Below are 57671 nucleotides of genomic sequence, written 5' to 3' on the forward strand. Positions count from 1 at the left end.
CAACCCAGCTACCATTAATCCAGTTTTTTACTGTTTTCACTGATGTTGTCATGCTTTTGACACCCCTTCTGCTTTAAATGAGATCGTTTGCGTTCCTACTCGTTTAAACAAAACTGACATATCTTTGTCACCTAAACCAGATGCTTCTGCATCTTCATACATATCCACAAGCGCTTGGCTAATTGGTAACTGAATCCCATGCTCTTGCGCAAGCTCCATCGCAAAACGAAGATCTTTGTTTAATAGCTTTAAAGCAAAGCCAGGTTCATAATCATCATTTGCCATAAACGATTTGTAGTTTCGTTCATAAATTCGGCTTTGGCCGTAGGAAACATTTAAAACATTGAACAAAAAGTCGAGGTTTAAGCCACTTTTTTCAGCTAACGTTAACGCTTCTGCGACACCTGCTGTATAAAACCCAATTAATAAATTATTTATTAATTTAGCATTCGTACCGCTGTCATACTGCTCGCTAATATGAAACACGTTGCTTCCTAACACAGCTAAATGCGGCTGAATACTTTCTAAAAGCTGCTTCGGTCCCCCGACCATAAACGTCAGTGTACGATTTTCCGCACCTACAACGCCTCCACTTACTGGCGCCGCTAGAAATGAAACCTCTTTTTGTACCGCAGCCTCGCCAATTCTTCGTTCTAGTTCAGGAGCCACGGTACTTGTATCAACTAGAACAACGCCTGTTGGCACTTTTTTTATTAAGCCGTTCTCTCCTAAATAGACCTGTTCACATACTTCCGACGAAGGCAAACTAGTAAACACAAGTTCAGCATATTCAATAATTTCGTCGGTTGAAGTCGCAGCTTTCCCACCTGCTTCTTCAAGTTTCTTTAAAGCGCTCTCATTAATATCAAAGCCCATCACTTCGTATTCCGATGCTAGCAAATTAAGCGCCATCGGTTTCCCCATATTTCCAAGTCCAATAAATCCTATTTTCATCGTGACCCTCCTTTAGAGAAGAGCCTGCACTTTTTTAAAAGTACAGGCGTGGTTAGGCAATATCCTATTGATGTTTCGTTAAAATGGTTTTGGCAACAGATTGATCTAAAGCTTCAAAGTCATCGTATGAAATTGTTTCGTACAACTCACTTCGTTTTTGCATGTTTTCAAGACTTGCTTTTTGTGTGCCATTTTCGAGAATATCTTGAAACACACGTTCATACGCTTTAGCAGCAACACGTAATGACGTAACGGGATAAATGACCATGTCGTAGCCCATATCTTCAAATTCAACAGCTTGATAATAAGGGGTTTTGCCAAACTCTGTCATGTTAGCAAGCATAGGGGCATTAATCGCACGCGCAAACGCACGAAACTCCTCTTCTCCTTGAAGCGCTTCAGGAAAAATGGCGTCTGCACCAGCTTCGACATACGCTTTTGCTCGCTCAATCGCTTCATCTAATCCTTCTACACCTCTCGCATCCGTACGAGCAACGAGAACAAGTGAAGGAGCTGCTTTTTTAAGGGCCGTAATTTTTTGCACCATTTCTCCTGTATTCACGAGCTTCTTCCCATTTAAATGCCCACATTTTTTCGGCAAATCTTGATCCTCTAATTGAACAGCAGCAACGCAGGCTTCAACCATTTCTACAGCTGTGCGCGCCACGTTTAAGACACCGCCAAACCCTGTATCAATGTCCACGAGAAGCGGTAGATTCGTCGCACGAATAATCTCCCTTGCTCGGTCCGCTACTTCTTTTGAGTTTACGATCCCAAGATCTGGTAAACCAAGACTCGCAGTATAGGCAGCGCCGGATAAATAAAGGCTGTTGAATCCAGCTTGCTTCGCCATCAAGCCAGCCATCGCATCATGAGCACCAGGTATTTGTAAAATCCCTTTACTCTGCACATGTTGTAAAAATTGTTCCGCTAATTCTTTTTGAGATTTTGGTTGATCAACGATCCAAGGCATCCGTCATTCTCCTTTCTATTCCTGAGCAAATAAGTCAGTAAATGCAGGAACCGTTACGTTTTCTAACTCTTTATAATCAGAGGTCATCTTCAAAATCGCTTCGTTTTGTTTGCCTGCATAATGGGTTGCTAAGTTATCTTTAAACTTTTGCTGAATCGCTGGAACTGCTTCCTCTCGTCTAAAGCGATGACCAAGTGGATATTCCACTGCAATTTGATCGGTTGAAGAACCATCTTTAAAGAAAACTTGAATCGCATTGGCGATTGAGCGCTTGTTCGGATCTAAATAATCCTTTGAATATTGCTCGTTTTCCGTTACAACCATTAAGTCACGTAAGCGATCAACTTGAGGATTACTTGCCATTTCGTCTTCGTAATCATCGGCGACGATATCACCTTTTAATAAGCCAATAGCGATAATATATTGCAAGCAATGATCGCGATCAGCGGGATTATAAAGTGGACCCTTCTTATCAATAATTCGGATAGCCGATTCATGTGTTGTCACTTCAATACGATCAATGTCATCGAAGCGATTTTTAATCGTCTCATGCAACGCCACGGCACACTCTGCTGCTGTTTGCGCATGAAATTCAGCTGGATAAGACACTTTAAATAAAATGTTTTCCATCACATACGCGTCAAGTTCTCTTGCTAGTTTTAGCTCTTGTTTTTTAAACAAAACATCTTGGAAGCCCCAGCCTGGCGCACTTAACGCTGTTTTGTATCCCATTTCACCTTTTAATGCCGTCATCGCTAAGAACACACCGCGACTTGTCGCATCACCTGCTGCCCATGATTTTCTAGAACCTGTATTAGGTGCATGTCGGTACGTACGAAGGGCAGAATTATCAATCCATGCATGTGAAACCGCATTAATAATTTCTTCTCTCGTTCCACCTAACATCCCTGCAACAACAGCTGTTGAGGCAACTTTTACAAGAAGTACATGGTCAAGACCGACACGGTTAAAGCTATTTTCTAACGCAAGCACACCTTGAATTTCGTGGGCTTTCACCATCGCTACAAGAACGTCTTTAATCGTCAGTGGCTCTTTTCCCTCTGCAAGATTTGTACGGCTTATGTAGTCTGCCGTTGCTAAAATGCCACCTAAATTATCAGATGGGTGTCCCCACTCAGCAGCGAGCCACGTATCGTTATAATCAAGCCATCTCACCATCGTACCGATATTAAACGCGCCACGAATTGGATCGAGAACATGAGATGTTCCAGGTACTTTTACTCCGTTTGGAACAGTTGTGCCAGGAACGACTGGTCCAAGCATTTTCACACACTCTGGGTAACGTAAAGCTAAGATTCCGCATCCTAATGTATCAACTAATACATGAGCAGCAGTCGTCAGTGCCTCTTCGCTTGTAATCTCTTTCTCTAACACATAATCAGCAATCTCTTCTAATAATTGGTCCGTTTGTCTCGTATCTGTTTTTAACATAAGCGTAACCCTCCAGCGTATTCTTATTTGCTTTTCGTTGTATGTCTTGGTCCGGTATATTTCACTCGCGGACGGAATAATTTATTGTTTTCGTGTTGTTCAATGACGTGGGCGCTAAGACCAACCGTTCTAGACGACAAGAAAATTGGTGTATACAAACCGATTGGTATGCCTAACATCCAATAAACAGGCGCCGCATAGTAATCTAGATTCGGATAAAGCCCTTTTTCTTTTGCAATTAATCCTTCTCCAGCTTCACACATACGTAAAAGTCGATCGTCCCCTGCTGCTTCAGACAATTCAGCCAAAGCCTCTTTCATAATCTGGGCACGTGGGTCCATTTTTTTCATATACACGCGATGACCAAAGCCCATGATTTTTTCTTTTTGCTTCAGCTTGTTCGCAAGTAGTGTTTCAAACTCTTCTGGTGTATTTGCATCAAGCAACATGTACATAACCGCTTCATTAGCGCCACCATGTAAATGTCCTTTTAATGAGGCAACTGCACCTGTCATTGCACCATACATATCCGATAACGTTGATGCGATAACACGCGCTGTAAACGTTGAGTTTGGCATCTCGTGTTCAGAGTAGAGGACGAGAGACTGATCAAAAACACGTTCTTCAAGCTCTGTCGGTTCTTTTCCTGTAATCATGTACAAGAAATTTGCGCTGTACGAAAGCTCTTCTTTCGGTCGCATAATTTCTTTGCCTTCTAAAACACGGTAGCTGTTCGCGACAATTGCCGGTAACTTCGCGAGTAGCTGATACCCTCTTTCACGGTTTACTTCTGGATCTCTGTTTAACAAGTCATGGTCATAGCTTGCGAGAACAGATATCCCTGTACGAAGCGCATCCATTGGGTGTGTCGATGCAGGTAACAATTTAAACACATCGAGAATCACCTCTGGTACGTCATACGATTCACTTAAGCGTTTTGCTAAATCCGTACGCTCGGTTGAAGTAGGCAATGTTCCTTGCAAAAGCAAGTGAACAATGTCTAAATAACCGTGTGATTTAGACAATTCAATTAAATCATAACCATGAATGACAATTTCTCCTTGTTCTGTATCAAGGAAAGATAAATCTGTTTCTGCTGCAATAACGCCATCAAGACCAGGGTAGTAGCTTTGTTCGATTGCCATTTCCTTCCCTCCATTGCTCGTAGTGTAAAACATGCATACTAAAGATAAAGCGCTTACAAATTTCAGCATATTTCAACAAGAAAATATACTTTGAATTCACTTCTTTTTTAGATTACCATAATTTCTGAACCTGCGCCAATATTGATTTATTCTGTCTATTGTTTCTTGTTCGATTTGTTAAAACGAGCTAAACTTAAAGAACCCCGTTGAAAAAGGATGATAACCATGCGACTAGATGATGATGAACTGATTGTAGCATTACATGAGGCCGGCACGATTCGCGGTGCTTCAAGACATCTTTATTTATCACAACCTGCTATCAGTCAGCGCCTCAAACAAATTGAAGAAAAATGGGGTGAAACACTCTTTATACGAACCCATAAATCCCTTATTCCAACGCCAATTGGCGAAGAAATTATTCTCTATGCAAAAACACGAATTCAAAACGAAAAAGAGTTTATAAACCGGATGAGCTTATTAACTGGTCAAGTGCGTGGAACGCTATCTCTAGCTGTTTCGTCCGTTATCGCACAATACTATCTTCCTACCCTTTTAAAAATGTATATGGCCCTTTACCCACAGGTCAAAATAGATTTACATACTGGCTTAACTACAGCTATGCACGCAAAGCGCCATGATGTTCACGTCAGTATTTTACGTGGGGATCTTGAGGATGAAGAGGCGAAACAAAAATTATTCTCCGAAAATTTATATTACGTTTCAAATCAAGCACATGAAGAAACAAATACATTAATTGAATTTCAAAGTGATCCGACTTTCCACGCTACATTAGAGAAATGGTTTCAGTCAAAACCATTTCCTCTTCCAAAACAGACAATTAAAGTTGATCAGATTGAAACGTGTAAACAATTAATGCTCAATGGAATCGGTGCTTGTATTTTGCCTGAAATCGCCACAAAAGATCTTGAACATACTCGCTGTCGCTTTATAAAATTGCACATCAACGGAGAAGATTTAAAGCGGGATACATGGACCTACCATAGTGAAAAACATATTGAACTCCCGCAAGTTCACGCATTTTTAGATATGCTACATCGCGTAAAGAACGAGTCGTTGTCACTTCAATAAGATAATGAATCGAAATGCGCCTTCCTTTAAAAAACAAAAATACGGAGGAAAAATTCCCCCGTATTTTAATCATGGCAAGGGGTTTAAAAAGCCCCCATTCCCTTTATTCTTCCCAAACCTTCACTTCTTGCATCACATCGCCTTGGTTAATGCGATAAATGCTGTCCAAGCCTTCCACAACTTGTCCAAACACTGTATGGACCCCATCAAGATGCGGCTGCGGCTCATGTACGATGAAGAATTGACTTCCGCCAGTGTCTTTTCCAGCGTGTGCCATTGATAATGTGCCGGCTACATGCTTATGCGTGTTTGTAGCCGTTTCACATTTAATTGTATAACCCGGACCACCTGTTCCGTTTCCGTTTGGATCGCCGCCTTGAGCTACGAAACCTGGAATGACACGGTGAAACGTTAAGCCGTCGTAGAACCCTTTTTTCGCAAGTGTTTCAAAATTTTCTACTGTTCCTGGTGCTTCATCTTCAAAGAAATCGATAACGATTTTTTCGCCATTTTCAAAGGTAATGCTTCCTTTTTTCATATGAATCCGTCCTCTCAACTTTCAAATTGCGCTTTCGCACTTCATCTATTGTACACACAATGTGCTTATTTCTCAAATGGCACGGCTGCTTTAGCTGTGTAAGGTAAATCCAAGCGCACTAAGTCTTCATACGTTTCTCGCTTTACAACGAGCTGCGCTTCTCCAGCTTCCGCAAACACAATCGCAGGACGAGGAATCCGGTTATAGTTGTTGGCCATAGAATAGCCGTATGCACCTGTACAAGAAACGGCTAAAAGGTCATTTGCTTCTACGTCTGGCAACGGTAAATCCCAAATTAACATATCGCCGCTTTCACAACATTTGCCTGCAACCGAAAACGTTTCTTCTGGTTGTTCATTGGCACGGTTGGCGAGCATTCCTTCATACTTTGCATCATAAAGAGCTGGGCGCAGATTATCGCCCATTCCCCCATCAACAGAAAGATAACGACGAACATTCGGAATATCTTTTTGCGATCCAATTGTATAAAGCGTCGTTCCTGCATCACCGACAATCGAACGACCTGGTTCAATCCAAATTTCCGGCATGCTCATTTGTAAGGTGTTTGTATGCTTAATCGTTTCGTCAACAATCTTCTTTACATATTCACTCGGGTGAAGAGGCGTGTCGCCTTCTACATAACGAATGCCAAAGCCTCCACCAAAATTTAAGACTTTAGGTTCGTAGTCAAATGCCTCTTTCCATTCAGATAAGTTTTCAAAAACTTTCTCGATAGCGAGAATAAACCCATCCGTTTCAAAAATTTGTGAGCCGATATGACTATGCACACCAAGAAGATCGATTTTTTCATCTTTTAGGCAAATGTCAATTGCTTTTGTTGCTTGTCCGCTTGCTAAATCAAACCCAAATTTTGAATCTTCTTGTCCCGTTGTAATATACTCATGGGTATGCGCCTCTACATTTGGTGTTAACCGCAATAAAACAGGCACAAATTGCTGACGTTCCGCCGCCAACGTTTGAAGTGTTTGTAATTCAAAGAAATTATCAACAACAATGCACCCGATGTTTTCTTCAAGGGCCATGATTAATTCATCCATACTTTTGTTGTTCCCATGGAAATGAATCTTACTGGCAGGTACACCTGCTTTTAATGCTGTAAACAATTCTCCACCAGAAACAACGTCAATACTTAAACCAGCTTCATTTGCTAATTGATACATCCCAACTGTACTAAAAGCTTTGCTTGCATACGCTACTTGATACGCGACATTTTTTTCTTTAAACGCATCTTGGTAAGCACTCATTCTCTCTTTTATTAGCGCAACATCATACACGAATAGCGGGGTCTGATAGACGTTTGCTAATTCAACGGTATCAACTCCACCGATTTCTAGATGTCCATTCGTATTAATCTCCATTGTGCCATGTAAATACACGCTACTCTCACTCCTTCTATCACAGAAGAAAAGTAGCCTCAGGCAAAGCCATAAAGCTACTCTCCACAATTTCTCCTAGTTTATCAGAGATTAAAACGTTTGACTACTATTCGCTTTTTGGTGCTTGTTTGATCTTATCAACTGGATGAACAATGCTCGGACGCCAGCGAACACTTGGTACAGACGTTCGCACAAGGATTTGATACATCGCTGGTGGATCAAATGGTAAAAACGGCCATAAATACGGCTTTGCGAGCGGCGCTAGTCGGACAAGGGAAAGGAATAGTAAAAACAACGAAGCAACGAAGCCAACTGGGCCAAATAAAGCGACGGCTAAAATGATGAGATAGCGACTCATTCGTAACGCTACTCCAAGTTCATAACTCGGCGTTGCAAACATTCCAACCGCTCCGAGTGCAACATATAAAATGACTTCTGTTGTAAAATACCCTACTTCAATCGCCATTTCACCAATAAGTAATGCGGCAACAAGGCCGAGTGCCGTTGCTAATGGCGACGGTGTATGAATGGCGGCCATTCGCAAGAGTTCAATTCCGGCTTCCGCAAAGATAATTTGCACAGCAATATGAATATTATTATTTTCCTCAACACCGACAAAATCAAGTGCAGGCGGTACAAGCTCTTGATGCGTAGCCAGTAAAAGCCAAAACGGTACGACAAGTAGAGAAAATAAAATCCCAACAAAACGCATCCATCGTAAAAACGTCCCGACGGCAGCAGCTTGTCGATATTCTTCCGCGTGCTGAACGTGATGAAACAACGTTGCTGGTGTAATAATTACTGAAGGTGATGTATCGATAATGATAACAATATGACCTTCCAAAATATGTGTTGCCGCGACGTCAGGCCGCTCCGTGTAGCGTACGAGCGGATACGGGTTTACCCCTTGCTTTACAATATATTCTTCCACTACTTTGTCAGACATTGTTAACCCATCGACATTGATATCTTTTAATTCTTTCTTAATAATGTCTACAAGTTTTGGATCTACAATGCCATCAATGTAACATAAACAAATATCTGTTTTCGAGCGCACACCGACTTGCATAATTTCTTGACGTAATCGTTCATCTCGAATCCTTCTTCGTGTTAAGCCTGTATTAAAGATAATGTTTTCTGTATACCCGTCACGTGAACCGCGGACAACGCGCTCTGTATCAGGTTCCTCTGGTCCTCTACCGGGGTAAGAACGTACGTCCACAATTAAACTATTTGCTTCCCCTTCAACCACAACGCATATTAAGCCAGACAAGACTTGTGTAATAGCGTTATCAATTGAATCCGTTTCTTCCACTTGAATATGTGCTAAGTGATTTTTCACTGATTGAAAAGGATTTTCTGCTCTACGCAAACGACTTTCCGTATCCATTAGCTCGCGTAAAATATCGATGATATAGAGATTATCGACGAGGCCTGTTAAATAATAAATAAACACATCTTTTCCAAAGACATTCAGCTTTCGAACTCCAACATCAAACGACTTTTCAATCCCTAGTCGCTCATGCATGATGTGATCATTTTCTTCTAAACTTTTTTTAAACGTCATCGGTTTCGAAGTCGGGTTCAAGATAGCCACTCCTTTCTAATATGAGCTCAATTGCTTTTTTCGTGATAGGTGCCCCTCTTTTCACATCATCAAATCGTGCCATTTTCCCAATATCGCCAACGCCAACAACAATTGGCAACTTTAAATCGTCTAAAATCGAAACGGTATCGCCGTTTATTCTGCCAATTTCTAAATCAAATAATCCTTCCTTGTCGACGCCATATTGTGATAAATGCCCAAAACGATCGACGCTAACATCTACATGCGTCCATTCTTTTGCATGGGTTTGTGATGCAACAGCTACCGCACCGATTACATTAATCGTTTGCTGATTTGCTATATATTGCATCGCTTCTTCACCAAAGCCCATATCACGTATGCCACAGTCATCGAACATCACTAAAATGGGAACTTCGTCTTTTTGTTGATGAATAAGATCGATCAATTCTTGAGGTTCAATCACAGTAGGATTCCCGTATGAAGCGCTAATAACTTGACAGTTTAATTCTTTAGCGATATGTTCAAGTGCTTTTTTGCTTGCTAAGTCTCCATCTGTAACGAAGATAACGATTTTCATTACGTAACCCCCTTTGGTTTGAACATGATGGCAATAACCAAACTGAGCAAAATAGAGAAAACAATTGTTGTAGATGCAAGTTCAAAAACGCCATCACTAATATAAAACAACCCATTTTCCCCGTTTTTCATGGCACTATGAACGAGAGAATAACCTAACCCCGTAATTGGAACCGTCGCTCCAGCTCCAGCAAGTGAAATTAATTTTTCATATAAGCCAAATCCATCTAATATAATGCCTATAATGACTAATGTGACTAACATTTGAATCGATGTAAGCTTTACAATGTCCAGTAAAAATTGTCCAAGTAAACAAATGGCTCCACCAACGATAAATGCCCAAAAGTAAATCATCTAACTCCCCCTTCTTTCAAACACGACAGCATGAGCAATACAGGGAATGGTCTTTTTTTGCTGAACCGTATTTGAACTATGCAACGCGCCTGTAGCGATGATTAGTACACGCGATAACTGCTTAGCTAATAGTTGATCAAACACATGGCCAAACACAACGCTCGCACAACAGCCTGCCCCACTTCCTCCAGCAAACGCTTGTTGACTGGTTCCATAGATCATGACTCCGCAGTCATCATAATCTTCAACCTTCACAATGCCATGTTCACGAAGTAATTTCTTAAAGATTTCACTTCCTGACCGTGCTAAATCACCCGTAAGGATCAAATCGAAATCAGCTGGCGATTGATTTGTTTGCTGTAAATACTCAAGCAATGTATTTGCTGCTGCTGGCGCCATAGCCGCACCAAGTTCGTAAGGATTTTTAATACCAAAATCGACGACTCTACCCATAATTCCTTCTGTCATTTGAATCATTGATTGATGTCTACCCAAAACCACCGCACCTGAGCCTGTCACTGTTGTTTGAGCTGTATCTGGTTTTTGTTGAGCAAATTCAATCGGAAATCGAAACTGTTTCTCACACACTCCGAGATGACTACTCGATGCACACAAAACCCGCTTTGCTCCTCCGCCATTAATCCACATCCCCGCAACAAGTAAATTTTCAATTGATGTGGCACAAGCTGAATAACTACCTAAGAAAGGAATATTTAACTTGGTCGCAATTTGACTGGATACCGTGCTTTGATTCGTTAAATCACCTGCAACAAAAAGATCTAAGTGATTATTTTTGATATTTTCTTTATGTAAACAAAGTGAAATAGCCTTCTCCATTAATTTTGTTTCCGCCGACTGCCAATCTTTCTCTCCGCACATTAGATTCGGAAATACATGATCAAACGAATGACCTAACGGACCCTTTCCTTCTTTAGGACCTACTGCCGTTCCTCTTGCTTCCACATATACAGGTGTTTTGAATGAAAGAATCCGATTTTTATTCAACATAACGTGCTCCTCTTTATTTCAAGATCATATGAATAAATAGACGAGAAAAACTTACTACATAAGCCGCCGTAATCCCGAAGATTAAAATGGGACCCACAATGCGAAATAGATGAACGCCTATTCCAGAGAAAAAACCTTCTGATCGATGATCGAGTGCCGTAGCAACCATGGCATGGGCAAATCCAGTTATGGGAACAAGTAGCCCGGCTCCAAAAAGTTGCGCTCCTTTTTTGTAGATACCAAAGCCTGTTGCAAACGCCGATAAGGTAATTAGAATAACAATCATATAGCTCGTCGCCATTTGTGGATCTAATTGAAAGAAGAACTGCAGTCCATCGTATAAAAATTGACCGAAAACACTTATACATCCACCAATAAGAAATGCCAAACAACCATGCTTAAAAAATCGCGTTTTCGCTGCAAACAAACGGACGTTTTCTTTGTAGTTGATCTTTTCTTCTGCTTTTAACATACGTCCTCCTTACAAAGCGATTTGGCAATAGTATGCTGCATTCTTGTCATTTCCATTCGTTTTTTATCAAGCAGAAAACATTTAAAAAAAAGACAGACTTCGCGCTCCATACAAAAAAACCCAGATTCTATCACCTGGGTTTTGATACATTCATTTTTATGTTTCTGACATAATTTCTTTCATTTGATCGAGAATCTTTTTCTCTAAACGAGACACTTGCACTTGCGAAATCCCAAGCCGTTCTGCCACTTCAGACTGTGTTTGGTCTTTGTAATAGCGTAAGTACACAATTAAACGTTCTCGTTCTTCTAAGTCTCGAATCGCTTCTTTTAACGCAATTTTGTCAAACCACTTTACTTGGCTTTGATCAGCAATCTGGTCCATTAACGTAATCGGGTCTCCATCATTTTCATAGACCGTTTCATGAATCGATGTTAAGCTCCGATTTGCGTCTCCCGCAAACACAACTTCTTCTGGGGTAACACCTAAATGGACAGCAATTTCATTTACAGTTGGCGTACGACGGTATTCTTTTGTTAAGTCGTCTTTCGCTTTACGAATTTTGTTGCTTAACTCTTTAATCGAACGACTGACTTTTACTGTGCCGTCATCTCTAAGAAACCGTTGAATCTCGCCAATGATCATCGGCACCGCATAAGTGGAAAACTTCACATCATAGGATAAATCGAACTTGTCCACTGATTTAATTAAACCGATGCACCCAATTTGAAAAAGATCTTCTGCTTCGTAGCCTCGATTCATGAAACGTTGAACCACAGACCATACGAGACGAGTATTCTTGTTAACAATTAAATCGCGAGCTTCTGTATCACCTTGCTGACTTTTCGCGATTAAATCCTTTAATTCTTGATCAGTCAACATCTTTTTTGTACTTTTTTTTAGCTCAGCGCTCATTAGCAAGACCCCTTATCTGCATATGGCCTTTGATTGTGTTAATTGTTTCTTTAAATAAACCGTTGTCCCAAGTAAAGGTTCTGAGACGACTCTCATTTCATGACAAAAGTTTTCCATGATCGTAAAACCCATACCCGAGCGCTCAAGTTCAGGTTTCGACGTATACAATGGCTCTCTTGCCTCATCAATATCCATAATGCCGTTTCCTTCATCACGAATAATAATTTCTATTTCGTTGTCCCGCAGTTCAGCTGAAATATAAACGGTTTCGGTCTCATCATTATCATAGCCATGAATGATCGCATTCGTTACCGCTTCAGAAACAACTGTTTTAATCTCAGTTAACTCTTCCATTGTCGGGTCAAGCTGTGCCAAAAATGCACCGACTGTTACTCTTGCGAAAGCTTCGTTCTCACTTTTTGCACTAAATGAAAGGTCCATTTTATTTTCCATTGCTTAAGCCACCCCTAACTTTTGCAAAGCAAAATCTTCATTTTCCTCGAAGCGAATAATCTTGAACATCCCTGACATTTCAAACAGCCGCTCAACAGCAGGTGAAATCGCGCAAACGACCATTTCTCCTCCAGCTGCCGTGATTTGTTTATACCGTCCTAAGATGACACCTAGGCCAGAGCTATCCATAAAAGAAAGCCCCTCAAGGTTTAGTAAAATATGCTTTGTTTGTGGTAAATGGGCTTCTACTTCTGCGCGCAGCGTTTTCGCTGCATGGTGATCCAGCTCCCCAGTCAATCTTACAAGCAACACATTGTGTTTTTGTTCCAGTTGAATTTGTAATGTCATGAAAACACCTCCATCTAAACTTTACTCCATGCTATCATTCCATTTTATTCGCTTGAAATCCTTGTTGTTGACAAAAGTAGTGTCTGTTAGTCGAAACTTCTAACCGTTCTTTATTTCCCTGCAAAAGTTGACAACGTTCGTTTAAATAATTGCCACCAAGAAGCTGTATCTACCGACTCTGCCGCAATTAAATCAGTTGATACGACGGTATCTCCATCAAGCTGGACGGTTAAACTTCCAACCACATCGCCTTTTTCAATAGGCGCAGCCACATGTTCGTCTAGCGCTACTGTCACTTCAGGTTCTTTCGCTTCTTCTCCTTTTTTCAGCAGGATGGATACCTGATCGTCCGTAATCGCTTCAATCCTTTTTTGCTCGCCTTTGACAACTTTTGCTTCACCTAACGTATCCCCTTTTTTAAATAGTGTTTCGGTTGAATACTGGTTAAACGCATGATCGAGCAAAGAGGTCACTTCTGCATTTCGTTCTTTTGATGTCGGTGCACCCATTACAACGGCGATAACGCGCATCCCGTCTTTTTCAGCAGTTGCTGTTAGCCCATACTTCGCTTCTTGCGTAAAGCCTGTTTTCAATCCATCTACACCAGGATAAAAACGGACAAGTTTATTTGTATTAACGAGCCAAAATTCTTTATCTGTTCCTTTTCGCAAATAATCTTCATAAATACTCGTATAATCGGTAATCTTTTCGTATTTCAGTAATTCTTTCGCAATGATCGCTAAATCATGTGCAGAAGAATAGTGATTATCAACAGGTAAGCCGTTCGTATTTTTAAAAGATGTTTGCTCTAAGTTTAATTCGCTTGCTTTTTCATTCATCATTTTCACAAACGCTTCTTCAGAACCAGCAAGATGCTCCGCCATCGCCACTGCTGCATCGTTACCAGATGCTACCGCAATCCCTTTCAACATATCGTCAACGCTCATTTGTTCTCCTGCTTCTAAAAAGATTTGTGATCCTCCCATAGAAGCTGCGTATTCACTAACCGACACTTGATCTTCATACTTTAGCTTTCCTTCATCAATCGCTTCCATAATAAGCAACATGGTCATAATTTTTGTCATGCTCGCTGGTGGTAAGGATTTATTGCTATTTTTTTCAAAAATAACTTCCCCAGTATCTCGTTCAATCACAATAGCTGATAACGTTTTTTCTCCTAGCGGTGCTTTTTTCTCCTCTGCTGCATGAGCTGGTAAGCCGACAGCGGTTGACAACATAAGTAAAACAAGAATGCGTATTAAAAGCTTTTTCATATATGTCCCTCCATTATCCTTTATGTAAAAAACTATCAGCTAGTCTTTCCATTCAAAACCTTTCTATACAATGAAAGGGAAGGGACAACAAAAAAAGACGATTCGCTCGATCGCGAATCGTCTTAAAATCGTTTATTAATACGTTCTGATTTCTTGTTGGTCATGGTACTCATCGAAAATAATTAGACGGCTTGGCTGATTTTCCTTCGCCAACTTCTCGCCTGCTTCAATGGCTTTTGCTTGCTTGTCATATTCTTCATGAGGCGCAATGTCCTCAATTTTTACAAACCACGTAGTCGCATCTTTATTTGGTGTTACTGTATATTCCTTCATCTCTATCTCTCCTTCAAATACTGTGTCTACTTCTATTATTACCCGATTGATGATGAGAAAAAACATCATTTGTTTAAAATGATTGAATGAACTCGAAAAATTGTCAATCAAGCAACTGACTTCATACTATTTTCGAGGATTTTTCTTAATAAAGAATGCCATAATTAAACTAATAAACGCTACAACGGTTGCCACAATAAATGCATTGTTTACGCCTTGAATCATAGATTCACTTTGTCCATTTGAAGCAGAAGACGTCATAACTGATACAAGGATTGCAGTTCCGATTGAACCTGACACTTGTCTCATCGTATTATTCATAGCTGTCCCGTGCGGAATGAGTTCTCTTGGCAAGACATTTAATCCAGCTGTTGTTACAGGCATCAACACAAGAGACAACCCAAACATTCTTACTGCATACACAACTGTTAAGTAGGTTAACGATGTTTCAGCTGTTAAATTGGTATAGAACAATGATGACCCAAAAATGAGCGTTAAGCCAATAATGGCAAGTAGTCTAGCTCCAAATTTATCAAAAATCCGTCCTGTTATTGGCGACATAATCCCCATTAGGACCGCGCCTGGTAAGATTGTTAATCCTGTTTCAAACGCAGAATACCCTTGCATATTTTGCATGAAAATCGGTAGGATCGTTGCCGGACCAACTAACGATACAAATACAAGCATCCCCATCGCTGTTGTTAATGAAAAAACCGGATACGTAAACACTCGAAATTCTAAAATAGGATGATCGAGTTTTAATTGTCTCGTAATAAAAAAGAATAATGAAGCGACCCCAATTACTAACGGTACGTAAACAAGCGGACTTCCCCAACTTGCTTGTCCTGCATTGGAAAATGCAAAGAGTAAACCGCCGAAACCAAACGTCGATAACATAATTGAACTAAGATCAAGCTTCGGATGGCGAAGTGTTGTGACATTCCGCATAATAAAGATTGCCGCAATAATATCAATAATAACAACTGGAAGTAAAATCCAAAATAAAATACTCCAATGATACGATTCAACTAGCCAACCAGACAATGTTGGACCGATTGCTGGGGCAAAAGAGATCACAAGTCCAACCATCCCCATTGCCGTTCCTCGCCGTTCTTTTGGGAAAATTAATAAAAATACTGTTTGCATGAGCGGCATCATGATTCCAGCTCCAGAAGCTTGAATCACACGTCCGACTAGCAAGATGCTGAAATTTGGCGATACGGCACAAATCAACGTTCCGATTCCAAACAACGTCATGGCCGTTAGGAAAAGTGACCGTGCCTTAAATTTTTCAATTAAAAAAGCCGTTATTGGAATCATAATTCCATTAACGAGCATAAAGATCGTCGTTACCCATTGTGCTGCATTCTCGTTAATGTCTAAGTCTGCCATTAAATGCGGTAAAGCTGTTGTTAAAAGTGTTTGATTTAAAATGGCCACGAAAGCGCCGATCAACAATACAGCAACTAAAGGTTTTTTATTAAATTGTGGTATTTCTTCTTTTTCCTCACTCATTCCATAACCTTCTTTTTCTCAAACTAATAGATGTCTTACATTATAGCGACCGCTTTCTTTAAATGTCAAAGTCTTTGCTTCGTTCTTGTTAGCAAAAAAACGCCTCGAAGCATTTACTCCGAGACGTTTACAACCATGACTTATACCACTTCTTCGTTTAATTCTTTAACAATTTCATGGGACTTAAGTTTGGCTAAATTTCTTTTTGAAATTTTCGGGTCATGATTCGACAGCTGCCTTGCAAATTCACTTGTTTGGTCAGGTGAACCAACTAAGTGCATCGTTGACCAGTTTTTTTGCTTTGATTCTTTCTCAATTTTTTGAGCAATTTTCTTGAACCATCGCTGTTGGTTCGCATCAAATCGATCGGCATATTGTTCTCGGTGAAGCGCTGCTCCTGCTTCAGCTTGCGGCCTTGCACCAACATATTCTTTCCAATCTTCTGATTCAATGTCCCAACTATATTGCTTCTCTTCAATCACTTCACCGAGACTCGTTTCAACCGTATGAACATCGGTTTTTTTAATCATGACAATACCCGATAACGGAAACTTTTCTTCTAACGCTTCCAATTGATCAACGACTGGATGCTTTTCCCAGCGAAAATCATTTTCGACCGGTACTTGCAACTTCTTTAATTGGACATCTCCTTCAGAAGAACCAATAAACACGATGCTTTTCGGCATATTCGTGGATAATTCCATAATTTGCTGCTCGGCTTGCTTTTTTAATTTTTTAAAGGCATGTAGTTCGGGTTCATTATCACTAACCTCTAAGTATTCTTCAAGCTTTTTAAGCCCATTCTTTAGGCGAATCTTCCATTCTCCTTTTTGTTGATCGACACTTGTTTTCCCAGTCTGTAAATAGATCGTTAAACAACCGTTATCACATTGAATTTGCTTTAAGCGTTTTAAATCCTTTGCTAGTGACAATAGACACCCTCCTTATTATTGCGCTTTAGCCGTTAGTTTCACTTGAATGTTTCCGCGCGTAGCTTTTGAATATGGGCAGAATTCGTGAGCTTTTTCAACTAATTCTTCTGCCTCTTCTTGAGAAACACCATTAATTTCAACTTCTAATTCGGCTCCAATCTGAAAACCATTATCAGATGGATCTTTTACTAAAGAAACGTGAGCTGTTGTTTTAGACTCAATGTCTTTCTTTGCATTTGAAGCCATTAAATTTAAAGCACCATCAAAACAAGAAGCGTAACCTGCTGCAAACAATTGCTCTGGATTGGTTCCTTCTTTCTTAGAACCTGGTTTTACTAGATTTAAGTCAAGAAATTGATCGTCCGATTGAACTGTACCTTCACGACCACCTTGAGCTGTTGCTTTTGATGTATAGACGATATCTGCCATGTTTAACACTCCTCTTTAAAACTTTGTACACTCTCTATATAGACGAAATTACCTTTTCATAAACATCGAAAATAAAAGATTTTTAACATCTTTCTATTCAGCGCGAAAAACTCCTTGTAAAGTTCGTATGCAGATTCAGGTTTTATTTTTATTTTGAGAGGAATACTATTTATAGCTTATGAAAAGGAAGTGTTTGGCATGGATGAAAACAAAGTGAAAGAACAAGTGTTAGCTGTTATGGAAGATCATAAAATTGGTTCTCTTGCAACAGTAAAGGACAAAAAGCCACATTCACGCTATATGACGTTTTACAATAAGGACTTCACACTTTTTACACCGACAGATAAAGACACATACAAAGCTGAAGAAATTGATGAAAACCCCAACGTACATGTGCTGCTAGGGTATACCGGTGAAGGCTATGATGATGCGTTTATTGAATTTCAAGGAAAAGCGACTATTCGAGATGATCAAGAAACGAAAGATGCATTTTGGCACGATTCATTAAAACACTATTTTGATAGCGCCAACGACCCATCGTATATTTTATTAGAGTTACAGCCAAAAACCATCCGATTAATGAATAAAGGTGATCACACACCTCACGAGATCTCGTTTGATTGAGTGTATTCACGTCACAAAGAAATAGACCATTGTAATATGAAAAAGACCGATGCACAGGCATCGGTCTTTTTATTTACCCTTGTTCTGGATAAATTTCTTTATAAATTAACTTCGCTTTTTTTGGTTGTTCCGCTTGTAAATGATAGCTTTCTTGCACAAGCTCTTTAATGTCTTCTACTTCTTCCCGGTTAGCAAATAAGGTCACTAATGGCTCGCCAACCTCGACTCTATCGCCGATTTTCTTTTTCAATTTCAACCCAACTGCAAGATCGATCTTATCCTCTTTTGTTGCACGTCCTGCACCTAACTGCATCGCCGCTACGCCAATTTTGTCAGTGGCAATTTCGTATACGTACCCCTCTTCAATCGCAGGGACATCAATTTCGTAAGTTGCCTGTGGAAAAAGTGAAGGATCGTCAATGACTGCAGGGTCCCCGCCTTGACTCTCGACAAACACTTTCATCATTTCAACTGCTTTTCCGTTCGCGATCACTTCTTCTAGCTGTTTACGTGCATCTTCTACACTACTTGCTTTATCTGCTAAATAAACCATATGGCTACCTAATACTAAACATAACTCAAGTACATCCTCTGGTCCTTCCCCTTTTAACACGTCAATGGCTTCTTTTATTTCAATTGCGTTTCCGACACCTACACCAAGTGGTTGATTCATATCGGAGATCACAGCCATCGTTTTCCTTCCAACATTTGCTCCAATATCAACCATTGCTTTTGCTAGAGCGGAAGAGTCTTCTAATGACTTCATAAAAGCACCTGAGCCCGTTTTTACATCAAGTACGATGGCGTCTGAGCCAGAAGCAATTTTTTTACTCATAATGGAACTTGCAATTAACGCCATTGAATTAACCGTCCCTGTTACATCGCGCAGTCCATATAGCTGTTTATCAGCTGGCGTCAAGTTCCCAGTTTGACCTGCAACAGCTAAACCTTTTGTTTGAACCTGTTCTAAGAAATCCTTCGTATCCATATCACAAGAGAAGTTCGGAATCGCTTCCAGTTTATCAATCGTACCACCTGTATGGCCAAGACCTCTTCCAGACATTTTTGCAACAGGTACACCTGCAGCAGCCACGAGTGGCACAAGCGCAATCGTTGTTTTGTCGCCAACCCCACCGGTTGAATGCTTGTCCACTTTAATCCCATCGATTGATGACAGATCAATTTGGTCGCCTGATTCCGCCATTGCAATGGTTAATTCAGCTCGTTCGCTTGAATCCATATCTTGAAAATAAATCGCCATTGCTAACGCTGATACTTGGTAATCAGGAATTCGATCAGCCGTATACTCCGTAATAAACCAGCGAATTTCTTCTTTCGTTAATTGTAATCCGTCTCTTTTCTTCTCGATAATGTCAACCATTCTCATTGTAGCGGTTCCCCTTTTCTACTGCTTATTTGCTTGTAATTCTTTTAAAAAGCTTGTTCCGTATTCTGGTGCTTTCACATTAAAGTTGTCTGCAATTGTCGCGCCTAAGTCTGCAAATGTGTCACGATGCCCAAGGTCTACTGCTTTAAGCTCTTTTCCATAAACAAGTAACGGCACAAGTTCTCTCGTATGATCCGTACCTGTGTGGGTTGGGTCATTTCCGTGATCAGCTGTTATAATGAGTAAGTCGTCTGCTTTTAATTTCGGAAGCAATGCTTGTAACTGTTCATCAAAAACATTAATCGCCTTTCCGTACCCTTCAACATCACGACGGTGTCCGTAAAGTGCATCAAAATCAACAAGATTTAAAAAGCATAAACCCGTAAACGATTCATCTACTTGCTTCATCATTTTCTCCATACCGTCATCATTAGACTCTGTTCGAATAGAGGTTGTTACCCCTTCACCATCATAAATGTCGGAAATCTTGCCTAACGCAATCGAATCTAGACCAGCGTCTTCAAGCGCATTCATAACTGTTTTACCGAATGGCTTAAGTGCATAATCGTGACGATTGGCGGTACGCTTCCACCCTGATGCATCGCCGACAAATGGACGAGCGATAATTCGACCTACCATATATTTCGGATCTAACGTTAATTTTCGCGCAATCTCACAAATGCGGTAAAGCTCGTCCACAGGTACAACATCTTCGTGTGCAGCAATTTGTAAAACCGAGTCAGCCGATGTATACACAATTAATTTCCCTGTTTCGACGTGTTCACTGCCAAGCTCATCAAGAATCTCTGTTCCTGATGCCACTTTATTTCCAATGATGCCGCGACCGGTCTTCTCCTCTAATTCATGCAGCAATTCATCTGGGAACCCATCAGGGAACACGCTGAACGGTTCATCAATTCTTAGACCCATAATTTCCCAATGTCCTGTCATCGTATCTTTGCCGACAGACGCTTCTTGCATAATGCCGTAACTTGCCGTAGGATCTTGTACAGCTTCAATGCCTTTTAAAGGCGCTAGTTTTCCTAAGCCTAACTTTTCTAATTGTGGAATGTGAAATGCCTCATACTTATCAGCAATCGAGCCGAGGGTGTTTGTCCCTTTATCTCCAAATGCTTCCGCATCCGGCGCCTCTCCAATCCCAACTGAATCCATTACAATTACAAATACGCGATTAAATGTGTGTGTCAATATGTCGTCCTCCTGTTAGCTAAAGCCTTTTTCAATGTCCATTCCTATTATGCTCTTGGATGATGTTTTAAATAAACATCCTTCATACGCGTTTTGGTTACATGTGTGTAAATTTGCGTTGTAGAAATATCCGAATGCCCCAGCATTTCTTGGACTGAACGCAAATCAGCCCCGTTCTCTAACAAATGTGTCGCAAAAGAATGGCGCAACGTATGCGGGCTAAAGTTTTTTTGGATGTTTGCTTGTTTTGCACGTTGTTTTAAGATCTTCCAAAATCCTTGTCGTGTGAGCGGTTTCCCATAATGGTTTACAAATAAATACGAGTGATGATTTCTTTTTAACAGTATGCCTCTGCCCCGGTCTAAGTACTGTGTTAACGCTTTTGATGCTGCGGTTCCAAGTGGAACAATTCGCTCCTTGTTTCCTTTTCCAATGACACGTAAAAACCCCATCGTTAGATGCACATGATCTAATTGTAAAGACGTTAACTCAGTCACCCTAAGTCCTGAAGCATAGAGAAGCTCAAGCATAGCTGTATTCCGCAACTCCAATGCTTCACTTCCAAACGTTTGTGGTTGTAAAAGGCTTTCTACCTCGTCGGCACTTAAATAGTGAGGAAGTCGCTTTTCTTGCTTTGGTGATTCAATCAACGAAGAAGGGTCACTTTCTGTATAACGTTCCCGGTATAAGAAACCATGTAGCGACCGCACCGATGTAAGCACCCTCGCCATTGTCGCCGGTGACTTTCCGCTATGTTTAAGCTCGTACAAAAACGATTGTATAACGTGATGAGTCACATCTGAAAATGATGCAATGTGTGCGTGTTCTAAGTAACCGACATACTGCTTTAAGTCACGCTGATAAGAATCTAACGTATTCGCGGACAACCCTTTTTCAACTTTTATAAAATGGACAAATTGATGAACATCCTCTTGTAAACGCATCCTCGTACCCCTTCATTCTTATTCACCGTCTAATAAAAACAGTGTTAGACGCTGAAGCACGTTCATGTCTTCATCAGAAACGGCGATTGACGATGCTTTTAATGCATTTCCTTCCGGTACATCATATCGATGCAATTCGCTTAATTCATCCGTCACCCATAGAATACCATAGTAGAAAATGGCTGTGCATGCAACAAATAAGATTACCGCTTTCATTGTATTAAATAGAACTCTCATCCTTTTCCCTCACTTTTCATAGTCTCTGTCTTCTACACTATGCCAAGTTCAAGCAAGTCTATACATGTAAATCAAAACGATTTCGAACACCTAGTCACGTTTACATAAAAATACTACCAAAGACTTTGTTCTTTCGACTCTGGTAGTTTCGTTTAAGAAAATGAATGATAAATCTTTTTCTTTTGGTAGGGAAGCAATTTTCGATTATCTGCCTGTAAGACGTCAAACGGGTGATGGCCAAACCATTCTAGCGACACATGACAGTCACTAAAATCATGTTGCGTGAAGAAGTGGTGATAATCGATGCAGCCTGTAAATAGACTCGTCATGCCTTTTCGAGAATCCGACGGCTGAAACACACGCTCAGGGTGAAACACACTTAATTGGCTGCGGTCCGTCACATTTTTAAGATGGAAATGAGTTATAAACGGATATAGCTCAATAAAGGCTTGATCGATGTCAGCACCACTCTCCCAAGTATGTAGCACGTCAAAATTAATTTTTAATGCAGGGTGGTTAACTTCCGCAAGCAATTGAAGCGTCGAGGGAATCGTGTCACATAACGTCCGGGGATGAATTTCCACGACTACATTCATTCCATTTCGAGAAACCATCACACATACCTCTCGAAGTTTCGTAACAAGCTGCTTTCTCTCGCCCTTCTCTACTTGACCACTTCCTCTATTACCAGCAAACACGCGAATTTGATTCGTTTCCCAACGCTCAGCTAATAAAATTAAGGTTTTTGCAGCTTGATAAATGGTTGACCACTCTTTCTCAAACGGTAAATAATCGCTTAACATCGGCACGATCAATCCGTGTGAACGTAGCCATTGTCCGTTTAACTGTGAATTCGCCATTAAATGCCTAGCATGGGTTCCCCACATCTCTATGCCAGCAAACCCTTGCGCTGCCGTCCATTGTGCAAGCTGTTCAATTGATTGCAGGCTATTTCGAAATGAAATGGTACAAATCGAGACGTTCATCGCTTCCTCCTTTATTCTTATTGATCACATTTGCTCTTTCCTCATTCCATTTCTCAAAATAATGAATAAGCTGCTGTTTGATGTTCATCTCGCGCTCAAACTGACTTTCAAGTTGCGCACAAAGCTGATCATGGTCAGCTTGCCTTTTTGTTTTGGCAAGCTTAATCGCGCGATATTGTACTATTTTATAGCCTTTTTCTAATGCCTCAATTTCGTCACACCAGTTGTCAAACTCCGTCTCACTGAACTGTAGCTTAAACCAGAAAAACGCAAATGCATGCTCATACGCGTATTTACGAATTGCGAGGACAGGTAATTGTTTTAACGCATCTCCGAGCTCACTTAGTAAATAATCCTCGTCAAACCAAAATGAATCCACAATTCGTTGAACCGCTTCTGTTAATGGATTGGTTTCTGCCTTCATGCATGTGCGAAAATACGCATCCACCGTTTCATCTGTTGGCGGACGAATCTGGTCACCATTAAACACATAGCCACCACTGACGTGAGGAGATTGTATCGCGTTTATAATCTCCTCTTTCTGCATGCGTCCTTCCCAACGAAAATCTGGATCAAACATAAACCACTCTGTCGAATTCTCAGTTTTTTCTAACATGACATAGTGCGGAAAAGGGGAATGATGAAATTTATTCTCACGCTCAGGCAACAAAGCGAGATCGAGCATCACCATGACATGCGTATCTTTATTTTTTTCTTCCACTAGTTGAACAAGCTTTTGTATGTTCGCCGATTTGCTTTTTAACGGCTCATACCACTCCTTTAACGTAATGCCGTACAATGTTTCATACCACTCTTTAAAAAACGTATGGTCTACATCATCTGCATGGTAGGCTAGCGCCCCTTTTTCATTTACAAAGAAATCCGCATCCCAAACGCCAAAATAATAAGGTCGGTGATCAACGCCTCGTTTTTTCAAAAGCTCACATACACAACTTACAAAACAATGAACTTTAATCATAGGCAGGTGCCGACTGATGCTTTCCTTCAATAAAGCGGGCTAAGCTTTCAACGTTATAAAATGTATCCCGATCTAGTTGTTCATCAGAGATTGCAATGCCGTACTCCGTTTCCAGTTGAACTAACAGGTGTAAAATCATGACCGAATCAACCGCCAAATCTTCATTTAATCGTGCTTGTTCATGAAACAAATGAAGTGTATGTACATGTAATTCGTTTTTTAAAATTAAGCGAATCGTCTTTACTGCTTCTTTATAGGTCATACTTTACTCGCTCCTAACTGCTTTCTATTTACTTTTCCGTTCGGGCCTTTTACAATCTCATTTACAAGATGAAACTCTTTCGGTAGTTGATGGGGAGCCATATAAGATGTGCACCATGCCCGTAATGGCCCTGCATCAGTCATTGTACTGACCACTTGCACACAAACACGCTCTCCAGACAACGCATCTGTTTTCTTATAGACAACCGCGTCTTTCACCTCATGGTGTTGAAGCAGAACACGTTCAATTTCATAAGGATATACATTTAAACCAGCAACATTGATCACATCGCTTACTCGCTCAACGTAATAGAGGGTACCGCCCTCATCGAAGTAGCCAAGATCATCGGTATGATGCGTTTTCTGAGTGCTCGAAATGGAAATCGGAGCTGGCTCCCCTTTTTTACCTGCAGTCACACGGTGATGAGACAGCGGAAAACCTACTTCATTAGGGTGACTGATATCGGTTCCGACGCTGATACAACCGATTTCTGAACACCCGTATTGTTGCATAACAAATGTACTCGCAGCTTTTATTTCTTCAAGCCATGTCTCTGGTAAACGAGCGCCTGAGGTCATGACACCATTCAAGGAGTGTTTCGCCACTTTTGCAAGTAGATGAAGCAGTGGTGGCGCCGCATACAGAAGGTGATTTGGGTACTTTTTTGTTTGAGCGAGGACATAGTTAGGATTTTGTGTCGTTACCACTACAACCGTTTTTCCTTGGTGCATACCTGCTAATACACCGCTAATTAGTCCGTAGGAATGAGTGACAGGGCAAGCCACAATAATCGTATCCACTTGTACAGATGTAAATGCACGTTTATATGCTTCTAACTCGTCGTCAATCGAAGTCCATGAACGAACGATTTGCTTTGGCGCACCTGTCGTTCCTGAACTAAACTGAACAAGCCCTTTTTCATGGTTCGCTTCAGCTTCATTTAGCGTGATCGGTGCTTCCATCGACTGATAAAACAAATAGTAGCACCCTCCTTCCCTAGCAATCCGTTTTGCCGCTTCAATCGGCGTTGAGGGATGGATCGGTACAATGCTTGCATCTTTTTCTTTTAAATAAGAAACGAGCATGATCCATTTTCCACTATCATTTGGACAAACGGCAATTCGCCATTTCTCTGCCTTCGACCAAATCGGATGCTCGTTTAGCTTGTTTTGATAGTGCTTAAACGCTTTCTCTGAGTACGTTCGCTCGTCAACGTGTAACATAGACTTCCTCCATTTGTAATCCATTTCGTATAAGATGTTGGGTAGCTCCATCGTTTTGCCATTTTTTTCGAAAAAGTGATTCCGCTGTTTGCATCTGGGAGAAAAACTGAAACGAATCAAAACGAACTTTTGACAGAGCGTTTTTTTCTCGATAATTGTTTAAACAACGAGAAACGATTGTCCAAAAGGAATCTTCTTTGAATCCGTACACAGCGTCTAACTGCCATGACAGTTCGGTTAAGTGATAAACAAAAAGTGTATCCACCACAAGTTCTCTTAACGCTTCAACTGACGACATCCAGTAATAATCATTCATTTTTCCAACTTGAAACTGTTTGTGGAGGGATGAAAAGTCAGGTATAGCATCTTTATTCCTTGAAAAAGGTTCATAATATTCCAAACTCTCATGAAAATCTCGCAACATAATTCCTTTAGGCCAGCCATTATCTTGAATAAGCATGACATTTTGTCCATGAGCTTCTAACGCAATGCCATGCTCCACGCATAAATGAATGATGGGTATGACGCTAACGTTTACCAATTGCGTAAGCCAAGCTTTTATGCCGTATGTGTTCAAAGACGTATCAATAAATAAAAGACCATCGTTTTCAATCATAGAAAGTGCATTAAACGGGATGGCCTGCTCACCATCTTGTAAATGACGTGTAACACTGTCTCGAAATAGTACGTTAAGTTCATCTTTTATTCTCGGATTCTTTGCCGTTTCATACGAAGCCCCTGCGTATTCTTTTAAAATCCGCACATCGCCATGTTTATAAAAAAATGAATCTTGCTCGACAATTGTTTGCAGCCATTGTGAGATTGGTGCTGCAGCCGCAATGCTTTCAGATTGAATGGTTCGCACAGAAGATGTATTCATAACGTGCAGAGGCAACTTCACATGCGCTTTCTGTACATCGCTGTGATTGAGCAATGTGCGTAACGACTGGGTAGCGCCATACTGATCACCGAATGTGCCTAAGAATAAAATATCTTTTGTTTGCAGTTCATCTTCCAGTACCTCCTCTTTCAAATAGGACCATTGCCACGGGTGAATCGGCATTAACCGATATTCATAAAGTTGTCCACCTGCTTGACATAATGCTTCAACAACTTGCTTCCATGTTTGATGACCAAATTCTTTCTGTAGAAAACTATGTTCTTCTTCCGGATAATAAGTTTTAACATCTTCTTTTTTTATCCCTAGCCAAACAAGTTGAAACGTTGCTTTAGCTTCATTGCCATACCTTTGATGATCCTCAAGGGCAAAGCCTGTTCGCGCTTTAAAGCAAGGGTGATACGGGTGTCCTTCGGTGAGTGATGCTTCTAGCTGTTCATACGACAGTTCTCTCCTAGAACGCAACGATACAAGATGTTGTTCGTTCCATTCAGATAATAAAGCAGTTTGCTTTAGTTCGTGCATGAGCACTTTTTTTTGCTGATGTGTTAACGGTGCTTCGCCAATCAAGTCGTCAATCGTCGGAATTGCTTGGCTACCTTTGTCTTTTTTTAACGGCATGCCTTGGAGCCGAACACGATCAAAAGCGGAGCGTTTCCCTAAGCATTGATACGTATGGATTGATCCTTGAACAATAAACTGTTTCCACCCTTCTTCAAGGTCATATTCTTCATAAGGCAACAGTTTTTCAAACAAAATCGCCTCCATACATTGACGAATGATTCGTTGTTCTACTTGATTAGGTAGCTTCGATGGTTTGCTCATAATGAACCTCCATCACGTTCTTTTGTAAGAGTGGGTTCTTTATTTTGACATAAACCGCTTGTTCGAGTGCTTCTGCTAACTCATCCACATCATGAAAACGTGTAAGCAAGTTCGCTTTAAAAGCAAGCGTTTCTTTCGTTAACAAATGTTGCACAAACGTTTTACCTGCCCCTGTGTAATCTTGACTACCTTGTTCAAGTCTTGTTCGGAGGATCTGAAGCAATTGACACTCTTCTATTAATCCGTCCACACCAAACCGATGGATGATTCCGAATACTTGATTCATAAACAAATAGTATGTAAAGCGATTATTGATCTCTTCATCTTCATAAAACAGTCCCTCTGCTTCTTGTAACTCAGGTTCTTGACTCAGCAAGCATTCACGATAAGAAGTCGCCAAATAATATCCTTGGTTGTCGCGATAATAGTAGGTTTTGGGATAGTCGTTCTTCAGATCAAGTAAACTATTTTGCTGGTGCGCTTCTAATGCAATTCCAAGTTCATCATATAAAGAAATTAACGGCATAACCGCATTCTTTAAGTAATGGCAAAACCATTTTTCACTAATTGCCCCCACTGATTTATGCTCAGAATGGGCAAGTGTCTTAATAATTTTCGCTAACTTTGAATCACTCCCGGGGATAGGATCTTGCACAAGAGCTGCGATTGACGTTACCCCTTCCCCACCATCTTTAAAAGGATTACAGCGAATAATGGTCTCAAACCCTGATTCTTGTGTATTCGGAAACGTCACAGTCATGTAGGCAGGGTCCGTAACAAACTGACATGTATCGCTCTGCCAAGTACCACCTTTAATGAGCTTAGCCACAAGAATGCCAGCTCGTAGTTCGTGTTGCTTATTGACTCGTAAAGAATTTGTTACTTTAACCGGTATAGAGAATTTGTACATCCAGTTACTCTTTTCATGAAAGACTGTTCGAACCGACGACGTTGCCGTGAAAAATTCGCCTAACGGGCCCCTATCTTGGATAAGACCGTCTTTCATTGCTTGTTTGACATGAGGCTGATCACGTAAATAATAGGCTTGCAATGGATGCATGGGAAATGGAAACCACTTCTCATCTAACTCACTACATACATTTTCATGGACGATGTCCCATACACTCTCTTCATCAATTGATTCTTGCTGAATTAGCGTATGATGAACATAAAAATAATACAGTTGAAACGTTCCCCTTAATTCTGGTGCATACGCGGCGTGCTGCCAGAAAGCCATCCCCTGGCGACTTTTAGGGGTTGGATGAAGCCAGTGACCAAATAGTAAAGACTGCTCAGCTTCAATAAACGATTGTTTTGGATCATGAATATCTTCGTTTGCTGTTAACCGCTGCTCAAGATACGTACACATGGAATGATAGCTCTCAAGCATGCGGACAAGACATTCATCAAAGCACGACTTTCTAGATTTGCTATATGTTGCTTCAAAATGAAGTTCTTGTATAAGCGTAATGAGTACGAAGAGCGCCTCTTGTTCAACCCAACCGGTGTCAGCGTTCCCTTTAAGAACGGTACCGAACGTGTGTCGACCCACAAGAGATTCATACCAAATTTCAATACGTAAACTAGCTTGCTGTTTTGGGAGCTGCATTTCTAGAAAATGCTCTGATTGAAGCAGCGTTGAATGGTGCACTTGATTTATTATAGAAACAGGTAATATGCTCCCTTTCTTTGTTTCACGAATATAGCTATTAAGAAATGCTTGTAAAGACGCATTTTCAGCTATACGTTTAGCGGACTGCTGCATAAAACCTTCCCTTTCTTTTCAAATGATAGTAATTCTCATTTACACGCAAAAATAAATGACCGCTCTCGGTCTATATCATTATTATATTGAAAATGATTCTCATTATCAATACTTTTTTGAAGATCCTTCCAAATACCTATCCAACATGAACGTAAAAAAAGCTCTAATTCAGAGCTTTCTTCGCTACAACTTGCAACAATTTAACGGTTTCGTCTGAGTAATTAATCCAGTTATGCGCTTCTGTTGATTCGAAATGGAAACTGTCTCCTTCATGGAGCTCATACACCGTATCTTTATAAACGAAGGTTAAAGTCCCTTCTAACACAAAGATAAATTCTTGTCCTTCATGTATGAAAGGCGTAATGCTTTCTTTTGTCGGCAACAGCGTTACAATTCTCGGTTCAAAAATCGGTTCTGCCATTCCCCCCACTAACGATTGATAATGAAAAAAGTCTGAAGTGTTTTTAACAATGTTTTGCTTTTTAATAGGTCGATCGTCATATTCATTTTTCGAAAAAAATTGACTAGCACTTATGTTCAATGCATCCGAAATTTTATTCAGCGACTCTAATGTCATTGATGATTTCCCACGTTCAATCTGCGACAAAAAACTAATGGAAAGACTTGTTTTTTCTGCTAATTGTTTTAACGTAAACTTTTTTTGCTTTCGTATTTTTTTAATTTCTAACCCAATCGATTGCCGCATGATCTCACTCCATAAATAAATTTTCAAAAAATATTGTACTTTCTATATCTCCTCTGTATAATAACATCATACTAATGTTAACGCTTGCTTCAGCTCTTTTTTTTGCAGAGTAATTGAAGTGACACTGTAATTTCTGATTATTCAGGAGGTAAAAAAATGAGTTCATCACAAACAGCTTTGGAGACAAACCCAACCAAACCAGTAGTATCCAAAAAAGATGCCCGCAAAGCTCTTATCGCTAGTTTAATCGGTAGTTCAATTGAATGGTTTGATTATTTTTTGTATGGCACTGTTGCTGCAATCGTTTTAAATCAGTTATTCTTTCCGTCATCTGATCCAGCCGTTGGTGTCATGCTAGCCTACGTCACATTCGCTTTACCTTTTTTCATTCGCCCATTAGGTGGAGTTATTTTCAGCCATATTGGTGACAAAATTGGCCGAAAGCAAACCCTTGTTATAACCCTTTCACTTATGGGTGGCGCAACCGTCCTAATTGGTTTGCTTCCAACTTATGAGATGATCGGCGTCTGGGCGCCTATCTTATTAATTACTTTACGCTGTATTCAAGGTCTTGGCATTGGCGGCGAATGGGGAGGCGCCCTTCTCTTAGCTGTAGAGTACTCTCCGAAGAAAAAAAGAGGCTTTTTTGGAAGCGTTCCGCAAATGGGTGTCACCATTGGGATGCTAATGGGCACAATCGCCATCTCCATTATGAGCTTATTACCAGATGAACATTTTATGGCATGGGGTTGGCGTGTACCATTTGTTTTTAGTGCGGTCCTCGTCTTTTTAGGATTATGGATTCGTAAATCACTTGATGAAACACCATCTTTTAAAGAAGCAAAAGAGTCCGGAAATATTGCCAACGTCCCTCTTTTTGATACATTTCGATACCACTGGCGATCCGTGCTCATTGCAGTCGGCGCCAAAGTCGTGGAAACAGGGCCATTCTATATTTTCTCTACTTTTGTAATCGCCTACACAACCACTTATTTAACGTTTGATCGTTTAACCGCTTTAAATGCTGTAACGATCGGAACCCTTGCAGCAACGTTGATGATTCCGTTGATGGGTTCACTTTCCGATAAAATTGGTCGTAAACCTGTCTTTATTTTTGGAGCCATTGGTATGATGGCTTTCGCTTTTCCTTATTTTTATCTTTTATCCCTTGATTCAACGCTCTGGTTAATTGTTGCGACTGTGGTGGCACTTGCCTTATTTTGGGCACCTGTTACAGCGGTTCTTGGCACGATGTTCTCTGAAATTTTCAGTGCAAACGTCCGCTATACTGGTGTCACGGTTGGTTACCAAATTGGTGCAGCGGTTGCAGGTGGAACAGCACCACTTCTGGCTACTTATTTGCTGAACACATTTAATAACTCTTCAATTCCAATTTCTATTTACATCGTTCTAGCAGGCGTCATTTCCATTATTGCCGTTGCAGTGACGAGGGAAACAAAAAACCGAGAACTCGATTAGAAAGGGGCTACACCTATTATGCTCATCCTAACAAAATCAATGATTGAATCGCTTTATACGATGGAAGACTGCCTTGAAGATGTTACTCATGCGTTTTTAGCAAACCGTCACAAGACAACCCCTGTTCGAACCGCACTTGATCATCCAGCAACGAATGGTACAAGTCTTTACATGCCCGCCTATAGTGAAGATTTAGGGTATAGCGCTATTAAAACGGTGAGTGTTTTTCCTGATAACCCTAAGCTAGGCAGACCGGCTTTGCGTGGAACCATTCTTTTAACGGATACAACTACCGGTGAGCACGTCGCTTTAATGGACGCTTCTTATTTAACGATTTTACGGACTGGAGCAAGCAGTGGTGTTGCCACACGTGTTTTAGCGAAAAAAACAGCCACGACGTTAAGCATCATTGGAACTGGCGCACAAGCTGTTGGGCAAATTCAAGCTGTGCTTGCTGTACGCCCGATCACGACCATTTACTTATTTAATCGAACAGAAGAAAAAGCACGCTCTTTTGCAGAACAATTACCAGCACACATTCCGAATTGGAAAGGTGAAATCGTTGTTGTAACGTCTGCTAAAGAAGCCGTTCAAGCAGCAGACATTCTTGTGTGTTCAACGAAATCGACTACACCTGTTTTTGATGGAGACGATCTTTTACCTGGAACACATATTAACGGTATTGGATCTTTTCAAGCGTCGATGCAAGAAGTGGATGTCACAACGTTAAAACGGAGTCAAAAAGTCGTTGTCGATACGCTAGAAGGGGCAAATCATGAAGCAGGTGATCTCCTAATTCCTTCACAAAAAGATGAGTGGTCATTTGATCAGATCTATAGTGAAATTGCGCCAATACTTGCTAGGGAAAAACAAGGTCGCGTAACAGATGAGGAAATTACTTTTTATAAATCGGTTGGTGTTGCCTATCTTGATACAGTTGTTGCGGTTGCAGTCTTCCAAAAAGCTGTTCAAGCTGGCTTAGGAGCAAAGATTGAGCTACATCAATAAACGGATCTTTACTGAAAAAGACGGATTGCCAATTGAGGCGAATCCGTCTTTTTTTACGCTAGTTTATAAAGATTATGTTGAAGATCGATTTGCTGGATTCAGGCGACGTTCAATTGTCCCTAAAACGAGATCAGCGATGATGGCCATAACCGCTGTTGGGATCGCACCTGCAAGAATAATTGCCGTCCCGTCGGTTGCATTCGTACCTCGAACGATAATTGCCCCGAGTCCACCTGCTCCAACGAACGTTCCAACAGCGACAATACCAATGCCTATGACAAGGGCTGTTCGAATTCCTGCCATGATCACACTTATCGCAAGCGGAAATTCCACCTTACTTAACAATTGAAGCTTCGTCATACCTGAAGCATAGGCAGCTTCTATGACACTTTTATCCACGCCTCTTATTCCTACATATGTGTTTTGAATAATCGGTAAGAGTGAATAAAAGAACACCGTTGTGATGACCGTCGTAGTTCCTAGTCCCATGACCACCATCGTAATCGCCATGAAGCCTAGTACCGGAATCGTTTGTATCACGCTCCCTGCTGATAACACCCAACCACTAATTCGGCCATACTTCGCAATTAAAATTCCTACTGGAATGGAAATAATCGCAGCAAACAACACCCCGTAAGCAGCCATAAGAAAGTGCCGATAAAACTCTTCCCAAATATAAAAACCATTTTGAGAAACATACGTAACCATTTGCTCATAAAACCCCATTACGCACCCTCCTCTTCAACTTGCTTGTCTTCAAAGTAATAATTCTCTTCTAGTAAGTCCTGTGCAATCGTGGCAGGACTTACTAATTCTACATCTGCTAAATAATTCATTTGCTGCATATCTTCTGTTGTTACAATACCGCCTAGTTTTGCTAGAATTGTTTCCAATTCTGGATGTTCCTCGATGACTTCATTTCGAATAACTGGCGAAGCATCATAGGGTGGGAAAAAATCATCTTCAAGCACGACTAAATCATAAGCCGCAATTCGACCATCCGATGAATAGGCAAGCACAGCGTCCATATTTCCTGAAGCTGCCGCATCGTAAACAAGTCCTACAGACATGGGATAAATATTTCCAAACTCAAAGTGTGTTTCCGTAAATGCTTGGTAACCGTCACCTTGTCGGTTCACCCATGAATTATCCACACCAAAATTCATATCTGCTGCGAACGGTCTTAAATCTTCGACATGTTCAATGCCTTCTTCTTCCGCAAATTCCGCTGTAATTGAAATCGTATAGCTATTTTCAAATCCGTAAGAATCAGCCCAAGTCTGATTAAATTGTTCATCAAACTCCCGTTGCACAGTGTTCATTGCTTCTTCTGGGTCTGTAATTTCCGGCATATTCAGCGCACCGGCAATATCCGTTCCAGTGTACCGCGTTGCTGTAATATCCACTTCTTCTTGCATCATCGCCTGGTGTTGCACGATAGATGAACCTAGATTGGTAATAAGCTCTGTTTCTAAATCTGTATAATGTTCAATCATTTGTGAGACAATATGACCCCATATTTCTGACTCAACTGTATTAATTGTTCCAATGCGAATGGTATTTTCAGAAGGTCCACTTAACCCTGGTAGCGAACAGCCTGAAAAGACGAGCAATGAGGCAAGGAACAAAGAGATTCTATGTTTCTTCATCTTGCTTACTCCTCTCAAGCAGCTTCTTTTTCTCGATAAGCTTTTGGTGTTAATTTTTTCTCTAGCGCGGATAGTCCCCAGCTTGCAAGCAACGCTAAGATTGTTGCTGGAAGCGTTCCTAAAATAATTAATTCTGGTTGATATAAATTTAAGCCATCAAAAATGAGATCACCTAAACCACCGCCACCAATAAACGCTGCTAATGTTGCCCACCCAATTAAGTAAACTGTCGCAAAGCGAATGCCTGACATAATAACAGGTAGCGCGATTGGTAATTCAATTTTTTGGATGAGCTCGCGGTTATTCATGCCCATCCCTTTACCTGCTTCAACTAGTTTTGAATCGACTTCTTTAACGCCTGTGTACGTATTTCGTAATATAGGAAGAACAGAGTAAATAAACAACGCAACAATTGCTGGTGCCGTCCCTACGCCTAGAAAAGGCATGAGGAATGCTAATATCGCTAGACTCGGAACCGTCTGCAGAATTCCAACAAACGAAATAATACGGTCCGCGAATTTCGGGATACGCGTCAGATATATGCCTGCCGGGACTGCAACAATGACGCCTAATAAAATCGCAAAAAACGATATATAAATGTGTTCACCTGTTTTCTCTAGTAATTCCCAACCATACGAAGACAGCGTTGATGTAATCGCATCGATCATCGTCTCATCTGCCTCCTTTAAAGTACTGATTCTACTGCTTCAATTTCATTAACTTCTAGACCATTTCCTTCACCCCAGATGGTGTCATATACCATATCTGCGAGCGTAGCACGTGTAACGATTCCAACGAGTACCTCGTCTTCCGTAATGACAGGGACATACTTGCTTCCACGGCGAAGCATTCTACGCATCGTATCCCGTAGTAAACTTTCTTTTTTAACCGAATAAACCTCCGTTTCCATCGCTTCATGGATATACGTTTTCTTTTTAAAACTTGCGTCAATCATTTCAATATCTACGAATCCTTTTAAACGGTATGCATCATCAACAACAAGAACCGAATCAACTCTTGCTTCTCGCATCTTTTGAATCGCATCTTTAATTGTCGTTTGTTCCGTTACTGTAACGGGATTAGCATTCATAATCTGCTCAACTTTTGTCACATCAGGTCGACTTTGTAGCAAGCGGTCTTTGCCAATAAAGTCTTCAACGAATTCATTTGCAGGATTTCGTAAAATATCGTCAGGAGTACCGACCTGTACAATTTCTCCTTGGTTCATAATGACAATCTTGTCCGCCAACTTAATCGCTTCATCCATGTCGTGGGTAACAAATACAATCGTCTTGTCCATTTCTTTTTGTAACTTCTTAAATTCTTCTTGTAAGGTGTCTCGTGTAATTGGATCAAGCGCACCGAACGGCTCGTCCATTAAAATTAATGGAGGATCAACGGCTAGAGCTCGTAACACACCAATTCGTTGCTGCTGTCCACCACTTAACTCATGCGGATAACGATGTAAAAAACTTTCTGGCAAATCAACAATTTTAATAAGCTCTTTTGCTCGATCGTCACGGCGTTTTTTATCCCATTTGAGTAAAGAGCCGACGAGCGAAATGTTTTCCCCTACTGTCATATGAGGAATTAATCCTATTTGCTGAATCACATAGCCGATGGAGCGTCGTAATTTAACAGGATCTTGATTTAATACATTTTCCCCATTTACAAAAATTTGTCCTTCTGACGGCTCTTGAAGCCGGTTGACCATTTTCATCGTAGTTGTTTTCCCACAACCACTTGGTCCGATAAAAACAACAAACTCGCCTTTTCCAATGTGTAGATTCATATTTTTCACTGCTGGCTTGCCGTTTTCGCTATACTTTTTTACAACATTTTTAAATTCTAACAAGTCACATACCTCCAAATGTTTCCGCTCTCTTACGCACCTTTAAATTATAGACAAAGCATGATTTAAAAAGAAAATCGCAAAATCATGTATTTTAACGTAAACTTCATGCAATATAAATTGCACAAAGTTTATATATAGTCCTAGCTTAAAATTTCGCCCGTTTTCTCCTTAATACTCTCCTATTTGTCTTTTTGCCTTTTATTAAAACTATGGTAAGGTTAGTTCTGATTTGATTGAAGGAGGTTAGGCTGTGACGAAATCAAAAGAAACGCTTCTTGATGACCTACAGGCGTGCGAAGATCTTATTGCCGATCGGGTTGCCAATAACATGGAGACTTTTGGCGTATCATCTACCGTTGGACGTCTGCTAGGTATAATTTATATGAATCGACAAGCAATGACACTTGATGACCTTGCCGATAAAACAGGTATGAGTAAAACGAGAATGAGCCAGGTCATGCGACAGATGATTTCTTTAAACATTGCTGAAAAAGAGTTTGTAAAAGGAAGTAGAAAAGAACACTACAATGTAGAAAGTGATTATGTACAAACTTTTATTTCTCTTTTTACAACGAGTTGGAAGGAAGTCATTACCCGTAATATGGCACTTGAGCGTCGCTTGCGTGATAAATTAAAAGACATCGAAGAAGATATGGGTCATAACCCCTCAGCCGACATTCTTGAGAAACATCAAATGATGACAAAAGAGCTAGATGACTGGACTGCTTATTATAACTGGATTGATCGACTCGTTGATTGTTTTGAATCAGGCGATATTTTTCAATTAGTTCCCGTCCATCCAAAAGACAAGGAGGAAAAAAAACATGACTTCTAAACGTATTCTTACCGCAGCATTAACAGGGGCAGGTGATACAACCGAAAAAAGCCCTCACGTCCCTATTACACCTAAGGAAATCGCCCATTCAGCGATTGAATCTGCTAAAGCTGGGGCTGCCATTGCGCATATTCATGTACGTGATCCACAAACAGGAAAATTAAGTCATGATGTAGCGCTTTTTCGTGAAACGGTTGAACGGATTCGTGAAGCAGATACGGACGTAATCATTAACCTTACCGCTGGCGGTGGCGGTGATTTTGTTCCAAATTTAGAGGACCCGACACGTGGTGGACCGGGAACAGATATTCAAACACCTGTCCAAAGACACGAGCCTATTGGTGAGCTTCTTCCTGAAATTTGTACATTAGATTGTGGAAGCCTTAATTTCGGAGATCAAGTTTATCTTGGGCCAGAATCGTGGCTGCGTGAACACGCAACGCTCATTAAAGAAAGCGGTGTAAAGCCGGAATTAGAAGTGTTTGATACGGGCCATATTCGACTTGCTAATCAACTTATCGCTGAAGGCTTAATTTCGGAGAACCCAATGTACCAATTTTGTTTAGGTATTCCATGGGGAGCAGACGCAGACCAAGAAACGATCGAGTATATGCGCGGGCGAATTGTGGATGGCGCGACGTGGTCCGCATTTGGAATTGGACGTTTACAGCTTCCCATTCTAATCGAAGCTGCTAAATTAGGCGGAAATGTACGTGTTGGTTTAGAAGATAACCTCTACCTTGATAAAGGTGTTCTTGGAACAAATGAACAGCTTGTCGATAAGGCTGTAAATTTACTCCAAAAAGAACAACTTGAACCAGCAACGCCAGAGGAAGCTCGTGAACTCTTAAACTTAAAAAAACCTGTACGCTAAAAGGAGGTTTATTCAAATGGAACAAAAAACGATGGCTGTAGTTGGAACAGGCGTGATCGGCAACGGGTGGATCGCTCGTTTTCTTGCAAACGGACATCGGGTCATTGCTTACGACCCTGCCCCTCAAGCAGAAGAAAAAACACGTGCAATGTTAACCGAAATTTGGCCCACCTTAGCCCAATACGGACTTCATCCGCAAGCATCCATAAACAATCTCTCATTCGCTGACCAGCTTTCAGACGCAGTCGCATCAGCTGATTTAATCCAAGAAAATGTTCCAGAAAGAGAAGATTTAAAAAAAGACGTGATTGCTTCCATTGATTCTTTTGCAAAACCTGAAGCGATTATCGCCTCGTCTACATCCGGCTATATGCCTTCTGTTTTGCAACAAGCTTGTGCCCATTATCCAGAGCGTGTCATTGTTGCACACCCGTTTAATCCGGTTTACCTCATTCCTTTAGTTGAGATTGCAGGCGGAAAACAAACATCTTCAAAAACATTGGAAAAGGCAAATCAGCTTTACGATCAATTAAATATGAAGCCACTTGTGATGTCTGGAGAAATTGATGGACATATTGGGGATCGTTTAATGGAAGCATTATGGAGAGAAGCGTTGCACATTGTAAATGATGGCGTGGCGACAACGGAAGAAGTCGATAAAGCCATTGTTTATGGTCCCGGCTTACGTTGGGCGCTCATGGGCCCTTTCCTTACCTTACATCTTGCTGGTGGAAATGATGGAATGAAGCACATGTTAGAGCAATTTGGACCAGCTTTAAAACTTCCGTGGACACGACTGATTGCCCCTGAGTTAACAGACGAATTAAAAAACAAAGTTATCGATGGTACGTCGCTGCAGTGTGGCGACATTAGCATTAATGACATGGAACACCGACGAGACCGCTTCTTGATGAAGCTGATGCAGTTACTTGAAGAAGAAGGCTTTTGGCCATCAGAAAGGGTGCTAGCTTATGAAAGACAGTCATAATCTCTGGAAAGGTCAAGTACTTCCTGAATGGGTTGATTACAACGGCCATATGAATGACGCAGAATATGCTCGTGTATTTAGTTTAGCGCTCGAAGAACTTATGGCCTTTATCGGTCTTGACGAATCAGGTCGAGAGAAGCACCACTACACGATCTTCACTCTTGAGAATCATATTAAGTATTTAGCTGAAGCACATCAAGATGAATCATTACTCGCCTCTGCCCTTATTTTAGATCGCGATTCCAAACGAATCCATGTGTGGGTGGAATTGAAAAATCGCGATCATCACGTAATCGCCACAAGTGAACAGATGATTATGGGCATGAGCCAAACCTCTCATTCACCAGCTCCTTTTCCTAAAGAAGTTGAAGAAAAAATTACACATGTCCCTCACGCAAAAAAAAGCGACTGGCCCAAAGCAGCAAATACCGTAATCGGCATTCGAAGAAAATGATTTGTACTTGAATAAGAAATTGCCCTAACCACGTTACCTCAATAAGTGTGTTAGGGCAATTTTTATCTTTTTTTTGGTTAACTTCGTTCGAATTTATGCGTGTCTAGTTTTTTTATTTTAAACCCCATTCTCAATTAACACAAAAAAACCGCCAAAATTGGCGGTTAAACTTGTTTTGCTAATGTTGGATCTGTTTCTTCTTTTGATAAAGACTGACCATGACACCTGTGGCAAACGCCGTGGAACGTGAGTCGATGATCTTTCACTTTAAAGCGAAAATCTCGCTCAACAATCGTTTCAACTTCGCCTAACAAATCTTCTTGAATTTCATCAACTGCCCCACACTCAATACAAACAAGGTGATGGTGCGAGTGGTTGACACCTTCTTGGCGCAAATCAAACCGCGAAACGCCGTCTCCAAAATTAATTTTATCAACAACTTTTAGTTCAGTTAATAACTCTAACGTACGATAAACGGTTGCTAGACCAATTTCTGGTGCTTTTTCTTTAACAAGTAAGTATACATCTTCAGCACTCAAGTGATCTTCTTCATGCTCTAATAAAACCATGACAGTCGCTTCCCGCTGGGGCGTTAGTTTATAGCTTTGAGCATGTAATTGCTTTTTAATTCGCTCTAATCGATTTTCCATAACAGCCTCCTCCGTCCAAGCGATCTAGTTTCTTTATTATAAAATGGGAGAAAACCGATGTCAATTAATAATTATTATAAATTGAAAATGAATATTAATTACTATTTTAGACTCATTCTAAAATAGTGACAACGTCCATTTTAAAAGGGCTGGCGCAACATACGCTTCAAAAAAAGCAGCGATAAACGTTAATGCAAGTAGACAAACGATTATCAACGTGTACCTTAGAAAATGAGGAAAAATAGGCTCATGCTGTCCTTTGAGAAATGTATGTTTAAATAATCGCATACAGAAACGAACGCTTAAGCAACCTACCGCAATAAAAACAGGAATTAATATAATATTTTGTGGGAATACGCTCACAAAAGCAATGACAAATCCTTGAGCGCCCATTTGATTTACTAGAAAGCCTACTGTAAAACCGATCACAACACCTTTCATAAATAACAGCACAAAGATAAGAGGCAACCCAATCATTGAAATGCCTAAAATCCATAACAATCCAATGTACTTGCTGTAATGAATGATACTCGCAACGAATAATTCGTTTGCGGTTGTATCAATATGTCCATTATTCATTTCATGGAAAAACTGACTTAAATATTGAAAAAGATCATGTCGTTGAGTCAGACTAATACTATTAACGAGAAACGCCCCGAAAATAATTCCCATTAAGAAAAGAATGCTGACAAATAAATAGACAGATTTTCGTTGTTTGATATGGGTAATAATTTGATCTACCGTTTCAATTCGTTTCATAGCCTGTCCCTCCTCTCTTCACTATATGTCGAAGAGGGTAAAGCTATGACTTACAAATCCTTTTCTTTAAGCTTTAAATATTGGATTGCATACAGCGTCTTCGCATCATGAATTCGCTGCTCTTTTATTAGCGCTTCACATTCAGCCAACGTCTTCGTTACAACATGGACAAATTCGCCTTCGTCAAGCTCTTGCTCTCCAACTGTTAAGCCGGTTGCTTCATATACATAGACGATTTCATCTGCAAATCCGGGTGAAGTATAAAACGAAGCAATTTCTTCAAGATGGCTAGCTTCATAGCCTGTTTCCTCTTTCAATTCTCTAAAAGCTGTTTTAATTGGCTCTTCATTTTTTTCGATTTTCCCTGCTGGAATTTCAATGATCGGTTTTTCTAATGCTTTTCGAAATTGCTCTACAAGAATGATTTCATTTTTCTCCGTAACGGCTATAATCGCAACAGCTCCGGGATGTTTCACAAGTTCGCGCTTTGCTTGTTCTCCATCTTCTCGCTCCACTGTATCAACGAGTACATCAATCACTTTCCCTTTATAAATCTCTTCACGTTTTATCGTTTTCTCTGAAAAAACTGTCATGATTTTCACGCTCCTTGCATGTCCTATGTATATGTGGGTTTTGTTCGACCTAAAATGATGACGAGGTGAACGATCTTGAAAAAACACATTCGATCAAATCAATTACTTTTAACTGGTACGAAAGCAGACATTTTGTTTGAACTAAAAAAAGCGGCCATGACCTATACGCTTGTGACGGATTGGATTCTCATGGAGGAGTCGTACGGCTCTAGCACGAAACATTTAAAGCGAATTAAGTAGTTGATCCTGGTATAGCTGCTTCAATTCGTTCCATTAACAGATCATTTGTCACTTCACCAATAATTATATCTTGAATCGTTAAACTTGAATCGAGAATGTATGTCATTGGTAAGCGTGAAGGTTCTACTGCTTGAATAAACGCACCGTCTGTATCAAACAGAACAGGTAGCGTTAAACCAATTTCTTCTATAAACTCAACTGGATCCGACGTGCGATATTCCTTTGTTAACATATTGACTGTCACAACTTCAATCTTATCTTGCTCATCATTTAATTCCATAAGCTCAGGCATTTCTCTTACACATGGTTCACACCACGATGCCCAAACGTTTAAAACAATTACTTCAGAAGAAAAATCGTCGAACGACACGTCTTCCTGGCCATATTGTTCCATCGTCAAATTTGGAATTTGATCATTTTCTTGTAGTGGACCAGATGTGCGATCCATATTTATTAATACGATGATACCTGCCGTTATTGCAAGTAATAAGGCGATAAGTGTCACCATACGTTTCCGATTCACGTGAACACCTCTTTTCGAGTTCATAAAAGTCTGCTAAAATAAGCAAGTATTGCCCAAGCTTACTTTAATTAGAAGGGAATTGTAAAATGACTTTACTAGAAGCCGTTATATTAGGTTTGGTCCAAGGGATTACCGAGTTTCTACCAATCTCTAGTTCCGCTCACCTAATTCTTGTTCAATCCATGTTTGATATGACGTTTGAAGGGCTTAGCTTTGAAATCTTGTTGCATTTAGCATCGGTCCTAGCAGTGATCCTTTACTACCGAAAAGATATCTATGAAATTATCCGTGGCTTTTTTGCTTATTTCACGAATCAAACACCACAAAACCGCTCCATGTTCATGTTTGCTATTTATCTTGTTGTGGCAACAGGTATTACAGGTGTTGCAGGCATTTTGTTTGAAGACTACATAGGCGAAACATTTCGCGCACCCGTCTTTATTGCGTTAGCATTAGCCATTACCGGTCTTTTCCTTATTATTATAGAACGTTTTGTAAAACTAGGAAACCGAACCGAAAAAGAAATGACGATTTGGGACTCCATTTTCGTCGGATTAGGACAGTGTCTTGCTTTAATTCCCGGTTTATCTCGTTCAGGAACAACGTTGATCGTTGGGATGTTTGCGGGTTTATCAAAAGAAACAGCTGTTAGGTATTCTTTTTTATTATCCATACCTGTTATTCTAGGTTCGTCTGTCCTTGCGATTCGCGATTTAACATCTGGCGATCTGCTTGAACAAACAACCGTGACAGCTCTCGGACTATCGTTTCTCGTAACGTTTGTTGCTTCTTGGATTGGGATTGTCTTTTTTATTAATCTCGTACGAAAAAGCAAACTTGTTTATTTTGCAGTATATTGTTTCATTGTTGCGATCCTCGTTTTTATTTTCAGAGATGCCCTAGCAACAACGACCATATAAAAAAAAGCGGCGCTCGCCGCTTTTTTTTACGTTGACTGGATCGCTTTGATAAACGCTTTTCCTCCAGCCTCTACCCCACCTGTATAGCGATGGACGCTCCCACCTAAGTTTATAATGACTTCTTTTCCAAAATCAGCCTTCACTTGTTCAATTGAATTAAAATCAATCCCTGCTGATGGAATCGGAAAAGTCGTTTTCATTTCTAACTTCTGTGTTAACTGCTCTTTTACATGTTGAGCTTCTTCCTCATTAATGCCCATTCGGCCGTAAGGAGATGGAAATAACACAGCGTCTGCTCCTGCCATACGCATTAGTTTGCCGAGGAGCAATCGAGATGAAATCCCGTGTTGCTTCGAGCGAATCATCATACCAGCTAAAGAAGAATGAGCAAAAATCGGTACATCAATCTCTTCATCTTCCCGTAAGCCTTGAAGCACATCAATACCGTAAGCAAAGACATTTAGTAGAATAGCCGGAGCACCTAAACCGATTGCTTCTTTTACTCTTTCTTTTAATTCAAATGTTTTCCCCGTCACGTTCACGACATAAAGTGGGGTACGACCAGTCTTTTCAGCGGCTTCTGCAATGGCAGCTAGCCCAACTGGCACCCGCTGTTCAAGCGGCGTCCAATCATGTTCAAATAATCGCTCATCATCTTGAATAATGTCAATTCCACCATAACAATGGCTAAGCATCTGCTCATGGAAAGAATCAACTGATCGTCCAATCGCCCCTTTTGCTACACTCATTGCTAATGGTCGATCATGGACATCAACTAAATCACGAATTCCGTCGATGCCTAGTCTTGGCCCTGGAAATAGCTTTAGTAAATCATGTGAAAACTGTAAATCAATGAGCTTTACATTCGGCTCATATGATAGCCGTCCATACGTTGTAGTTAAAATGGAAGGAAAATCAGGAACTTCATACGCAACCGGAAACGAGATCGTAACAAAATATCCTGGTCCATATGCAGCGTCTTCTTTTATGGATACAACTTGCCCTTTATAAGCTAAACTTTGTTGCTTCTCAGATTCAGGCATTTCTTGCCAAGGCTTTGCTGTTAAGCCTGTCGCCATTCTTTCAGCTTTTAATTCGATATGTTCTTTTTCTTCCGTTACATAATATATTGCTTCAATATGCGCCAAATCCCTTTTCCTCCTCGTAACAAAGAATTAGCTTTATCATCCAAAAAAATAAACAAACTGTCAAGATTAAACGCTTCCTCATTTTTAGTTAGCTGCGTTCTCCGCCTTCTGTTTTCGCTTTAAATAGCGTTCACGTCTTCTTTTCATTGCTTTTGTAATATAACCACCTTTAAAGTTACGTGGTTCAAAGGAAACAATAAACGCTGCTGGTTCAAAAGAAGAGACAATTTGAATAAATTCTTTTTCTCGATCTCTTCTCGCTGTACAATCAAGTTGACAACGATTCGAGTTCATTCCTTCTACATATGAACTCGACACACTGAAGCCTAATTCACGTAGTCGATCAATAAGAGGTTGATTTTTCTCTGGAATATTCACTTCTATACTTACATAGCCGATTGCTAATTTTTCTTCAATCAAGGCACCTAAGAAAAGACCAATACCAAATCCTAATGCGTATGCTGCCATATTCCAATAATTAGACAAGTCATTAAAAATAATGGCAATCGCAACAACATAAATTGCGCCTTCTAACATCCCCATTGCTGCAGCACGATGCTTTAAGCCTTTGACCATCATAATCGTTCGTAACGTTAAAATTGGTACGTAAATCAATTGTGCAAAAAAGATTATTAAAGCAGTCACTAGCAAAGCCCTTCACCCCATTATTCATATTTTTCGTGCGTGCTGTTTAACCGAATCTTTCCGTAGTTTAACAGGTTCATTCTCATTTCGCTATAAAAAAATAATGAGCAAAAAAAGAAAAAAACAGCGCTGAGATGGAGCGACCATCTCGAACGCTGTTATTTCTTCGTTAACTTAAATAATGGAGATTCGTTTGCAACTACATCCCCATCAGCAAGCTTCTCAAGAGAGAACTGATCGTGATTTGTGACAACAATTGGTGTAATCGTATGGGCCGCTCGTTCTTTGACTAAGTCTAGGTCAAATTCAATGATGACATCCCCTGCTTTTACTTTATCGCCTTCTTGTACATGTGCAGTAAAACCTTCACCATTCATGGCTACCGTTTCAAGTCCGATATGAACAAGTAGTTCTGCTCCATTTTCAGTCTCAATTCCGAAAGCATGCTTTGTTGGAAACACTTGAACGACTTTTCCATCAATAGGTGCGACAACTTTACCTTCTTTCGGTTCAATTGCAAGACCATCGCCAATCATCTTTTGACCAAAGGTTGGATCTGGAACTTCTTCAATGGCAACCGCTGTTCCGTTGATTGGTGCTTGTATCACTTCTGGCTCAACATTGTTTTTTCCAAATAATTTTTTGAACATCTTTCCACTCCCTTTGCATAATGAGTCAAATGCGCTCATAAAATCGTATTTTACGTTGATTTTATCGGTTATGTCAAATCATACTATTCCCTCTTTACACGGTACTAAACAAATGAACGATATTCAATTGCAGGCGTTTGTATTTCTTATGGACAGGGAATAAAATAAAGGTTGTATTGACTATTGACTGCTGGAGGTAGATTTTGATTGTAGATCGTATCCTTTTTCGTTTTTTTATTGTGTGGTACCTATGCGGCGTTATTTTAGTTGGCTTTGACTTACTCCCCCCTTGGCTAGAATGGGCAAACGCTGTGTTTTTACTAGCTGCTGGTGCACTTGGAGGCTTTTATTTATATCGAGAGTATAAATTATTCGGTCTTTTCTTTAGCATTTTTATTATCGTTTCGACCATACTCGTTGAATACTTAGGCGTTCAATATGGGCTTTTCTTTGGGCATTATTTTTATAATCCAGATTTTGGACTATACATAGCAGATATTCCGTTAACAATTGGAACCGCATGGCTTATGGTCATTGCGACAACGCATGCACTTGTAAAGCCGATGGTACAAGCGATCAAACAACCAATTATTCAATTGTTGCTCTATAGTTTCGTTGGTGCCATTGCTGCTGTCGTGATGGATTTAATTCTTGATCCTGTTGCAGCCAATGTCAAACAGTATTGGGTTTGGGATGGAGACGGTTTCTATTATGGGATTCCTTTTTCAAATTTTGTTGGCTGGTTTTTTATCGCTTTAACGCTCCATTTCTTACTTTGGATTGGCGTTCGCTTCCTTCATCGCACAAAGGAATTCCACCCTTATTGGCAAGCCAGAATGATCGTTTTATATGTGTTAATGATCGCGATGTTTAGCATCATTGCCCTTGTAAATGGCATTATTTTCGCACCTCTTCTTACAATAGGGTTAATGAGTATCTTGTTATTCTTATACAATCGTGCGCGGAGGCAAACATGATAAAGGCTAGACGTAAACCATGGCTGCTACGTTTGTTTCGCTTTTATGTCCAGCAATTTCTTTTCAAACGATCGTTTTCGAACGTTTTGATTCAAGTGGATGAACCATTCGAACAAACCCGTCCACTTCTCTTTATTGGTAATCATTCTAGCTGGTGGGATGGCATGGTTGCCTTGCTTTTAACGAAGCATCAACTTAAACAGCCACTTTTTATGATGATGTCGGAAGAAGGATTAAAAAAATACTCCTTCTTTCGTCATTTTGGCGCGTTTTCGATTAATCGTAACAAACCGAAAGAGATGATTCAGTCTCTTCGGTATGCCCAAGAAATTCTAATGAACAACAATAGTGTCTGGGTGTTCCCACAAGGTGAGGAACAAGCATTAGAGAAACGACCGCTCGGCTTTTTAAATGGCATTGGCTGGCTAAGTGATAAAGCTCCACAACACACACACGTCGTCCCGATTACCATGTCCTATGTGTTTGCAGACAAGCGAAAGCCGTATCTCCTCATCCATATTGGAAAAGGGCAAGCTATCACTGCGCTGAATGGAGCAATTGAAGAAAAAACTGCTTTTCTCGAGCAATTGCTTACCGCTCAACTTGACGAACAAAAACAGGCGATAATTAAAAAAGATTATACATCCTATACCGTTCTTTCATTGTAAAAGCGTGAAATGAACGAAAAAAGAGGTGGGATTTTGTTCACACTTATTCTTATCATTGGACTGAGTTTGTTGCTCTTGTGGCTCCTCTTCAATTCTCTTTTCATGCCTGTTCTCAAAAAAGACTTCTCCACAGTTAGAACAGGCGACAAACCACTCGTAACCATTCTTGTGCCGTTAAGAAATGAAGAACACAATGTACAACCCTTAATTGAAAGTTTACACAAATTAACATACCCCAAGCTTGAATTTATTTTCTTAAACGACCAATCGACAGATGAAACGCTACCACTGTTAGAAAAACATACGCAGATGCTTTCACATGCACGAATTATTCAAGGTGAAAAACTTCCTATACATTGGGTTGGCAAAGTGTTTGCTTGCCATCAATTAAGCAAGCATGCACAAGGTCGATATTTATTTTTCCTTGATGCGGACATACAGATTAGGCCGGGTACCATCGAAGCCTTACTCCATGTTGCGAAGAAAAAAAACCTTGGCTTACTTTCTGGATTTCCACAATTCCCAGTAAAAGGAACGGCTTGGCTATGTCAACTCCTTGTCCCTATGCAACATTTGATTATTTACTTGCATTTGCCTTTATACCTTGCAAATCGTACGCAAATGCCACTTGCTTCAGCTGCCCACGGCTCGTTTATGTTTTTTTCGAAATCGTGCTACGACCAAATTGGAGGCCACGAAGCCATTCATCGTTCTTTAACAGAAGATATTCAACTAATGCGCAATAGCAAACAAGCCGGTTTCGCGACGCAACTTGTAAACAATACTGCGTTTGCTTCCTGTAAAATGTATGACACAACAAAGGAAGTTTGGCATGGGTTCGCAAAGAATAGCTTTCCGGGCATTGGGCGCTCCTATTTATTATCCGTGCTGCTAATGCTCTTCTACACGGTCATATTTGTTGCGCCGCTCTTTGTTGCTTTATACGGAATCGTTTCGCTCCAGCTTTATTACATAATCCCATACGTGTTAACTGTTCTTATAATGGCATGGATCAATTTTTTGTCAAAACAAAGACTCGTATTAAGCTTTTTTATTCCTTTTTCTGCAGCAAGCTTAATTAGTATCCTTGTTTACTCCATGTTTCTCTCTAGACGTACAGGCTACACGTGGAAAGGAAGAGTCTATAAATGAAATCAGTTGCGATTATCGGTGCTGGCTTAGGAGGACTCTCCGCCTCCATTCTTCTTGCTTCAGCAGGCTACCATGTCGATGTATATGAAAAAAATCACTACGCCGGCGGAAAAATGAAACGGTATACGGTCGGAGGGGCTCGGTTTGATTTCGGTCCGAACACGATTACGATGCCAAACGCATTTAAAGACATTTTACGTTTAAGTGGTGTAAATCCAGATGAGTATATCGAGTTTAGAAAATTAAACACCCACACAATGAATTATTTTTCGGACGGTTCAACATTGCTCGCTTCAAGTGACCGAGCGACCATGCTTGAACAACTTCAATCATTTGATGTTCGTCCTGAACAATTTGATCGTTATACACATTCAATTAAGCAACTTTATACCCATGCTGTAAACGAATTTTTCCCGCGTACGTTTTCGAGCTTACAAGAATTTGCATCACTACGGTTGCTTCGTGCCTTTTCAGCTGTTAAGCCGTTTACGACTATGCACCAGTATCACCGTTCCTTTTTTGAAGATCAACGAGTTGTTCAAATGTTGGATCGTTACGCAACATACATTGGCTCCTCTCCTTATTTAGCGCCGGCAACCTTTTCGATGATCGGCTATCTAGAGTTTTTAGATGGGGTATACTACGTGCCCGGAGGAAATCCAACGATTGCTGAGGCTTTTCAAAGACGGGCGGAAGAAATAGGTGTAACATTTCACTTCAATGAAGAAGTGAGTAAACTACATGTTAATGACAATAAGACCGTCACGTCTTTGTCAACAAAGTTTGTTTCCAGAAAAGCTTACGATGCCTACTTGTTAAATGGTGACTTCTTGACGGTATATCCAAAACTCGTTGACAAAAAGCATCGTCCTTCCTTTACAGAAGATACAAAAGTGAAAGAACCAACAAGTTCAGCTTTTGTGATTTTATGCGCGACCAATCAAAAGACAAGCGCTCGTCATTATCACCAAGTTTATTTTAGTAAAGACTACGAGCAAGAATTCCAACAACTGTTTTCACAAAAGACGTATCCATCTGATCCAACCATTTATATTAGCAATTCATCGACCTATGATCGAAGTGCTGTTTCTGACCAAGCTGAAGAAGGAGACAACTTGTTTATTCTTGTGAACGCTCCTTCCTTAACACATGAAAACCGCGATCTTGATCCAGATCAATTAAAAAACTGGGTGTATGATCACTTAGAACAGCGCGGGGTCTTTATTAGAAACTTCATTATCGACGATCTAGTCATTACACCAAAACAACTTGAAGAAGAGTTTCATTCGTATTTCGGAGGTCTCTATGGTTATACCTCTCATACACTTCTACAAGCCTTTAATCGACCTTCTACAAAAGGGAAAGACCTCACTAATTTATTTTTTGCTGGAGGGTCTACCCACCCTGGGGGCGGTTCCCCTATGGTCGTTCAAAGCGGAAGAAACGCTGCAAACCTCATAAAAAAAAGCCTAAGATCTACTACATGATCTTAGGCTTTCAGTTCATTAAGAATGAGTTCTTTTTCCGTTTTCGGTACATAGGACTTTTGCGAAAAGACATTATAATTATTTACTCGAACTGCTTTTAAAATCGCACGATACATCATGCCTGCACCATGTACAGGTAACCTTGCATCAATTGGATACAGATGCATATCTTTAAACGCCTCTTGGTACAACGCCTCTGCTCTTGTCGCAATATGCTCCCACATCTGAATAAATGAATCATTTCGTTCACCATTCGCTAATTGATCTTCTGTTACCCCATAAGCCCGCATGATCGACTGCGGTACATAGATCCGATCTCGATTTAAATCTTCACCAATATCTCTTAAAATATTCGTTAGCTGCATCGCTTTCCCGAGTGCGACGCCACTGTTATAAAGCTGCTTATGATTCTTCGGAGCAAGCACAGGTAGCAACATTAAACCAACTGTACTCGCAACATGATAGGAATATTCCTCTACTTCTTCCAACGTTTGATACCTCTTTAAGTACAAATCCATTCGCTGCCCTCTTATCATATGGAAAAAAGGGGTTGGATCCATCTCAAACTTCTCGAACACGTCATGAAGGGCTAGCCATTTCGGGTCTGATAACGGCAGTTCATTTTTTGTAAAGCGAATAAACGCTTCTTCAAATTTCTCTAATTCAAGTGAAGGTGACTGTCCCTCATCTACAATATCATCAACGGTTCGACAAAAAGCATAGATTGCCCACACCGCTTGTCTTTTTTTAGCTGGTAACGTGCTAAAAGCTTTCGCAAACGTCTTAGAATGTTGCTTAATAATCGTATGGCATATTTCGTAAGCGTCTTGAGTCTTCATTTCATCCCCTCCATCTTCGGTTCCTTATCCTCGTATCGCAGCTTCCTGTTGTAATTCTTGGACGAATAGCTTAACGCCTTGCATAACAATCGGGATTCCCCCACCAGGATGCGTCGATGCTCCAACAGCATAAATATTTTTTGCTTTAAATGGTTGATATTGTGGTCGAAACACGGCTGATTGCGTGACCGTTGGTGCGAGTCCAAAGCTTCCTCCCTCATATAATCCTTGCGCTTTTGCATCTTTAGGGGTTCGCACATCAAGCCACTCAATATGGGCTTTTAAGTTTGGAAATGCTCGCAATTCAAGCTGTTCAAGTACCGTTTCCACAAGCTTATGACAGTCATCTGTTTCCATTTTAGCCGGGATCGGGATAAGTGCATAAAGCACACCTTTTCCTTCAGGTGCTAACGACGAGTCGATTACTGAAGGGTGAAACGCATATATCGACGGAAGTGTCGACAAATCCCGTGCTTCAAAAACATCTTTCATATGTTGATCGAAATCGTCCGACATTAGAAATTGATGAATAGGACTTTCTTCATAAACTTTATCTAATCCTGCATATACCAATAAACAACCTGAAGAAGGTACGTACTTTTTCTTGACTTCTTTTTGTTCGACGAGGGCTTCAGCTAATGGGAAATCCAAATTCATTACGAATCGGTCCCCTTCATAAATCGTATTGTCCACTTTGACAGCTGTACCGACGTTCCCTTTATAGAGGATCTCATTTACTTCTGCGTTGTTTATTAATTTCACGCTGCGACTTTCGAGTTCTTCTACAATTTTTTCAACTAAATGTGCATAGCCCCCTTTTAAGTACCAAATCCCATGGGCATGTTCACTATAGGAAACGAGCGAATAAAGTGCTGATGAATTCGTCGGGTTTCCGCCGATATAGAGAGATTGGAGTTTGTACGCATTTTGGAGCCGCTGATGTGAAAAGTAGCTCCGTATCATTTTATCTACAGATTGATACGCCTTTAACTCGTACAATGTTTTCAAGTTCGAAACCGTATAAAAATTCCTTTTTTGATTAAAGCTTTTATCTAAAAACGCCGCTTTCCCCTTAACAAAATTCTGTTCCATCGCCTGCATAAATTTAGGAAACTGATCTTCTTCGCCAGGAAAAACCTTTGAAATTTCTTCACGCTGTTTATCCATATCCCGATATTTCCAAAATGACTCTCCATCCGGGAAACTCATCTTATAAAGAGGATCGATTTGGACAAAATCTAGCGAGCTTACATCCATTCCTGATTCCTCTAATATAGACGTAATCATTTCTGGTAGTAAGACAATAGTCGGCCCTTGATCAATTTTGTATTCGCCATGTCGATGATAAGCTAAACGACCACCAAAATAGTTGTTTTTTTCTAATATAGTGACTTCATCACCATTGTTGCTTAAGTATAATGCCGTTACGAGCCCACCAATCCCACTTCCGACGACAACTGATTTCATTTTATAAGAATTCCTTTCTTGTCCGCTTTAAAAATGCCGTTAGCTGTAATTGTCGCTGAGGCTAAAATGGTTGGCAGCCCACTTCCTGGATGAGTTCCTCCACCAGTTAACCAGCAATTTTTTAGTTCTTCAAATTTATTATGAGGTCTGAAGTACATCATTTGACCAAGGTTATGAGCAAGATTAAAGGTGGCACCTTTATAAACGTTAAACTGATGCTGCCAGTCTGTTGGCGTAACTACGGAATATGATGAAATGTGGTTCCTTAAATCTTTAAACGTTGATTTCCGTTCAATTTGATCAAAAATGAGTTCCGCAAACGTCTCTTTATGTTCTTCCCAATCTAATTGACTAAAATTGTTTGGGACAGGAGCTAGCAAATATAATGGTGATTTCCCTTTAGGTGCGAGCGTGTCATCTGTTACGATCGGATTATGGATGTAAATTGATGGATCTGCAGATAATGTTTTTGATCCAGTAATTTCTTCAACATTTTTTTTGTAGTCTTCAGAAAAAACAACCGTATGATGATGCTCGTTGTACACTTTTTCCACATTTGCGTAAATCATAAACGTTGAACAAGAATATTTTTTATTCTCTAATTTGGGAGTCTTGTATTTCTTTAAATGCTGATCGTCAACTAAGTTGCTCATCGCATGAGCAAAATCTGCATTAATAACGAGCTCGTCCGTTTCTTCTTGCTCCCCGTCTTCATACGCTAAACCTTGCGCACGACCATTTTTCACAACAATCTTCTTCACAGCACGATTTAATTCGATTTCGCCACCTAATTCTTGAAAAGCTGTTGCTAAAGCTTTTGTAATTTGGTTCACCCCACCAACAGGATGAAAAATCCCATACTCATGTTCCATAAAGGATAAAATACTAAAAGCTCCTGGGCATTCCCACGGGGACATCCCTAAATATTTTGATTGAAACGTAAACGATAGCTTCAGGCGTTCATCTGTAAAATATTTGCTTAACTCATCATAGAGTGTTTTCCCTAACGATAGACTCGGTAAAGCTTTTAAAGCTCGTAATCTCGTATAATCAAGGAGAGAATCATGCTTATTTTGCAGAAGTGGCATTAAAGCATTCATTTTCTCTCTTGTTTCCGTCATAAATCGTAAGTAGCCTTCTCCGTTTCCTGGAAACAAGCGCTCGATTTCGTTATACGTTTGCTGTTCATTTCGATTTGGCGCAAACGACACATCAGTAAACTGCAATTTATAAAGCGGGTCCACTTCTTTTAGCGTTAAGTAGTCTGATAAGTTACGCCCAACTTCAGCAAAAATGTCTTCCAGTAGATGAGGCATGCTAAAAAATGTTGGACCACGATCAAATACAAAGCCATCTTGATTGAAACTTGAAGTCCGCCCACCAACGTATCCTTGTTTTTCAACTACTTTTACTCGATACCCTTTACCGGCTAATAAAAGCGCTGTTGCCAGTCCGCCCGGTCCAGCACCAATCACAATAATTTTCTTCATTTATTCACCCTAATTCTTAAACAAATTTCTCTTTTTTTATACCCTTATTCAGCGACCTTAAACTATTGGACCCATCCAGCTATGTCCTTTCATGTTCACTCGACCATCTTCTTGAAATTGAACCCCTTCTTCTTTTAGCAGCTCTTTCTGTGAATAAAGATGATTAAAAACAAGATGGTCATTTAAGGAGCCATCTTTTTTTAAGACTCGATGGGCTGGTACATCATCAGGTGCCTGCTGCATCGCCCAGCCAACCACTCTTGCACTACGTGGTGCTTCTAAAATCGCTGCAATTTGTCCATATGATGCCACTTCTCCTTTTGGGATCTGCCGGACTACTTCATAGATATTGTCAAAAATTAAACTCATCGTTCCCGCCTCCTATCTTTATGTATTTGCTAAAATAAGAGTTGACGACCATAAATATTGAGGTGAATTATGAAAAAAAAGATCGTCGTTTTTCTTATCTTTTTAGGGCTAGGAATTCTAGTCTTTCGTTTTCAAGATGATTTCCTATATTTTATCGAAACACTTGGAAATCAATCAATTGTTTTGACGACATCGATTGCAACATTATTCTCTTTATTCCCGATCATTCCTTATCCAATCATTGGAGGCTTAATTGGCGCTGCATACGGACCCTATCTAGGTAGTTTCGTCACTTGGGCGGGCTCATCTATGGCATCCATTCTCTTTTTTGTGTTTATTCGGTACGCCTATCAAGATACTGGCTTGAAGTTGATTCACCGCTTTCAAGTTACTTCAAGAGTTACGATGTTATTTGAAAAAAATGCGTTCATGACTATATTTATTACGAGATTGGTCCCAATAGTCCCTTCTATTCTTGTAAATGCATATTCTGCTTTAAGTCGTGTTTCCACAACACAGTATATTGTGGCATCCTCTTTAGGGAAAATGCCCTCGATGATTTTATTTGCTTCCGTCGGACATACCATTATCCATAACCCTAGCGGTTTAATTCTTGTCGCGTTCTTTTATGCTTTATTTTTAGCGCTTGTTTATATTTCCTATCGTCTTTGGACCAAGCGACAACCTAAATGAGACCAGGGAAACAAATTCCTGGTCATCATTTTTATGAGTCTTCAATTTTTATGTGATAATGTTTAAGCCAGAAGTCCATTTGCACGAAATGAGCAAGTAGTTGCGGTCCAGCCATAAGCTGACCAAAATACGGTTTACCAGTATCAAAACCACCTGTATCCGCAAGGTCCTTTAATTGTTTGCGCTCGATAAAATCAAACAGGGGCGAATCACTTTGCTGCGCAATCGCCTGAATTTCTTTTGTAACGGCATTTGTATAATCAGGATGATGGGTTTTCGGATACGGGCTTTTCTTACGGTACAACACATCATCTGGAAGTAACCCTTCAAGGGCTTTACGCAAAATCCCTTTTTCACGTCCACCATGGACTTTCATTTCCCATGGAACATTCCAAACATACTCAATAAGCCGATGATCAGAAAACGGCACCCGCACTTCAAGGGATGCGCCCATACTCATACGATCTTTTCGGTCAAGCAAGTTTGTCATAAACCAGATCATATTTAAATAGGAGATTTCTCGTCTCCTAGCTTCTTCTTTTGAGTCCAGTGCAAAGGTTGGTACATCCTTAATGGTCTCTGTATAGCGGTCATACACATAATTTTTTAGATCGAGTTTCTTTCTCCATTCAGGCTTTAATAATGCATTGCGCTCATCAATGGATCTCATCCACGGAAAGCCATCAATATTCATCACCTCGGGCTTATGAAACCACGGATACCCTCCAAAGATTTCGTCAGCACATTCGCCTGATAAGCCAACCGTCACGTCTTGTTTGATTTCTTTACAAAACCATAGCAAAGACGAATCGACATCTGCCATTCCCGGAGTATCTCTTACGAGGACCGCTTCTTTTAACAATTCTGCTAGCTGAATGTTTTGGATCACACAGTTTTTGTGGTCGGTCTGACAATGCTTTGAGACCTTTTTAATCCATTCACCATCAGCATTTGGCTGAAAGGCACTCGCTTTAAAATATTTATCGTTTTCTTCATAGTCAACAGAATAAGAAGAAATGCTTCCTTTTCCTTCTTTTTTATAATGATTTGCTGCTAACGCCGTAAGAGCACTCGAATCAATACCACCTGATAAAAACATGCCTACAGGAACATCAGCAAATAATTGTCTTGCTACAATGTCTTCTAAAAGCAGTCGAATATGTTGAGCGGTCTCGTCAACGGAATGCGTATGTGCTTCGCTTTTTAACTGCCAATATCTACGTAACACGAGCTCTTCTTTTTTATACGTTAAAAAATGAGCAGGTTTTAATTCATGAATGTTTTTGAAAATTCCATGCCCTGGCGTTCTTGATGGAGCTAAACCCATTACATCTGCCAACCCAAGCCTGTCAACAACTGGCTCTATATCTCGGTGAGCCAATAAACTTTTCAATTCAGAGCCAAATAGTAAAAACCCGTCACGAACGGTATAAAATAATGGTTTCACACCTACTCGATCTCTTGCCATAAATAATGACTTTGTTTCATGCTCCCAAATCGCAAATGCGAAGATCCCATTAAATTTCTCTACGCATGCCTCTTTCCATTGAATATAAGATTTCAGCAAGACTTCTGTATCGGAATGACCAGAAAAAGTGTGCTCCTTTTTCGCTAACTCTCCCCGAATCTCTTCTGTGTTGTACAATTCACCATTATAGACAATTGTATAGGTCTTTCCATTGACTGTTTTTGTCATTGGCTGAACCCCACCTTCAGGATCAACCACGATTAACCGTGCATGACCAAACGCTACGTGCTGATTAGTCCACGTTTCTAGTGCATCAGGCCCTCTTCGGTTTAGCGTCTGTGCCATTTGTTTAATTTCTTTTTGTTCTTTCCTTAAGTCTCGTCGCCAATCAATCCACCCTGTAATCCCGCACATCTCATTACCAGCTCCTTCTGGAATGTAACGGTCCTGATGCAACCCTACATTTCCTCACTCCTAACCTATGCTATTCAAAGAAAAAGCCAAAAGTGCTTCTTTTTAAAGGAACTGGACGTTTTAAGATTGGTTAAAAAATGAATTAAACAATATGTAGGCGGTGGTGGTTATTTTTTATAGAAAAAGGGCTTTCCAATTCCTTCAATAAAATGTGGAGCTAGTTGATATAGCTTCCCTAAAATCCCCAATACTCGAGGAAGGTTCACTTCACGTTTCTTTGTTTCTAAAGTCTGAATGACTCGCTCCGCTACTTGATCTGCCTGTAGCAAATGAGCACCCATATTGTCACTGTAAGAGCCGGTTTTATCTGCTGCTTGTAAGAAAGGTGTGTCAATTGGGCCTGGGTTAATAACAGATACGCTTACATGATATGGTTTTAATTCTAATCTTAACCCGTTAGAATAACCAAGCAAGGCATGTTTTGTTCCTGCGTACACACTTGCTTTAGCAGTAGCCACTTTTCCCGCTAAAGAGGCAAGCTGAATAATATGTCCTGATTTGTTCTTTTTCATATGCGGCACCACACGATTGGTAAGCTGAATCACACCAATCATATTTAATTGAAACATTGTCTGAACATCATCGTCAGAAAGATCCCACGATGAGGCAAAACGACCGATCCCAGCGTTATTAATCAGTACATCCGGCTGTAAATTTGCATCATACAACTGGCTTACACTCGAATGAATAGAATGGACATCGGTCAGATCCATTGCACATGTATACGTCCCTTTATCTATCTTTTGTAACGTTCCATACCTTCTTGCTAGTTTCACAACTTGAACATCGCGTCCTTTAAGTTGTTCACAAATTTGTTCTCCGACACCGCTTGATGCACCTGTTACCCATATTGTTTTCATTGATCATTCATATCCTTTGCCATAACTTTTCAACTCTTGTAATAGCCCTAGCGTACAATGGTTTATTCTTCCCCTTCAACTTTTTTCTTGCTATGATGACGGAAGAGAATTGAGGGGAGAAGGCAGGTTTGAAAAATAAGCTTTATCAAATTGTTAACCATAAGGCATTGCAAATAACGGTTATTAGTTTAATCGTTATTAACGCCATTTTAGTCGGAGTGGAAACATACGACCACATTTATCAAGATCATCAAACTTTTTTTCATTACGCCGATCGCATTTTGCTATGGATTTTTACAATTGAGATTGTGATGCGGTTTTTTTCAACCTCAGTACGTTCCTTTTTTAAGAGCGGCTGGAACTGGTTCGATACACTCATTATTTTAGCTGGGCATTTATTCACTGGCGGACATTTCGTTACGGTTTTACGTGTGTTGCGCGTGCTGCGTGTCTTAAGAGCGATTTCAGTTATTCCATCTCTAAGACGGTTAGTCGATGCTTTAGTCATGACCATCCCATCCCTTGGCAATATTTTGTTTTTAATGGGGATCTTTTTATACATATTTGCTGTGATTGGAACGATGCTTTTCAGTGATATTGCACCTGAGTATTTCGGGAATTTACAACGGACGATCTTAACCTTATTTCAAATTGTTACGTTAGATTCGTGGTCAAGCGGCATTATGCG

General features: G+C 40.3%; 64 protein-coding genes (2 of these 64 cut by a window edge). 16 read left to right on the forward strand and 48 right to left on the reverse strand.

Translation table 11 applies throughout. From position 1 onward, the window contains the following. The 5 genes from ACE1TH_RS07275 to mmgD all read right to left on the reverse strand — a co-directional run. Positions 1-52 carry the 5' end (the start) of a CoA-acylating methylmalonate-semialdehyde dehydrogenase gene (locus ACE1TH_RS07275; RefSeq protein WP_375078657.1) on the reverse strand. 1406 nt of this gene lie to the left of the window's left edge, so 52 of the gene's 1458 nt are visible here — the first part of the coding sequence; it begins with the start codon at positions 50-52; its stop codon lies off the left edge, out of view. Beyond that, positions 49-954, reverse strand: coding sequence for an NAD(P)-dependent oxidoreductase (locus tag ACE1TH_RS07280; RefSeq protein ID WP_255225129.1), 906 nt, complete (start codon positions 952-954; stop codon positions 49-51). The genes ACE1TH_RS07275 and ACE1TH_RS07280 overlap by 4 nt, the downstream gene beginning before the upstream one ends. Positions 955-1018: 64 nt before the next feature. Next, entirely contained in the window at positions 1019-1927 is a 909-nt protein-coding gene (gene prpB / locus ACE1TH_RS07285) for a methylisocitrate lyase (RefSeq protein WP_099300548.1), read from the reverse strand. A gap of 15 nt (positions 1928-1942) precedes the next feature. Next, positions 1943-3379 carry a bifunctional 2-methylcitrate dehydratase/aconitate hydratase gene (locus tag ACE1TH_RS07290; RefSeq protein ID WP_099300547.1) on the reverse strand — a complete coding sequence of 479 codons (1437 nt, stop codon included), beginning with the start codon at positions 3377-3379 and terminating at the stop codon, positions 1943-1945. Positions 3380-3402: 23 nt separating this feature from the next. After that, a complete protein-coding gene (gene mmgD / locus ACE1TH_RS07295) occupies positions 3403-4524 on the reverse strand; it encodes a citrate synthase (RefSeq protein WP_255225126.1) in 1122 nt (373 codons plus the stop codon). 225 nt (positions 4525-4749) lie between these two features. On the opposite strand from mmgD, the gene ACE1TH_RS07300 reads away from it, so the two are divergent. Beyond that, positions 4750-5613, forward strand: a complete 864-nt coding sequence (locus ACE1TH_RS07300) for a LysR family transcriptional regulator (protein WP_176554207.1) — start codon at positions 4750-4752, stop codon at positions 5611-5613. 103 nt (positions 5614-5716) lie between these two features. On the opposite strand, the gene ACE1TH_RS07305 is transcribed toward ACE1TH_RS07300, so the two are convergent. From ACE1TH_RS07305 to ACE1TH_RS07375, 15 genes are all read right to left on the reverse strand, one after another. Further along, a complete protein-coding gene (locus ACE1TH_RS07305) occupies positions 5717-6151 on the reverse strand; it encodes a peptidylprolyl isomerase (protein ID WP_099300544.1) in 435 nt (144 codons plus the stop codon). A 65-nt stretch (positions 6152-6216) separates the two neighbouring features. After that, positions 6217-7548: a diaminopimelate decarboxylase gene (lysA, locus tag ACE1TH_RS07310; protein WP_099300543.1), complete on the reverse strand. Its 1332-nt coding sequence runs from the start codon at positions 7546-7548 to the stop codon at positions 6217-6219. Positions 7549-7654: 106 nt separating this feature from the next. Beyond that, a complete protein-coding gene (locus tag ACE1TH_RS07315) occupies positions 7655-9115 on the reverse strand; it encodes a spore germination protein (protein WP_099300542.1) in 1461 nt (486 codons plus the stop codon). After that, the gene (spoVAEA, locus tag ACE1TH_RS07320; RefSeq protein ID WP_375078658.1) at positions 9105-9692 is read right to left on the reverse strand and encodes a stage V sporulation protein SpoVABEA; all 588 of its coding nucleotides are present in this window, start codon (positions 9690-9692) and stop codon (positions 9105-9107) included. Before spoVAEA ends, ACE1TH_RS07315 begins: the two co-directional genes overlap by 11 nt. Further along, a complete protein-coding gene (gene spoVAE / locus ACE1TH_RS07325) occupies positions 9692-10045 on the reverse strand; it encodes a stage V sporulation protein AE (protein ID WP_375078659.1) in 354 nt (117 codons plus the stop codon). The genes spoVAEA and spoVAE overlap by 1 nt, the downstream gene beginning before the upstream one ends. Beyond that, positions 10046-11053 carry a stage V sporulation protein AD gene (gene spoVAD / locus ACE1TH_RS07330; protein ID WP_375078660.1) on the reverse strand — a complete coding sequence of 336 codons (1008 nt, stop codon included), beginning with the start codon at positions 11051-11053 and terminating at the stop codon, positions 10046-10048. It lies immediately after the preceding gene. Positions 11054-11066: 13 nt separating this feature from the next. Beyond that, positions 11067-11525, reverse strand: coding sequence for a SpoVA/SpoVAEb family sporulation membrane protein (locus ACE1TH_RS07335; protein WP_099300538.1), 459 nt, complete (start codon positions 11523-11525; stop codon positions 11067-11069). 156 nt (positions 11526-11681) lie between these two features. Further along, positions 11682-12440 (reverse strand): RNA polymerase sporulation sigma factor SigF, encoded by a 759-nt coding sequence (gene sigF, locus ACE1TH_RS07340; protein WP_099300537.1) that lies wholly within the window; start codon positions 12438-12440, stop codon positions 11682-11684. Positions 12441-12452: 12 nt separating this feature from the next. After that, positions 12453-12893 (reverse strand): anti-sigma F factor, encoded by a 441-nt coding sequence (gene spoIIAB / locus ACE1TH_RS07345; protein WP_099300536.1) that lies wholly within the window; start codon positions 12891-12893, stop codon positions 12453-12455. Positions 12894-12896: 3 nt separating this feature from the next. Further along, entirely contained in the window at positions 12897-13241 is a 345-nt protein-coding gene (gene spoIIAA / locus ACE1TH_RS07350; RefSeq protein WP_099300535.1) for an anti-sigma F factor antagonist, read from the reverse strand. 110 nt (positions 13242-13351) lie between these two features. Beyond that, positions 13352-14515, reverse strand: coding sequence for a D-alanyl-D-alanine carboxypeptidase family protein (locus ACE1TH_RS07355; protein ID WP_255225124.1), 1164 nt, complete (start codon positions 14513-14515; stop codon positions 13352-13354). Between the two features lie 135 nt (positions 14516-14650). Continuing rightward, positions 14651-14848 carry a DUF2188 domain-containing protein gene (locus ACE1TH_RS07360; protein ID WP_099300533.1) on the reverse strand — a complete coding sequence of 66 codons (198 nt, stop codon included), beginning with the start codon at positions 14846-14848 and terminating at the stop codon, positions 14651-14653. A gap of 126 nt (positions 14849-14974) precedes the next feature. Beyond that, complete coding sequence (locus ACE1TH_RS07365; protein WP_099300532.1) at positions 14975-16363, reverse strand: MDR family MFS transporter; 1389 nt, start codon at positions 16361-16363, stop codon at positions 14975-14977. A gap of 140 nt (positions 16364-16503) precedes the next feature. Further along, on the reverse strand, positions 16504-17295 hold the full coding sequence (locus ACE1TH_RS07370) for a VLRF1 family aeRF1-type release factor (protein WP_255225123.1): 792 nt from the start codon (positions 17293-17295) through the stop codon (positions 16504-16506). Positions 17296-17310: 15 nt separating this feature from the next. Next, a complete protein-coding gene (locus tag ACE1TH_RS07375; RefSeq protein ID WP_099300531.1) occupies positions 17311-17724 on the reverse strand; it encodes an organic hydroperoxide resistance protein in 414 nt (137 codons plus the stop codon). A 198-nt stretch (positions 17725-17922) separates the two neighbouring features. On the opposite strand from ACE1TH_RS07375, the gene ACE1TH_RS07380 reads away from it, so the two are divergent. Beyond that, positions 17923-18348, forward strand: coding sequence for a pyridoxamine 5'-phosphate oxidase family protein (locus tag ACE1TH_RS07380; protein WP_255225122.1), 426 nt, complete (start codon positions 17923-17925; stop codon positions 18346-18348). Between the two features lie 73 nt (positions 18349-18421). Here ACE1TH_RS07380 and ACE1TH_RS07385 read toward each other — a convergent pair whose 3' ends face one another. The 11 genes from ACE1TH_RS07385 to ACE1TH_RS07435 form a co-directional block, all read right to left on the reverse strand. Further along, positions 18422-19735 carry a pyrimidine-nucleoside phosphorylase gene (locus tag ACE1TH_RS07385; protein WP_099300529.1) on the reverse strand — a complete coding sequence of 438 codons (1314 nt, stop codon included), beginning with the start codon at positions 19733-19735 and terminating at the stop codon, positions 18422-18424. A gap of 18 nt (positions 19736-19753) precedes the next feature. Further along, a complete protein-coding gene (gene deoB, locus ACE1TH_RS07390; protein ID WP_099300528.1) occupies positions 19754-20947 on the reverse strand; it encodes a phosphopentomutase in 1194 nt (397 codons plus the stop codon). Positions 20948-20991: 44 nt separating this feature from the next. Beyond that, positions 20992-21888 carry a site-specific tyrosine recombinase XerD gene (xerD, locus tag ACE1TH_RS07395; protein WP_099300527.1) on the reverse strand — a complete coding sequence of 299 codons (897 nt, stop codon included), beginning with the start codon at positions 21886-21888 and terminating at the stop codon, positions 20992-20994. Positions 21889-21906: 18 nt separating this feature from the next. Beyond that, positions 21907-22125: a YqzK family protein gene (locus ACE1TH_RS07400; protein WP_099300526.1), complete on the reverse strand. Its 219-nt coding sequence runs from the start codon at positions 22123-22125 to the stop codon at positions 21907-21909. Between the two features lie 152 nt (positions 22126-22277). Then, positions 22278-23111 carry a sugar phosphate isomerase/epimerase family protein gene (locus ACE1TH_RS07405; RefSeq protein WP_099300525.1) on the reverse strand — a complete coding sequence of 278 codons (834 nt, stop codon included), beginning with the start codon at positions 23109-23111 and terminating at the stop codon, positions 22278-22280. After that, the gene (locus tag ACE1TH_RS07410) at positions 23074-24048 is read right to left on the reverse strand and encodes a DUF6005 family protein (RefSeq protein ID WP_375078661.1); all 975 of its coding nucleotides are present in this window, start codon (positions 24046-24048) and stop codon (positions 23074-23076) included. Before ACE1TH_RS07410 ends, ACE1TH_RS07405 begins: the two co-directional genes overlap by 38 nt. Positions 24049-24082: 34 nt before the next feature. Then, positions 24083-24352, reverse strand: a complete 270-nt coding sequence (locus tag ACE1TH_RS07415; protein WP_099300523.1) for a phosphopantetheine-binding protein — start codon at positions 24350-24352, stop codon at positions 24083-24085. Beyond that, positions 24349-25575, reverse strand: a complete 1227-nt coding sequence (locus tag ACE1TH_RS07420; RefSeq protein ID WP_375078662.1) for an AMP-binding protein — start codon at positions 25573-25575, stop codon at positions 24349-24351. The genes ACE1TH_RS07415 and ACE1TH_RS07420 overlap by 4 nt, the downstream gene beginning before the upstream one ends. Beyond that, positions 25562-27298 (reverse strand): IucA/IucC family protein, encoded by a 1737-nt coding sequence (locus tag ACE1TH_RS07425; RefSeq protein WP_375078663.1) that lies wholly within the window; start codon positions 27296-27298, stop codon positions 25562-25564. The genes ACE1TH_RS07420 and ACE1TH_RS07425 overlap by 14 nt, the downstream gene beginning before the upstream one ends. Beyond that, a complete protein-coding gene (locus tag ACE1TH_RS07430; protein ID WP_099300520.1) occupies positions 27273-29063 on the reverse strand; it encodes an IucA/IucC family protein in 1791 nt (596 codons plus the stop codon). The genes ACE1TH_RS07425 and ACE1TH_RS07430 overlap by 26 nt, the downstream gene beginning before the upstream one ends. A 163-nt stretch (positions 29064-29226) precedes the next feature. Then, complete coding sequence (locus tag ACE1TH_RS07435) at positions 29227-29769, reverse strand: helix-turn-helix domain-containing protein (protein ID WP_099300519.1); 543 nt, start codon at positions 29767-29769, stop codon at positions 29227-29229. Positions 29770-29925: 156 nt separating this feature from the next. Here ACE1TH_RS07435 and ACE1TH_RS07440 point away from each other — a divergent pair, with 156 nt between their 5' ends. Beyond that, entirely contained in the window at positions 29926-31248 is a 1323-nt protein-coding gene (locus ACE1TH_RS07440; protein ID WP_255225116.1) for an MFS transporter, read from the forward strand. Positions 31249-31266: 18 nt separating this feature from the next. Continuing rightward, positions 31267-32256: an ornithine cyclodeaminase family protein gene (locus tag ACE1TH_RS07445; RefSeq protein WP_255225115.1), complete on the forward strand. Its 990-nt coding sequence runs from the start codon at positions 31267-31269 to the stop codon at positions 32254-32256. A gap of 72 nt (positions 32257-32328) precedes the next feature. On the opposite strand, the gene ACE1TH_RS07450 is transcribed toward ACE1TH_RS07445, so the two are convergent. Genes ACE1TH_RS07450 through ACE1TH_RS07465 form a run of 4 tightly spaced genes read right to left on the reverse strand, consistent with a single transcriptional unit; the run spans position 32329 to position 35760 of the window. After that, positions 32329-32982, reverse strand: coding sequence for an ABC transporter permease (locus ACE1TH_RS07450; RefSeq protein ID WP_255225114.1), 654 nt, complete (start codon positions 32980-32982; stop codon positions 32329-32331). Beyond that, complete coding sequence (locus ACE1TH_RS07455) at positions 32982-33905, reverse strand: osmoprotectant ABC transporter substrate-binding protein (protein ID WP_255225113.1); 924 nt, start codon at positions 33903-33905, stop codon at positions 32982-32984. The genes ACE1TH_RS07450 and ACE1TH_RS07455 overlap by 1 nt, the downstream gene beginning before the upstream one ends. Positions 33906-33919: 14 nt before the next feature. Further along, the gene (locus tag ACE1TH_RS07460; RefSeq protein WP_255225359.1) at positions 33920-34570 is read right to left on the reverse strand and encodes an ABC transporter permease; all 651 of its coding nucleotides are present in this window, start codon (positions 34568-34570) and stop codon (positions 33920-33922) included. 20 nt (positions 34571-34590) lie between these two features. Continuing rightward, positions 34591-35760, reverse strand: a complete 1170-nt coding sequence (locus ACE1TH_RS07465) for a betaine/proline/choline family ABC transporter ATP-binding protein (RefSeq protein WP_099300513.1) — start codon at positions 35758-35760, stop codon at positions 34591-34593. A gap of 250 nt (positions 35761-36010) precedes the next feature. On the opposite strand from ACE1TH_RS07465, the gene ACE1TH_RS07470 reads away from it, so the two are divergent. The 4 genes from ACE1TH_RS07470 to ACE1TH_RS07485 are packed head-to-tail and all read left to right on the forward strand — an operon-like array spanning position 36011 to position 38911. After that, on the forward strand, positions 36011-36595 hold the full coding sequence (locus tag ACE1TH_RS07470; RefSeq protein WP_099300512.1) for a GbsR/MarR family transcriptional regulator: 585 nt from the start codon (positions 36011-36013) through the stop codon (positions 36593-36595). Then, positions 36585-37469, forward strand: a complete 885-nt coding sequence (locus ACE1TH_RS07475; protein WP_375078664.1) for a beta-keto acid cleavage family enzyme — start codon at positions 36585-36587, stop codon at positions 37467-37469. The genes ACE1TH_RS07470 and ACE1TH_RS07475 overlap by 11 nt, the downstream gene beginning before the upstream one ends. A gap of 16 nt (positions 37470-37485) precedes the next feature. Further along, entirely contained in the window at positions 37486-38457 is a 972-nt protein-coding gene (locus ACE1TH_RS07480) for a 3-hydroxyacyl-CoA dehydrogenase NAD-binding domain-containing protein (RefSeq protein ID WP_375078665.1), read from the forward strand. Then, positions 38441-38911, forward strand: coding sequence for a thioesterase family protein (locus ACE1TH_RS07485; protein WP_375078666.1), 471 nt, complete (start codon positions 38441-38443; stop codon positions 38909-38911). Before ACE1TH_RS07480 ends, ACE1TH_RS07485 begins: the two co-directional genes overlap by 17 nt. A 164-nt stretch (positions 38912-39075) precedes the next feature. Here ACE1TH_RS07485 and fur read toward each other — a convergent pair whose 3' ends face one another. From fur to ACE1TH_RS07500, 3 genes are all read right to left on the reverse strand, one after another. After that, entirely contained in the window at positions 39076-39561 is a 486-nt protein-coding gene (gene fur / locus ACE1TH_RS07490; protein ID WP_099300508.1) for a ferric iron uptake transcriptional regulator, read from the reverse strand. A gap of 117 nt (positions 39562-39678) precedes the next feature. Next, the gene (gene spoIIM / locus ACE1TH_RS07495; protein ID WP_375078667.1) at positions 39679-40320 is read right to left on the reverse strand and encodes a stage II sporulation protein M; all 642 of its coding nucleotides are present in this window, start codon (positions 40318-40320) and stop codon (positions 39679-39681) included. A gap of 50 nt (positions 40321-40370) precedes the next feature. Continuing rightward, a complete protein-coding gene (locus ACE1TH_RS07500) occupies positions 40371-40913 on the reverse strand; it encodes an NUDIX hydrolase (protein ID WP_375078668.1) in 543 nt (180 codons plus the stop codon). Positions 40914-40988: 75 nt separating this feature from the next. Here ACE1TH_RS07500 and mciZ point away from each other — a divergent pair, with 75 nt between their 5' ends. Next, complete coding sequence (gene mciZ / locus ACE1TH_RS07505; RefSeq protein ID WP_176554204.1) at positions 40989-41153, forward strand: Z-ring formation inhibitor MciZ; 165 nt, start codon at positions 40989-40991, stop codon at positions 41151-41153. On the opposite strand, the gene ACE1TH_RS07510 is transcribed toward mciZ, so the two are convergent. Continuing rightward, a complete protein-coding gene (locus ACE1TH_RS07510; protein ID WP_176554203.1) occupies positions 41146-41676 on the reverse strand; it encodes a TlpA family protein disulfide reductase in 531 nt (176 codons plus the stop codon). The genes mciZ and ACE1TH_RS07510 overlap by 8 nt on opposite strands. An 86-nt stretch (positions 41677-41762) precedes the next feature. Between ACE1TH_RS07510 and ACE1TH_RS07515 the strand changes: the two genes are divergently transcribed. Continuing rightward, entirely contained in the window at positions 41763-42596 is an 834-nt protein-coding gene (locus ACE1TH_RS07515; protein WP_099300504.1) for an undecaprenyl-diphosphate phosphatase, read from the forward strand. A 26-nt stretch (positions 42597-42622) separates the two neighbouring features. On the opposite strand, the gene ACE1TH_RS07520 is transcribed toward ACE1TH_RS07515, so the two are convergent. From ACE1TH_RS07520 to ACE1TH_RS07530, 3 genes are all read right to left on the reverse strand, one after another. Then, positions 42623-43744 carry a 2,3-diketo-5-methylthiopentyl-1-phosphate enolase gene (locus ACE1TH_RS07520; protein ID WP_375078669.1) on the reverse strand — a complete coding sequence of 374 codons (1122 nt, stop codon included), beginning with the start codon at positions 43742-43744 and terminating at the stop codon, positions 42623-42625. An 84-nt stretch (positions 43745-43828) separates the two neighbouring features. Next, positions 43829-44395 carry a DUF2179 domain-containing protein gene (locus ACE1TH_RS07525; protein ID WP_099300502.1) on the reverse strand — a complete coding sequence of 189 codons (567 nt, stop codon included), beginning with the start codon at positions 44393-44395 and terminating at the stop codon, positions 43829-43831. Positions 44396-44547: 152 nt separating this feature from the next. Continuing rightward, on the reverse strand, positions 44548-45039 hold the full coding sequence (locus tag ACE1TH_RS07530; RefSeq protein WP_099300501.1) for a PTS sugar transporter subunit IIA: 492 nt from the start codon (positions 45037-45039) through the stop codon (positions 44548-44550). 203 nt (positions 45040-45242) lie between these two features. Between ACE1TH_RS07530 and ACE1TH_RS07535 the strand changes: the two genes are divergently transcribed. From ACE1TH_RS07535 to ACE1TH_RS07550, 4 genes are read left to right on the forward strand one after another with little or no spacing between them, the layout of a single operon-like run. Continuing rightward, positions 45243-46016, forward strand: a complete 774-nt coding sequence (locus ACE1TH_RS07535; RefSeq protein WP_176554202.1) for a carotenoid biosynthesis protein — start codon at positions 45243-45245, stop codon at positions 46014-46016. Continuing rightward, positions 46013-46684, forward strand: coding sequence for a lysophospholipid acyltransferase family protein (locus ACE1TH_RS07540; RefSeq protein ID WP_099300499.1), 672 nt, complete (start codon positions 46013-46015; stop codon positions 46682-46684). The genes ACE1TH_RS07535 and ACE1TH_RS07540 overlap by 4 nt, the downstream gene beginning before the upstream one ends. Before the next feature lie 9 nt (positions 46685-46693). Then, complete coding sequence (locus ACE1TH_RS07545; RefSeq protein ID WP_099300498.1) at positions 46694-47836, forward strand: glycosyltransferase family 2 protein; 1143 nt, start codon at positions 46694-46696, stop codon at positions 47834-47836. After that, the gene (locus ACE1TH_RS07550) at positions 47833-49323 is read left to right on the forward strand and encodes a phytoene desaturase family protein (RefSeq protein WP_375078670.1); all 1491 of its coding nucleotides are present in this window, start codon (positions 47833-47835) and stop codon (positions 49321-49323) included. Before ACE1TH_RS07545 ends, ACE1TH_RS07550 begins: the two co-directional genes overlap by 4 nt. A 2-nt stretch (positions 49324-49325) precedes the next feature. On the opposite strand, the gene ACE1TH_RS07555 is transcribed toward ACE1TH_RS07550, so the two are convergent. Genes ACE1TH_RS07555 through ACE1TH_RS07570 form a run of 4 tightly spaced genes read right to left on the reverse strand, consistent with a single transcriptional unit; the run spans position 49326 to position 53488 of the window. Continuing rightward, positions 49326-50162: a phytoene/squalene synthase family protein gene (locus ACE1TH_RS07555; RefSeq protein WP_099300496.1), complete on the reverse strand. Its 837-nt coding sequence runs from the start codon at positions 50160-50162 to the stop codon at positions 49326-49328. A gap of 24 nt (positions 50163-50186) precedes the next feature. Then, entirely contained in the window at positions 50187-51629 is a 1443-nt protein-coding gene (locus ACE1TH_RS07560; RefSeq protein WP_375078671.1) for a phytoene desaturase family protein, read from the reverse strand. Then, a complete protein-coding gene (locus ACE1TH_RS07565) occupies positions 51626-53119 on the reverse strand; it encodes a phytoene desaturase family protein (protein WP_099300494.1) in 1494 nt (497 codons plus the stop codon). Before ACE1TH_RS07565 ends, ACE1TH_RS07560 begins: the two co-directional genes overlap by 4 nt. 57 nt (positions 53120-53176) lie before the next feature. After that, a complete protein-coding gene (locus ACE1TH_RS07570) occupies positions 53177-53488 on the reverse strand; it encodes an MGMT family protein (protein WP_099300493.1) in 312 nt (103 codons plus the stop codon). 69 nt (positions 53489-53557) lie between these two features. On the opposite strand from ACE1TH_RS07570, the gene ACE1TH_RS07575 reads away from it, so the two are divergent. After that, on the forward strand, positions 53558-54181 hold the full coding sequence (locus ACE1TH_RS07575; protein WP_375078672.1) for a TVP38/TMEM64 family protein: 624 nt from the start codon (positions 53558-53560) through the stop codon (positions 54179-54181). Between the two features lie 31 nt (positions 54182-54212). Here ACE1TH_RS07575 and asnB read toward each other — a convergent pair whose 3' ends face one another. Both asnB and ACE1TH_RS07585 read right to left on the reverse strand, forming a co-directional pair. Next, a complete protein-coding gene (gene asnB, locus ACE1TH_RS07580) occupies positions 54213-56063 on the reverse strand; it encodes an asparagine synthase (glutamine-hydrolyzing) (protein ID WP_255225358.1) in 1851 nt (616 codons plus the stop codon). Positions 56064-56230: 167 nt separating this feature from the next. Further along, entirely contained in the window at positions 56231-56983 is a 753-nt protein-coding gene (locus ACE1TH_RS07585) for an SDR family NAD(P)-dependent oxidoreductase (RefSeq protein WP_099300491.1), read from the reverse strand. A gap of 128 nt (positions 56984-57111) precedes the next feature. On the opposite strand from ACE1TH_RS07585, the gene ACE1TH_RS07590 reads away from it, so the two are divergent. Next, on the forward strand, positions 57112-57671 hold the 5' portion of the coding sequence (locus tag ACE1TH_RS07590) for an ion transporter (protein ID WP_375078673.1). Its footprint extends 244 nt past the window's final position; the window shows 560 of its 804 coding nt (coding positions 1-560); its start codon is at positions 57112-57114; its stop codon lies beyond the right edge, outside the window.

The sequence above is a fragment of the Shouchella sp. JSM 1781072 genome, from assembly GCF_041949915.1.
Lineage (GTDB): Bacteria > Bacillota > Bacilli > Bacillales > Bacillaceae_D > Shouchella.

Coding starts and splice junctions, on each gene's coding strand:
- ACE1TH_RS07280 (WP_255225129.1), bottom strand. CDS start 954: ATGAAAATAGGATTTATTGGACTTGGAAATATGGGGAAACCGATGGCG.
- prpB (WP_099300548.1), bottom strand. CDS start 1,927: ATGCCTTGGATCGTTGATCAACCAAAATCTCAAAAAGAATTAGCGGAA.
- ACE1TH_RS07290 (WP_099300547.1), bottom strand. CDS start 3,379: ATGTTAAAAACAGATACGAGACAAACGGACCAATTATTAGAAGAGATT.
- mmgD (WP_255225126.1), bottom strand. CDS start 4,524: ATGGCAATCGAACAAAGCTACTACCCTGGTCTTGATGGCGTTATTGCA.
- ACE1TH_RS07300 (WP_176554207.1), top strand. CDS start 4,750: ATGCGACTAGATGATGATGAACTGATTGTAGCATTACATGAGGCCGGC.
- ACE1TH_RS07305 (WP_099300544.1), bottom strand. CDS start 6,151: ATGAAAAAAGGAAGCATTACCTTTGAAAATGGCGAAAAAATCGTTATC.
- ACE1TH_RS07315 (WP_099300542.1), bottom strand. CDS start 9,115: ATGACGTTTAAAAAAAGTTTAGAAGAAAATGATCACATCATGCATGAG.
- spoVAEA (WP_375078658.1), bottom strand. CDS start 9,692: ATGAAAATCGTTATCTTCGTTACAGATGGAGACTTAGCAAGCAAAAAA.
- spoVAE (WP_375078659.1), bottom strand. CDS start 10,045: ATGATTTACTTTTGGGCATTTATCGTTGGTGGAGCCATTTGTTTACTT.
- spoVAD (WP_375078660.1), bottom strand. CDS start 11,053: ATGTTGAATAAAAATCGGATTCTTTCATTCAAAACACCTGTATATGTG.
- ACE1TH_RS07335 (WP_099300538.1), bottom strand. CDS start 11,525: ATGTTAAAAGCAGAAGAAAAGATCAACTACAAAGAAAACGTCCGTTTG.
- sigF (WP_099300537.1), bottom strand. CDS start 12,440: ATGAGCGCTGAGCTAAAAAAAAGTACAAAAAAGATGTTGACTGATCAA.
- spoIIAB (WP_099300536.1), bottom strand. CDS start 12,893: ATGGAAAATAAAATGGACCTTTCATTTAGTGCAAAAAGTGAGAACGAA.
- spoIIAA (WP_099300535.1), bottom strand. CDS start 13,241: ATGACATTACAAATTCAACTGGAACAAAAACACAATGTGTTGCTTGTA.
- ACE1TH_RS07355 (WP_255225124.1), bottom strand. CDS start 14,515: ATGAAAAAGCTTTTAATACGCATTCTTGTTTTACTTATGTTGTCAACC.
- ACE1TH_RS07360 (WP_099300533.1), bottom strand. CDS start 14,848: ATGAAGGAATATACAGTAACACCAAATAAAGATGCGACTACGTGGTTT.
- ACE1TH_RS07365 (WP_099300532.1), bottom strand. CDS start 16,363: ATGAGTGAGGAAAAAGAAGAAATACCACAATTTAATAAAAAACCTTTA.
- ACE1TH_RS07375 (WP_099300531.1), bottom strand. CDS start 17,724: ATGGCAGATATCGTCTATACATCAAAAGCAACAGCTCAAGGTGGTCGT.
- ACE1TH_RS07380 (WP_255225122.1), top strand. CDS start 17,923: ATGGATGAAAACAAAGTGAAAGAACAAGTGTTAGCTGTTATGGAAGAT.
- ACE1TH_RS07385 (WP_099300529.1), bottom strand. CDS start 19,735: ATGAGAATGGTTGACATTATCGAGAAGAAAAGAGACGGATTACAATTA.
- xerD (WP_099300527.1), bottom strand. CDS start 21,888: ATGCGTTTACAAGAGGATGTTCATCAATTTGTCCATTTTATAAAAGTT.
- ACE1TH_RS07400 (WP_099300526.1), bottom strand. CDS start 22,125: ATGAGAGTTCTATTTAATACAATGAAAGCGGTAATCTTATTTGTTGCA.
- ACE1TH_RS07405 (WP_099300525.1), bottom strand. CDS start 23,111: ATGAACGTCTCGATTTGTACCATTTCATTTCGAAATAGCCTGCAATCA.
- ACE1TH_RS07415 (WP_099300523.1), bottom strand. CDS start 24,352: ATGACCTATAAAGAAGCAGTAAAGACGATTCGCTTAATTTTAAAAAAC.
- ACE1TH_RS07420 (WP_375078662.1), bottom strand. CDS start 25,575: ATGTTACACGTTGACGAGCGAACGTACTCAGAGAAAGCGTTTAAGCAC.
- ACE1TH_RS07425 (WP_375078663.1), bottom strand. CDS start 27,298: ATGAGCAAACCATCGAAGCTACCTAATCAAGTAGAACAACGAATCATT.
- ACE1TH_RS07430 (WP_099300520.1), bottom strand. CDS start 29,063: ATGCAGCAGTCCGCTAAACGTATAGCTGAAAATGCGTCTTTACAAGCA.
- ACE1TH_RS07435 (WP_099300519.1), bottom strand. CDS start 29,769: ATGCGGCAATCGATTGGGTTAGAAATTAAAAAAATACGAAAGCAAAAA.
- ACE1TH_RS07440 (WP_255225116.1), top strand. CDS start 29,926: ATGAGTTCATCACAAACAGCTTTGGAGACAAACCCAACCAAACCAGTA.
- ACE1TH_RS07445 (WP_255225115.1), top strand. CDS start 31,267: ATGCTCATCCTAACAAAATCAATGATTGAATCGCTTTATACGATGGAA.
- ACE1TH_RS07450 (WP_255225114.1), bottom strand. CDS start 32,982: ATGGGGTTTTATGAGCAAATGGTTACGTATGTTTCTCAAAATGGTTTT.
- ACE1TH_RS07455 (WP_255225113.1), bottom strand. CDS start 33,905: ATGAAGAAACATAGAATCTCTTTGTTCCTTGCCTCATTGCTCGTCTTT.
- ACE1TH_RS07475 (WP_375078664.1), top strand. CDS start 36,585: ATGACTTCTAAACGTATTCTTACCGCAGCATTAACAGGGGCAGGTGAT.
- ACE1TH_RS07480 (WP_375078665.1), top strand. CDS start 37,486: ATGGAACAAAAAACGATGGCTGTAGTTGGAACAGGCGTGATCGGCAAC.
- ACE1TH_RS07485 (WP_375078666.1), top strand. CDS start 38,441: ATGAAAGACAGTCATAATCTCTGGAAAGGTCAAGTACTTCCTGAATGG.
- fur (WP_099300508.1), bottom strand. CDS start 39,561: ATGGAAAATCGATTAGAGCGAATTAAAAAGCAATTACATGCTCAAAGC.
- spoIIM (WP_375078667.1), bottom strand. CDS start 40,320: ATGAAACGAATTGAAACGGTAGATCAAATTATTACCCATATCAAACAA.
- ACE1TH_RS07500 (WP_375078668.1), bottom strand. CDS start 40,913: ATGACAGTTTTTTCAGAGAAAACGATAAAACGTGAAGAGATTTATAAA.
- ACE1TH_RS07515 (WP_099300504.1), top strand. CDS start 41,763: ATGACTTTACTAGAAGCCGTTATATTAGGTTTGGTCCAAGGGATTACC.
- ACE1TH_RS07530 (WP_099300501.1), bottom strand. CDS start 45,039: ATGTTCAAAAAATTATTTGGAAAAAACAATGTTGAGCCAGAAGTGATA.
- ACE1TH_RS07540 (WP_099300499.1), top strand. CDS start 46,013: ATGATAAAGGCTAGACGTAAACCATGGCTGCTACGTTTGTTTCGCTTT.
- ACE1TH_RS07545 (WP_099300498.1), top strand. CDS start 46,694: ATGAACGAAAAAAGAGGTGGGATTTTGTTCACACTTATTCTTATCATT.
- ACE1TH_RS07550 (WP_375078670.1), top strand. CDS start 47,833: ATGAAATCAGTTGCGATTATCGGTGCTGGCTTAGGAGGACTCTCCGCC.
- ACE1TH_RS07555 (WP_099300496.1), bottom strand. CDS start 50,162: ATGAAGACTCAAGACGCTTACGAAATATGCCATACGATTATTAAGCAA.
- ACE1TH_RS07560 (WP_375078671.1), bottom strand. CDS start 51,629: ATGAAATCAGTTGTCGTCGGAAGTGGGATTGGTGGGCTCGTAACGGCA.
- ACE1TH_RS07565 (WP_099300494.1), bottom strand. CDS start 53,119: ATGAAGAAAATTATTGTGATTGGTGCTGGACCGGGCGGACTGGCAACA.
- ACE1TH_RS07570 (WP_099300493.1), bottom strand. CDS start 53,488: ATGAGTTTAATTTTTGACAATATCTATGAAGTAGTCCGGCAGATCCCA.
- ACE1TH_RS07575 (WP_375078672.1), top strand. CDS start 53,558: ATGAAAAAAAAGATCGTCGTTTTTCTTATCTTTTTAGGGCTAGGAATT.
- asnB (WP_255225358.1), bottom strand. CDS start 56,063: ATGTGCGGGATTACAGGGTGGATTGATTGGCGACGAGACTTAAGGAAA.
- ACE1TH_RS07585 (WP_099300491.1), bottom strand. CDS start 56,983: ATGAAAACAATATGGGTAACAGGTGCATCAAGCGGTGTCGGAGAACAA.